This is a genomic window from Xanthobacter sp. YC-JY1, assembly GCF_021730305.1.
Classification (GTDB): domain Bacteria; phylum Pseudomonadota; class Alphaproteobacteria; order Rhizobiales; family Xanthobacteraceae; genus Xanthobacter; species Xanthobacter flavus.
Map to the genome: position 1 here is coordinate 5,150,001 of NZ_CP032674.1, position 55,825 is coordinate 5,205,825.

Consider the following 55,825-nt stretch of genomic DNA (forward strand, 5'->3'; position numbering starts at 1 on the left):
CCAGACCTTCCGCGTCTCCACCGCGACCAAGATGGGCGATCGCGAGATCATCAAGGTGCGGCCCTTCACCCGGGTGGCGGCGAACCTCGCCATGTCCACCACGTCGGTCTCCACCAATATCCCGCGCTTCAACCCCGCCCAGCTCGTCGCCGATTCCAGCAAGGACGAGACCGCGCCCCAGGCCGAGCCCACCGGCGAAGTCACGCTGGTGATGCGCGACATCTCCAGCCTGCCCCCGAGCACCCGGCTCGGTGCCGGCACGTCCATGGAGAACGTGCTGGTGAAGGTGCGCGAGGTGGCCGAGCTGACCCGCGTGCAGCCCGGCCAGGGCGGCCTGCCCGCGGCCATCGTCGGCGCTCAGCCGGGCTTCGCGCCCCAGGCGGCGGCGCAGGCGGCCACCGCGCCCTATCTGTCCTATGCCAGCGTCGGCAATGCGCTCGGCTCGCCCGGCCTGCCGGCCTCGGCGGTCCCGGCGGGCCACGCGCCCCCCGGCGCAGCCAACGCGCCGATGCCGGTCATCCCGGCCAATATCAGCTTCGTGCCCAAGACCTCCGACGAGACCTCCGGCGGCAACGACTGGTCGGATTCCACCGTGGTGGTGAAGAGGGGCGACACCATCGTCTCCATCCTCATGGACAACGGCGTCTCCAAGGAAGACGCCCGCGCCGCCGCCGCCGCCTTCCAGCGCGGCCGGGACGGCACCGTGAAGGACGGCCTGCGCATGCACCTGTTGCTGCAGGAAGAGAACAAGCGGGTACGCCCGCTGCGCATCTCCATCTTCAGCGACCTCGGCCACGAGGGCACCGTCGCGCTCTCCGACAAGGACGAGTTCGTGAACGTGCCCGAGCCCTCCGAGACCGAGATGGCCGGCGTCTCCGAGGATACGGACGAGGACGACAGCGGCCCCGGCATCCGGCTCTATGAGAGCATCTACGAGACCGCGCTGCGCAACGACGTGCCGCGCAGCGTCATCGCCGACATCATCCGCGTCTATTCCTTCGACGTGGACTTCCAGCGCCGGGTGAAGCCGGGCGACAATTTCGAGGTGCTGTTCTCGGACGATCCCGGCGCCTCCAACGACGTGCTCTACGCCGCCCTCACCGTGAACAAGGAGACGCGGCGCTACTACCGCTTCCAGACCACGGACGACGGGCTCGTCGATTATTATGACGAGGACGGAAAGAGCGCGAAGAAGTTCCTGGTGAGAAAGCCGATGACCGGCGGCATCATGCGCTCGCCCTTCGGCTATCGCCGCCACCCCATCCTCGGCTATTCCAAACTGCATACGGGCGTGGACTGGGCCGACGCCATCGGCTCGCCCATCTATGCCGCGGGCAACGGCACCGTCATCTACGCCACCTGGAAATCCGGCTACGGCAAGCACACCGAGATCCAGCACGCCAACGGCTACGTCACCACCTACTCGCACCAGTCGGGCTTCGCCCGCGGCATCCGCGAGGGCGTGACGGTGCGCCAGGGCCAGCTCATCGGCTATCTCGGCAATACCGGCCTCTCCACCGGCCCGCATCTGCACTACGAGGTGAAGATCAACGGCAACTTCGTCGATCCCATGCGCATCCGCCTGCCGCGCGGCCGGGCGCTGGACGGCAAGTTCCTGGCCGAGTTCAAGAAGGAGCGGGAGCGCATCGAGGCCCTGCTCAGCCACGCCCCAGTGCCGCCGAAGGTGGCGAACGCCGGCTCCGGCTCTTCCAAGACCCGCGCCGCGAGCAACTGACCCCCTGTTCCGACCCGACGCCTCTGCGCGCGGGCCGGAACGCGCTTCATCAAAAGACCGCGGGACCCGCGAAATGGCGCCGCAGGCGGGGCCGCACTCCGCCACAAACAAAGCTTGACCTTGGGAACGGTTCAGCTACCGCTGCGACCGGTTGAAAGCCAAACCTTTCTCTCCCAGAGGACTGCCCCCATGAGCGGCCCCTTCCGTGGTTCGGTTCGTTCCCTCGCCTGCGCCCTCGTCATCTCCACCGCGCTGCCCGCGCTCGCCGCCGCCGATCCGCTGAGCGACTATGTGGCCGCCCGCGACAAGGCGACAGCCGCCTCCATCGCCGCCGCCAAGGCGGGCAAGAGCGGGGACGATGCCGTGGTCAAGCGCGAGGAAGCCGCGCTCAAGGATCTCGGCAAGCGCATGACGGCCCTCGTCGGCCCGATGAAGTTCAAGGGCCTCGGTTCGCCGGAATATACGCTGCGCGTGCTGACCTATGACGAGAACACCCCCGCGCACGATCTGGGCGGCCTCTCATTCGTCAGCAAGGATTACAACACCCGTCTGGTGGTCGTGCCCGAAAGCATCTTCACCGCCTGGCTCGCCACCCGCGCCAAGGATCCGGATGCCCCGAAGGCCTTCGCCTCCGGTGTGAAGGCGGCGGCGGGGACGCCTGAATTCTACACGAATGCCGTCGGCTTCGACGGCGGCTTCTACCAGCCGTACGTGGAACTGCCCGTGGCCGCCGTGCCGGGCGAGACCGCCACCGCCTGGCTCGGGCTCCAGACCGAGGAGCCCTCCGGCAACACCGCACCCAATGAGATCGCCATCGTGCGGATCGGCGGCGGCCTCGCCATGGCCGGCGTGACCATGGTGAAGCTCGGCGACAAGCCCATCCCCACCTGCGACGCCATCTGGCAGCCCTTCAAGGCCAAGGCCGACGCGCTGCAGAAGCAGGTGGAGAAGGACAACAAGGACCAGGACCCGCGCTGGGAAGAGATCACCAAGATCCAGGATGAGGGCTCCAACGCCTATCGCGCCTGCTTCATGAAGGAGGCGCCGAACCAGCCCTTCTTCGCCGCCGCCGTGAAGAAGGCGGAAGCCTTCCTCGCCACCGCGCGCGGACAGTGAACGCACCTTTCCCCGGATCGGAGACCTGACATGACCCGCCCCGCGCGACGCCTGCCGAACCTGCTGAATGGACCCGCCTTCATGCTTGCACTGGGCCTCGCCATGGCCCCGGCGGGCGGTGCCGGGGCGGGACCGGCCGACGACTATATCGCTGCCCGCGACAAGGCCGTGGCGGCGCTGGCCAAGGCGGAGAAGGCCGGCGCAAGCCCCGAAAATCTGGAGAAGCGCGACGCCGCCGAGCGCAAGGCGCTGGAGCGGATGATGGGCGGGCTCATCGGCCCGCTCCGCTTCAAGGGATTTTCGGCCAGCTTCTCGCCCGCCACCTTGCTGAACGGCAGCATCGAATCCGGCGGGCCGGACGGCCTCCTGTTCTCCGACGCGGACGCCACCACCTACCTTCTGGTGTCACCCGAGCCGGTGTTCGCCAACTGGCTGGCGGCGCGCGCGAAGGCGGAGGGCGCCGACCCGGCCCTCGGCCGCGGGATCGCGGCGGCGGTGGGAAGCGAGGAGTTCTACACCCTCGCCATCGGCGCCGAGGCGGCCTTCTCCCGCTATATGGATCTGCCGGTGACGGCGGCGGAGGGCGAGACGGTACGGGCGGCGCTGGGCCTGTTCAGCCAGGACCTTCCCTCCAACACGCTGCCCGAAGCGGTGGTCATCACCCGCGTGGCCAACGGCCGGGTCACCGTTGGAAACGCCGCGGTGGAGCTGGGCATCACGTCGCTGCCCGTGTGCGACAAGGCGTGGAAGGCGGCGAGCGCCAAGGCGGAGGCGCTGCGCACCGCCGCGGAGAAGTCGAAGAAAGAGGATGATCCGCGCTGGGAGCAGGCGAACACGGCCGACGTGGACGCCTCCAACGCCTTCCGCACCTGCTTCGCCAAGGAGGCCCAGGGCCAGCCCTTCCTCGCCGCCGCGGTGAAGCGGGCCGAAGCCCTCCTCGCCACCGCCCGGGGCCAGTGAGCGCATAGCCCGCGCGGTGCCGGTGGAAGACCGGGGACGCGGCGGGGCCATCCATTGATTTTTACCAATGGCGGCGCAGATTGCGCCGCCATTGTCGTTTCAGCACACGAGAGTCCCCATGACGCGCCCCGATCGCCGCCGCCCCGCTGGACGCTCTTCCCTCCGGCTGGCTTCGGCCCTGCTGGCGGCGGGCCTTCTCGCCGGCGCACCGGTGGCGGCGCGGGCGGATGCGGCGGGCGACTACATCGCCGCCCACACAAAGGCCGAGGCCGAGGTGGCCGCCGCCGTGAAGGCGGGCAAGAGCGACGGGGACATCGAAAAGCTCAGCACACCGCTGCTGAAGGATCTGGAAAAGCGGATGGTGGGCCTGCTCGGCCCGCTCGCCTTCAAGGGCACGCAGAAGAAGCCCGTCTTCATGCCGTCCTCGCTGAACCCGGACTATCTGGAATCGAAGGAGCCGGACGGCCTGCTCTTCTCCGGCGTCGATCTCACCACCCGCTATTTCGTCTCCCCGGAACCGATCTTCACCCAATGGCTCGCCGCCCGCGCCAAGGAAGAGGACGCCGCCCCCGAACTGCGCCTCGGCCTCAAGGGGGCCATGGGCACCGAGCCCTTCTATTTCGCGGTGCTCGGCACGGACGCCGCCTTCATCAAGTACATGGACCTGCCGGTGACGGCCGGCGAGGGCGAGAGCGTCACCGCGGCGCTCGGCCTCTTCACCCAATCCGGCCAGCAGAACGACCCGCCCAGCAGCATCGTCTTCACCCGCATCGGCGACGGCCGCGTGGTTGTGGGCACGGCGGACCTGAAGGCCAATATCAAGCCCCTGCCGGCCTGCGAGAAGCTCTGGAAGGAGGCCAACGCCAAGGCCACCAAGCTCGAGGACGCCGCCGCCAAGACGAAGAACGACGAGGACCCGCGCTGGAAGGAAGCCGAGACCATCCGCGAAGCCGGCGGCGACGCCTTCCGCGCCTGCTTCGTCAAGGCCGCGCCGGGCCTGCCGTTCTTTCCGGGCGCGGTGAAGCGCGCGGAGGAACTGGTGCAGGCGGCGCGGGGGAAGTAGGGGGCGTCACGCCTTCCAGAAGTCGGCCGCACCCTCCGGCAGGGTGGCGAGGACGCGGTCGAGCTTGTCCGCGTCCATGTTCCGCCTGAGCGCCGCCGCCACATCGGCGATGGCCGAGGCCGGCGCGAAATTGTGGTGCCGGCGCAGGTCCTGCACTTCGGCGGTCATTGCCGCCCGGTCCGCGAACGGCCGGCGCGGCTCCGCCGTGTCCCAGTCCGCCACGAAGATGGCCCGCAGCACCGGCGGCAGCACCCCCGCAAAGCGGATCGCCTCCTCCACCGACAGCCGCCGCCGGAACACCCGCAACACGCCATCCACCATGGTGTAGGCCTGATTGCGCGTGCCGAGCCCCGCCGTGTCCCGCGCATCGGCGAGGAAGCGGTCGAACTCTTCGGTGGCGTGCTGGAGGTCGAGGGGAATGGGCATGGGAATGCGCGGTAGGAGATGACCCATCCCTGACATTCAGAATGTCTGCTGCAGGGTAATTCAGGGACAGCAGCGGTGGAGAAGCTAAAAGAAGATTCCACCATCAAAATCAGACATCAAACACAACCATTTAAGCGAGAAGATATGACTTCAGCGCAGCCGCATGATGATCCCAAGTGCGCCCTTCATCCATGATCCACTGAGCCCCACGTGCTCCAATTTGCTTTCGCGATTTACTATCATTAAATAATATCTCTAAAGCATAGACAATTTCCTCTACACTGCTCTCTCCCCATCCTTCTGTGCCGACTGATTTCGACACGACGGGAGCCTGAGTGCCCAGAACGACACAATTGTTGTTGCCAACCAAGTCGCGGACGCCAGTGTTATTGGCGAGTATCACCGGAACCCCGCAAGCCATGGCTTCCTTCGCGGGGAGATTTGTTGCCGCTTCGCATCGCGACACCTGTAGTGCGCAGTCCATTTCGCGCAAAATAGCTGGGATCAATGGGTTAGGCGTCGGTGGCAATTCCAAAAACTGGCTCTCACTGATCCCATTCTCCGCAACCCATCGCTTCACGTCCAGCACGCCCCTGGCACCCATTCGAAGTGGGAATTTCAGCTTGCCCTGAAAGCCTACAGAGCCCTGTGGCCAGGGAGAATGCCAAGCAGATACCAGAATAGCCTCTTTGTGGCGCGCCGCAAACTCTCGGAATGCCAATAATACGAGATCGTGTGCTTTGCGAAACTCGATCTTTCCACCCGAAAAGACGTAAAACCTATTGGGATCGAGAAGTCCCGATTTGGGCCCCGGGAAGAACTGTGAGGCATCTACCCCTTCATGGATCACCCTCACTGGCTTTCCACTCGCCGCCCTCAAAATATCTGCTCCCCAGCTTGAGGCACACAGCACATCGTCATGGCTATCCAACACCTGACGCGCACTGTCTACACGCGTATCTTCCAGCAGACACCGAGCAATGGTTCGCCGTCCTTTGAAGTGTGGTTCCGCCGCCGCGACGAACCGGTTGCCGAACCCATTCACTACGATGAGGTCCTTTGCGGCGGCGCCGGTCTTGTCCGCGACGAGGCGGGCCAGGAATGCGTTGGATTTGATGACAGCCGGACCCATTGCGAACATGCGCAAAGGATCCATGGCTTGGACATCGGCCGGTCCGATCGGCCGGCCCATCAACGGTTGAACGTCTGGATCGATCGCCCAGCGCTGAAAAATACTCAAACCAACCAATCCCCAGCCAAAATAATTATTGGCCTGCCAATTTAACATAATTTGATTGTGCATGTATTTCCCCAAACCAATAGGAAAAACGCACGAAATTCACATAATTTTCGCGTATGACGCTGGTGCGCCTCCGCGTTTAACCTTTAACTGCAGCTTGGTGGTTACCTGTTGAGGTTTCAACCGGAAGCTCGCGCATAAGCTGTGCGGCACGTGGCCGCCTACCGTCAACACCGGCAGCATGTCGCCAGCGTGCATGCCCACAGCTATCGTTTGGCGGGCATGACATAACTCCGGTCCAAAAATCACACAAAAATAAAAGACCCCCATTGCATCACGCCGGGGGCCATCCTTCCCTCTCAACCGAAGCTTCCGTCCCGGCCCTCCCCCTCACGCCGCCTGCCCCCTTACGGCCTCGCCGGGGAATGCAGCATCCAGCTTCGAGACCGGACGGCCGTTCGCCCCCTCACCCCTTCCTCACCCCCGGCGGCTTCCACGTCCCCTTGCCGGGCGGCAGGATCGACGGCGGGTTCTCCTTGGGCCAGTAGAGGCGCATCACCATGTAGATGGGGCCGTCGGGGGCGGGGAGCCAGTTGCTCTCCTTGTCCGCGCCGGGGGACTTGTTCTGGATGTAGAGGGTGAGCGAGCCGTCGGCGTTGCGCTTCAGGCTCTCCAGCATGGGGGAGTTGATGAGGTAGCGGTCGATGGGGTTCTTGATGAGCAGCTGGGTCTTGCCGTCATACATGGTCACCGACCAGAAGGCGTTCACCGGCGGCAGGGCGTCGGCCGGGAAGGTCACCGTGTAATTGTGCTTGGAGCCGTCGAGGGTCTGGCCGTCGGCGTCCACCCGCGTCATCGGGTAGGTGGCCTCCACTGCGTCATTGCCATAGATGCCAGCCTGGGCGCCCACGGCGCGCAGCAGCCAGTCGCCGTTGAAGAAGGCGGCATCGCCCGCCGGCGAGCCCACGCGCCAGCCGTTCACATCCGTGCCGAAGGCCGCCACCGCCTCGGTCACCTTGCGCTGCCCCTCCTTGAGGCCGATGAGGATCTCCGCCTTGTCCTCCAGCGACAGGCTCTTGAAATCGAAGGTCTTGCCGGCGCCCACGCCGATGCTGGCGAGCTGCTCGCGGATGGCCTTCTCCTCCGGCCGGACCGGGGCGAACTGGAGCGCGAAATCCAGGAACTCGAAGAATTCGGTGCGGACGAGATCCTTGGAGAATTTCGGGAAGTCCACCTGCGGCGCGGCAGGGGGCGCGGCCTTGCCGAGGAAGGTGGAGAGCGGGCGCAGCTGGTAGCCCGCCTGAACCTTCTTCACATTGTCGATGTCGGCCGCGCCGAACAGCTGGGTGCGGAAGACGGTGAGGGCGAAATCGGTGGAGGCGCGGAACACCTTGCGGATGCCGGGCGGCGTCTCGCCCGTCCAGCGCGGTCCCACCACCAGATAGTCGCCGGCGTCGTTGCCGGTGGCGCGGCTGCCGATATAGCCGTAGTTGAAGGTATTCCCATCCACCAGCTGGACCGAATAATAGCGCGCCTTCTCCACCGCCGGCACGGAGATGACGATGGGCTCGGCGCGCAGGTCCAGCCAGCCGAGGGAATAGGGCGTGTCGCTGTTGGGCGTGGGCACCGAGGTGTCCTGCCAGGTGAAGACGCGGGCCTCGTTGTAGAGCTGGTTGAACGGCGCCTTGAACTGCCCGGAGTTCCGGTCGACCACGTACTCGTACATGACGCCGTAATTCATCACGATGGGCAGGCCATAGATGAAGCCGGCCTCGGCGATGTCCTTCGCCTTGAAGAAGCCGGGGCGGTCCGCCGCGCTGGCCGCGCCGGGCGCAAGGCCGGGCACCAGCGAGAGAGCGGGGCCGGCAACGCCGCCGGCGGCCAGGATCTTCAGGAAATGTCGCTTGGACAGCATGGGTGGCCTTCTCCCAGGGGCGGGAGCGTTGTCGCTCCGGATTGGGCGCGAGCTTAGCTTGACCATTGCCGTTCGTCGCGTCCGGGATTGACCGCGGGCGCCACGAAAAAGGCCCCCGGCGCGGACGCCGGGGGCCTCGTGTTCTCAAGCGGTACGGACCTGCCTCAGGCTGCCTGATCCACCTTGGCCGCCTCGCTGGCGAAGGTGAGGTGGCCGCCGTCCAGCCCCACCTTCACCTTGGCGCCGTCAAGGATCTCGCCGCCGAGGATCTTCTCGGCCAGCGGGTCCTGCACCAGCTTCTGGATGGTGCGCTTCAGCGGACGCGCCCCGTAGGCCGGGTCGTAGCCCTTCTCGGCGAGGAAGCTGCGCGCCTCGGGGGAGAGCTCGATGGTGATCTTGCGATCCTCCAGCAGCTTGCGCAGCCGGCCCAGCTGGATGTCCACGATGTGGTCCATCTGGTCCCGCTTCAGGCGGTGGAACATGACGATCTCGTCGATCCGGTTGATGAATTCCGGGCGGAAGTGACGCCGCACGGCCCCCATCACCATGTCGTAGGCCTCCTCGTCGGAAACCACCTGCTCGCCCTCGTGGCCCGGCACCTTGAAGCCCATGGGCTGGCGCGGGTCAGCGAGGAATTCCGCGCCGAGGTTCGAGGTCATGATGATGAGCACGTTGCGGAAGTCCACCGTGCGGCCCTGCCCGTCCGTCAGGCGCCCGTCGTCGAGCACCTGCAGGAGGACGTTGAACACGTCCGGATGCGCCTTCTCCACCTCGTCGAACAGCACCACCTGATAAGGCCGGCGCCGCACGGCTTCGGTGAGGGCACCGCCCTCGTCATAGCCCACATAGCCGGGAGGGGCGCCGATCAGCCGGCTCACGGAGTGCTTCTCCATGTATTCCGACATGTCGATGCGGACCATCGCCGTCTCGTCGTCGAACAGGAACTCGGCCAGCGCCTTGGTCAGCTCCGTCTTGCCGACGCCCGTGGGGCCGAGGAAGAGGAACGAGCCGATGGGCCGGTTCGGGTCCTGCAGGCCGGCGCGGGCACGGCGCACGGCGGTAGCCACGGCGGCCACGGCCTCCGACTGGCCCACCACGCGCTTCGCCAGCTCCAGCTCCATGCGCAGCAGCTTCTCGCGCTCGCCTTCGAGCATCTTGTCCACCGGCACGCCGGTCCAGCGCGAGACGACGCCGGCGATGTGGCTGGGCGTCACCGCCTCTTCCACCATGCTGCCGCCGCTGGTGCCGCCCGCCTTCTCGATGTCGGCGAGCTTCTTCTCCAGCTCGGGAATGACCGAATAGGTCAGCTCACCGGCCTTCTGGTATTCGCCCTGCCGCTGCGCGGTGGCGAGGTCCGCCCGCGCCTGGTCGAGCTTGGCCTTGACGGTGGTCGCCTCGCCCAGCTTCTCCTTCTCGGACTTCCATTTGGAGGTGAGGACGGAGGCCTTCTCCTCAAGGTCCGCCAGCTCCTTCTCGGACCGCTTCAGGCGATCCTTGGAGGCGGTGTCGGTCTCCTTCTTGAGGGCCTCCTGCTCGATCTTGCGACGCATGATCTCGCGATCGAGGCTGTCCAGCTCCTCGGGCTTGGAATCCACCTGCATGCGCAGGCGCGAGGCCGCCTCGTCCACAAGGTCGATGGCCTTGTCGGGCAGGAAGCGGTCGGTGATGTAGCGGTTGGAGAGAACCGCCGCCGAGACAAGCGCGGAGTCGGTGATGCGCACGCCGTGGTGCAGCTCATACTTCTCCTTCAGGCCGCGCAGGATGGAGACGGTATCCTCCACCGTGGGCTCGGAGACGAAGACGGGCTGGAAACGACGGGCGAGAGCCGCGTCCTTCTCCACGTGCTTGCGATACTCGTCCAGCGTGGTCGCGCCGACGCAGTGCAGCTCGCCGCGGGCAAGGGCGGGCTTCAGCAGGTTGGACGCATCCATGGCGCCGTCGGTCTTGCCGGCGCCGACGAGGGTGTGCATCTCGTCGATGAACAGGATGATGCCGCCTTCCGCGCCCTCGACTTCCGAGAGCACGCTCTTCAGGCGCTCCTCAAACTCGCCGCGATACTTCGCGCCGGCGATCAGGGAGCCCATATCGAGGGCGAGCAGGCTCTTGCCCTTCAGGCTCTCGGGCACGTCGCCATCGACGATGCGGCGGGCGAGGCCCTCCACGATGGCGGTCTTCCCGACGCCGGGCTCGCCGATGAGCACGGGATTGTTCTTGGTGCGGCGCGCCAGCACCTGGATGGTGCGGCGAATCTCCTCGTCGCGGCCGATGACCGGGTCGAGCTTGCCGTCCCGCACGGCCTGGGTGAGGTCGCGGGCATATTTCTTCAGCGCGTCATAGGCATTCTCGGCGGTGGCGCTGTCCGCGGTGCGGCCCTTGCGCAGCGCCTCGATGGCGGCGTTCAGGGTCTGCGGGGTCACGCCCGCCTTCGCCAGCATCTTGCCGGCGTCGGTGTCCTTCTCGATGGCGAGGGCCAAAAGAAGACGCTCGACGGTGACGTATCCGTCGCCCGCCTTCTTGGCCGCCTGCTCGGCGGTCTCGAACACCTTGGCGAGCTGCTGGGACAGGTACACCTGACCCGAGCCGCCCGACACCTTCGGCAGCTTCTTCAGCGCCGCTTCCACCTCGGCGCGCACCAGCACGGGATTGCCGCCCGCGCGCTGGATGAGGCCCGAGCACAGGCCTTCGGGATCGTCCATCAGCACCTTCAGGAGGTGCTCCGGCGTGAACTGCTGGTTGCCTTCCCGCACCGCCAGCGACTGGGCGGACTGGACGAAGCCTCGCGCGCGCTCGGTATAGATCTCAAAATTCATCTGTCTCTCCTCCTTCCCGCGCCCGATACCTTCCAAGAAGCATAAGGGGCACGGCGGGACACGGTCCCGGCATCCCCGGCTACCGTCGCGCAGGCGGAACAAACCTGCGCCGTGCCTCATGTGGGTGTGGCCCCGCGGCAACGGAAGGGGGTGGCTGCACGATTTCAAGCCGGCCGGGCCAAACCGCGCCGCCACCGCCCTCCACGCCTTGAACGCTAGGTCGGGCGCGCCGCCATGGCCTTGATCCAGGTGAAAATTCGCCCGCCCTTGACCGGGCCGGCGGGGCATGGGACGCCGGGGCCTCCGGACCCGAAGGAGCGCCCCGCATGCCCGTGCCGTCCGTCTCTTCCGCCCCCGCCATTCCGGTTGCCGAGCTTCCCCCCGCCACCGTCACTGCCCTTTACCGCCATCCGGTGAAGGGCCTGTCGCCCGAGGCGCTGGACGCCGTGGAGCTGACCGCCGGCGCCTACTTCCCCAATGATCGCCTCTATGCGGTGGAGAACGGCCCCAGCGGCTTCGATCCCGCCGAGCCGTCCTACCGGCAGAAGACCGCCTTCCTGATGCTGATGCGGGACGCCCGCCTCGCCGCCCTCGCCTCCCGCTATGACGAAGCGACGGGGACGCTCACGCTCTCCCTCGACGGACACGAGGTGGTCTCGGCCAACCTGTCGACGCCCGAGGGCCGGGCGGAGGTGGAGGCTTTTCTCGCCTTCTATATGGGCGAAGAGGCGCGCGGCCCGTTGAAGCTGCTCACCGCGCCGGAGGGCTTCCGCTTCACCGATTCGCTGCGCTCCGGCTTTCTCTCTCTGCTCAACCTCGCGAGCGTGCGCGACCTCGGCGCGCGGATGGAGGCGGAGCTGGACCCCCGCCGCTTCCGCATGAACCTGCATCTGGAAGGCTGGCCGGCGGGCGCGGAGCTGGAGCTGTCCGGCGCACGGCTCAATGTGGGCACGGCGCGCATCGCCATCCTCAAGCGCACCGAGCGCTGCGCGGCGGTGAACGTGAACCCCGCGACCGCCGCCCGCGACCTCAACGTGGTGAAGGGCCTCGTGTCCGCCTACGGCCACGCTGACTGCGGTATCTATGCCAAGGTGGTGCGCTCCGGCCGGGTGGCGGTAGGCGACACCATCCGCCCCGCCGCCGACTGATCCACCGCTTCCGGGAGAACCGTCATGCGCCTGAAGTCCGCTTTCCTCGCCGCCGCGCTCGCCACCACACTGATCGTCCCCGCCTCCGCCGCGAGCTTCAGCTGCGCCGGCGTCAGCGCGCCCGACGAGGTGGCCATCTGCAAGAGCTGCGACCTCGCCCAGCTCGACGTGAAGATGGCGACGCTCTACGGCGTCATCACCAAGATGGTCGGCATGGGCCAGCGCGGCGCGATCCAGGACGACCAGCGCGCCTGGCTGGTGGAGCGGGCCGCCTGCAAGGCCGACGCGGCCTGCATCTCCGCCGCCTATCAGACCCGCATCCGCGCCATCGAGGGGATGCTCTCCGACATCTATTCCCGCGGCCCGTTCTGAGGCATGGTCCGCCGATGATTTTGCCTTCTCCCGCAGCGCTTTCATCGGCGACTTTCGATCGCGTCGACACCTGGGTGTTCGACCTCGACAACACCCTCTATCCCGCCCAGCACGACCTCTGGGGCCAGATCGACGCCCGGATGAAGGCGTATATCTCCAACCTCTTCGGCATCGCGCCCGAGGAGGCGTTCCGCATCCAGAAGGATTATTACCGGCGCTACGGCACGTCCCTGCGCGGGCTGATGATCGAGCATGGCGTGGAGCCGGCCGCCTTCCTCGCCCATGTGCACGACGTGGACCTCTCGACGCTGGACGCTTCCCCCCGCCTCGCCGCCGCCATCGAGGCGCTGCCGGGGCAGAAGCTCGTCTACACCAACGGCTCCGAGCGCCACGCCCGCAACGTGCTGGAAAAGCTCGGCATGGACGCGCACTTCACCGCCGTCCACGACATCGTGGCCGCCGAATTCCATCCCAAGCCCACCGAGGAGGCCTATGAGCGCTTCCTGCGCGCCCATGGGGTGGAGGCGACCCGCGCCGCCATGTTCGAGGACCTCGCCCGCAATCTGGAAGTGCCGCACCGCCTCGGCATGGTGACGGTTCTGGTGGTGCCCCCCGGCCAGACGGTTTCGGCGCGCGAGAGCTGGGAGTTCGAGGGCCGCGAGGACGCCTATGTGAACCACGTCACGGAAGATCTCGCCGGCTTCCTCGAGACGGTCGCCCGCGACCTGCCCCCGCCGCTCCCGGCCGACCCGGAGTAAGGGAGGACCCCGCCATGGACGGCGCCACCCGCAGCATCCGCACCCTCACCCGCGCCGAGGTGGAGACCGCCGTGGACTGGGCCGCCCGCGAGGGCTGGAACCCCGGCCTTGCCGATGCCGCCGCCTTCCTCGCGCAGGACACCCACGCGTTCCGCGGCCTCTTCCTCGACGGGGCGCTGGGCGCGGTCATCTCGGCGACGCGCTATGCGGGCGGTTTCGCCTTCGTCGGCTTCTACATCTGCCGTCCGGACCTGCGCGGCGAGGGCCATGGCCTCGCATTGTGGCAGGACACCTTCCGCACGCTCGACGGGCCGGTGGGGCTTGATGCGGTGGTGGAGCAGCAGGAAACCTATGCCCGCGACGGCTTCGTGCGCGCCTACGCCAATTTCCGCTTCGGCGGGATGGCGCCCGAGGCCGCGCCCGACCCGCGCGTGGTGGACATCACCCCCGCGCACCTCGATGCCGTGACGGCGCTGGACCGCGCCTGCTTCGGCTTTCCCCGCCCGGATTTCCTGAAGGCCTGGCTCGCGCCGCCGCAGGGGCGCGCCTGCGTCTTCGTGGAAGACGGCGCGGTGAAGGGCTATGGCGTCATCCGCCGCTGTCGCGCGGGATGGAAGATCGGCCCGCTCTTCGCCGATGACGCAGAAGTGGCCGGCGCGCTGTTCTCCACCCTCGCGCTGACGGCGGCCGGCGATCAGGTCTTCCTCGACATTCCCGACCCCAATCCCGCCGCCCGCGCCCTCGCGGAGGGGGCGGGGCTCGCCCCGGTGTTCGAGACCGGCCGCATGTATCGCGGCACGGGGCCGGATCTGCCGCTCGATCGCATCTTCGGCATCACCACCTTCGAACTGGGGTGAGGGGAGCGCTTTCACCGCCCTGAGTTTGTCGATCGGCAACGCGCCGCTCGCGCCATCTCTCCGGCCGTCATCGCCCGCCTTGTGCGGGCGATCCACCGCAGGGCGAGAGGGGTGCTGGTCTTCCGGCACCGGACAGGCGGCGGGGTGGATCCCCCGGACGAGCCGGGGGATGACAAACGAGGGCCCCGGACACAGGCCGCAGCCCTCACCGCCCCGGCGCCCGCTCTGCGCGATAGGCCGCCTGATCGATGCCGTGGCGGCGGAGCTTGTCGTAGAAGGTCTTGCGGGGGATGCCGAGGGAAGCCACGGTGGCTTGCACGTCCCCCTTGTTGGCTTCCAGCGCGGCGCGGATTTCCTGCGCCTCGAAGGCATCCACCCGCTCCGGCAGGGTACCCTTCCCCCCGCCGGCCTCGGCCGGGACGGACGGCTGTTCCGGCTCCACCAGCCCCAGCGCCACGCGCTCGGCATAATGCACCAGCTCGCGCACATTGCCCGGCCAGTCATGCTCGGCGAGATGGCGCAGCACGCCGGCGTCCAGCTCCGGCGGGGGGCGGTTGAAGCGCTCGGCGGCGCGGGCGAGGAAGTGGCCGAACAGCAGGGGCACGTCGCCGCGCCGCTCGCGCAGGGCCGGGATGCGGACCGACGCGACGTGGAGGCGATAGTAGAGATCCTCGCGGAAGCTGCCCTGCCGCACCAGCGCCGGCAGGTCCACCTTGGAGGCGGCGACCACGCGGATGTCGACCCGGCGCGTCTCGTTGGTGCCCAGCGGCGCGATCTCGCGCGCCTCCAGCACGCGTAGCAGCTTCACCTGGAGGGCCGGCGACATGGCCTCGATCTCGTCGAGGAAGAGCGTGCCGCCATGGGCGTGCTCGATGCGCCCCACCCTTTTCTTGAGCGCCCCGGTGAAGGCGCCGGCCTCGTAGCCGAACAGCTCGCTCTCGATCACCGTCTCCGGCAGGGCGCCGCAATTCACCGCCACCAGCGGGCGCGCGGCGCGGCGGCTCCAGCGGTGGAGCGCGGTCGCCACCACCTCCTTGCCGGAGCCGGTCTCCCCCTCCACCAGCACGTCCACGTCGGCATCGGCGATCTGGCGCAGCATCTGCCGCAGCCGGGCCATCACCGCGCTGGTGCCGAGCAGCGGCAGGTCGTCCTGCGTGGTGGCGACGGCGCGCTTCAGCTCGCGGTTTTCCAAGACCAGCCGGCGACGGTCCAGCGCGTGGCGGATGCTGGCGACCAGCCGCTCGGAGGCATAGGGCTTGGCGAGGAAGTCGTAGGCGCCCTCGCGCATGGCATCCACCGCCATGGCGATGTCGCCGTGGCCGGTGATGAGGATCACCGGTAGGTCCGCATCGCGCGCCTTCAGCCGGCGGAACAGCTCCAGCCCGTCGATGCGCGGCATGCGCACGTCGGTGACCACGACGCCGGGGAAATCCGCGTCGATCACCTCCAGCGCCTCCATGGCCGAGCCGTAGCCGGCCACCGTGAGGCCGGCGAGCATCAGCGCCTGCACGTTGGCCGCGCGCAGCACCGCGTCGTCGTCGATGAAGGCCACGTCCACGGGAAGTTCTGTCATGCCCTGCCGGCTCCGTTGTCCAGTCCTTGGGCGCGGGGCAGGGTGACGGTGAAGACGGCGCCGCCGTCATTCTCCACCTTCAGGGTGCCCCCGCACTCGGCGATGATGTCCTTGGAGATGACGAGCCCCAGACCCAGTCCCTGCGGCTTGGTGGTGGTGAAGGGCAGGAACAGGGCGCCCAGCATCTCCTCCGGCAGACCGGGACCGTTGTCGGCGACGGTCACCACCACCGTGTCGGGGCGAGTCTCGACGCGGATGCGGATTTCCCCGTCGCGCCGCGTGCCGATGGCCTCAGCCGCGTTCTGGATGAGGTTCACCAGCACCTGCTCGAGGCGCATGCGGTCGCCGGTCACCGCCACGTCCGGGCGATCGATATCGAGGGCGAGGGCGATGTCGGTCTGGAGCAGGCGATAGCGCATCAGCAGCAGCGCGCCGTCGATGACCGGGGCGAGCGCCACCGGCTCGATGCGGGCGGCGGACTTGCGGGCGAAGGCGCGCAGCTCTCCGGTAATCGCGCCGATGCGCTCCGTGAGGGCCGCGATGGTGTCGAGATTGGCGGCGGCGGCGGCGGGCTCACCGCGATCGAGGAAGGCGCGGGAATTCTCCGCGAAGGTGCGGATCGCCGCCACCGGCTGGTTCACCTCATGGGCGACGCCGGCGGCGATCTGGCCGAGCACGGCGAGCTTGGAGGCCTGCACCAGTTCGTCCTGCAGGGCATCGAAGGCGAGGCGGGCGCGGCGGCGCTCCTCCATCTCCGTCACCAGTTGCGCATTGGCGGCGGACAGCTCCGCTGTGCGTTCGACGACGCGGGCCTCCAGCGCGCGCCGCGCCTCCGCTTCCCGCGCCAGCGCCCGGACGCGGCGGCGGCGGCGGGTCCACCACACCCCGGCCGAGCCGAGGCCGACCACGCCGGCAAGCGCCGCCGAGGCGCGGGCCGCCGTGGTGGCGAGGCGCGTGGTGGCGGCGGTGGGCGCAAGCACGGTGAGCGTCCAGCTGGTGGAGGGGACCGGCATGTCCACCGCGACGAAATCCTGCGCCGTGCTGCGGCCGGGCAGGCGCAGGCGCAGCACCCCGCCTTCCTCCGGCGAGGGGCCGAGATCGAGGCGCGTGAGGGGCGAATCGCCAAACTGCAGGCTCTCGCGGATGGCGTCGCGCTCCACCGGATCGAGCGGCACGGTGGTGCGAAAGCGGAAGGCGGGCTCCGAGGCGATGAGCACGATGTGCCGCTCGTCGGTGACGAAGGTGGGCTCGGCGAAGCGCCGCCATTCCGCCTCCAGCCCGTCGAACTCGGCCTTCAGCACGAGGACGCCGAGCACCCGGCCCTGCGCCTCCACCCGCTGCGCCAGATAGAGGCCCGGCTTGCGGCTGACCGTGCCGAAGGCGAAATGCTCCGCCCGCCCATCGGCCAGCGCGATGCGGAAATAGGGACGGAAGCCATAGTCGGAGCCGAGGAAGCTCTCCGGGGTGCGGAAGTTGCTCGCCGCCACCGTGTGGCCCTCGGCATCGATGAGATAGATGACGCCGGTGCGCGCCTGCTCGGCGAGGGCATCAAGCCGCTGGTCGAGGGCGTCGAGGCGGGTCGGGTCGGGGGCCTCCAGCGCGCCACGCACTTCCGGGTCCTGCGCCAGCACCACCGGCAAGGAGCGCTGCTTGTCGATTTCGCTGCGCAGCACCGCGACCCGGAGCGCCGCCGCCGTCTCGGCGGAGGCCGCCACCTGCGCCACCGCCCAGCGGCGCGCCGCATAGTCCGCCACCCGGTCGAGCCCGACCATCAGCGCGAGCGCGGCGAGCGCCGCGCCGCCCACGGTCAGCAGGCGGCGGCGGGACGCGGGTTCTGGGCTCTGTTCGACGCCCGGCTCGGCCAAGGCACGCCCTCCTCCTGTGCGGATTTCCGCACAGCATTTGCCGGCAATGTGCGCCTCACCGCACGCGGTGTCGAGAGGCTCCGCGGGGCCTCCCGGAAAAAGGATTGCGAATCAGTCTGTTGCCTGTGTCCCGCGCCACGCTCGGAACTGGCATGCGCCTTGCGCAGGGGGAGGCGTCGAGCGGCGCGCTGCGCCGGCCCTTAACGAAGCATCCGATCCCGAAGTGCCCAGGCCAGAGCGGCCGCAAGAGGCACCAACGGCCCGGCGGAGGAAGGTCCTGAGATGGCCCATGCGATTCCGGCGCATCCCGCGCCCCATCACTATCCGCGCAAGTTCTACCACCACCTTTATTTCCAGGTGATCGTAGCGATCATCGCCGGCTCCCTGCTCGGCCATTTCTATCCGGATTTCGGCGCCAGCCTGAAGCCGCTGGGCGACGCCTTCATCAAGCTGGTGAAGATGGTGATCGCACCGGTCATCTTCCTCACCGTCGTCACCGGCATCGCCGGCATGCGCGACATGGGCAAGGTCGGCCGCGTGGCCGGCAAGGCCATGATCTACTTCCTCACCTTCTCCACGCTGGCCCTCGTCATCGGCCTCATCGTGGCGAACGTGGTGCAGCCCGGCGCCGGGCTCAACATCGATCCCAAGACGCTTGATCCCAAGGCCGTCGCCACCTATGCGGCGAAGGCGCATGACGCCTCCATCATCGGCTTCCTGATGGACATCATCCCGGCGACGCCGGTGTCCGCCATGGCCAATGGCGACATCCTGCAGGTGCTGTTCTTCGCCGTGCTGTTCGGCATCGCGCTCGGCGGCGTGGGCGATCTCGGCACCCCGGTGCTCAAGGTGCTCACCGCGGCCTCCCACGCCATGTTCCGGCTGGTGGCCATCGTGATGAAGGCGGCCCCCATCGGCGCGTTCGGCGCCATGGCCTTCACCATCGGCAAGTACGGCATCGGCTCGGTGAAGAACCTCGCCTTCCTGATCGCCACCTTCTATCTCACGGCGGCGCTGTTCGTGTTCATCGTGCTCGGCCTCGTGGCCCGCTACAACGGCTTCTCCCTGTGGAAGCTCTTGCGCTACATCCGCGAGGAACTGCTCCTCGTGCTCGGCACCTCCTCCTCGGAAGCGGCCCTGCCCGGCCTGATGCTGAAGATGGAGCGCGCCGGCTGCGCCAAGTCGGTGGTCGGCCTCGTGATCCCCACGGGCTATTCCTTCAACCTCGACGGCACCAACATCTACATGACGCTGGCGGCGCTGTTCATCGCCCAGGCCACCGGCATCCACCTGTCGCTGGAAGAGCAGGTCCTGCTGCTGCTCGTCGCCATGCTCTCGTCCAAGGGCGCGGCCGGCATCACCGGCGCCGGCTTCATCACGCTGGCCGCGACGCTCTCGGTGGTGCCGTCGGTTCCGGTGGCGGGCCTCGCCCTCATCCTCGGCATAGACCGCTTCATGTCCGAGTGCCGCGCGCTCACCAACTTCGTCGGCAATGCGGTGGCCACCATCGTCGTCGCCCGCTGGGAAGGCGAGCTGGACAAGGCGAAGCTGCTGCGTGTGCTCGACGGCGAGCCCATCTCGCTGGAAGACGAGTTCGACGAAGGCCTCATCTCCACCGCGCCCGGCGTGAAGGCCGTCGCCTGAGGTCACCGCGCGCTGCGCGACACGGGTCCTCCCCAGCTGCCCGCCTCTTCGGAGGCGGGCTTTTTCTTGTCCGCCGCGCCCCGCTTGACCAGCCAAGGCGGCGGTGACATCCAGACCCTCTGGATCGGGAGCTGACCATGGCAGATGAAGCGGTCGAAACGCCGGAAGAGAATTCGGCGGGCTCTCCCGGCGAGGTGTTCCGCGCCTTCCTGAAGCTGGGACTCATGTCCTTCGGCGGGCCCATCGCCCATCTCGGCTATTTCCGCGCCGAGCTGGTGGAACGCCGCCGCTGGATCGACGACGCCGGCTATGCCGACCTCGTGGCGCTCTGCCAGTTCCTGCCCGGCCCGGCCTCGAGCCAGCTCGGCTTCGCCCTCGGGCTGATCCGCGGCGGCGGCTTCCTCGGCGGGCTCGCGGCCTGGGCCGGCTTCACCCTGCCCTCGGCCATCCTGCTCGCGGCGCTGGCGCTTCTCTCCTCCTATGTCGGCATGTCCGCCCTCAGCGGTGGCGTCATCGGCGGTATCCTGCATGGCCTCAAGCTCGTCGCCGTCGCCGTGGTGGCGCAGGCGGTGTGGGGCATGGCGCGGACGCTGGCCCCCGACCAGCCGCGCGCCGGCATCGCACTGAGCGCCATCGTCATGGTGACCCTCGCCGCCGGCAGCTTCGGCCAGGTGGCAGCCATCGCCATGGGCGCCATTGCCGGGCTGGTCCTGTGCCGGGACGAGACACCGGCCGAGACGCCCGCCTCCGGGCACCTGCCGGTTCCGCTCTCGCGGCGGACGGGCGTGATCCTGCTCGTGGTCTTCGCCCTGCTGCTGGTGCTGCCGCCGGTCTTCAAGGCGGCATCGCCCTATATCGGGGTGTTCGACTCCTTCTATCGCTCCGGCGCGCTGGTGTTCGGCGGCGGCCATGTGGTGCTGCCGCTGCTGCAGGCGGAAGTGGTGACCACCGGCTGGGTCCTGCCCAGCCAGTTCCTCGCCGGCTACGGCCTCGCCCAGGCGGTGCCCGGCCCGCTCTTCACCTTCGCCGCCTGGCTCGGCGCGGTGATGGCGCCGCCGGCCGGCGGGGTCACGGGAGCGGCGGTGGCGCTGGTGGCGGTGTTCCTGCCTGGCCTGCTGCTGGTGACGGGCATGCTGCCCTTCTGGGGCGCGCTGCGGGGCCAGCCTCTGGCGCAGGCGGCCATGCGCGGGGCCAATGCGGCGGTGGTGGGCATCCTGGGCGCCGCGCTCTACACCCCCGTCTTCACCGGCGCCGTGCTGCGGCCGATGGATTTCGCCGCCGCCGTCACCGGCTTCCTGCTGCTCACGGTGTGGAAGGTGCCGCCGCTGGCCGTGGTGGTGGTGCTGGCTGTCCTCGGGCCGTTCCTGACGGGGCTCTATTAGGGCCTCCGCGAGGCGGGAGCCCGCCGACCTCAGGCTCGCGCAAGCCTCGCCCGGCATGCTGCGGCGACGTCCCCGATCCGCGCTCAAGACCGGCGGAGCGCCATGCGCATCCGCGGCAGGGGACGCCCGGAGGAAGCAAGGCACCCCATGGCGACATCCAGCACGGCACCGACGTCCTCCGTCGCGGGGCCGCCCGCATCCGTCAGCGGTCCGCACACCTTGGAAGCGCTCGGGCCGGCCGTGGACATCTCGGCCAATCTCAACGAAATCCTGTGCCTGATGGCCTGGTCCAACGGCAATGCGCGCAAGCTCGCCGGCGAGACCATTTCGGCCTCCTCCGCCGTGGCGCAGATCGCCGCCACCATCGAGACCATCGCCCAGCTCGGTGCCGATGCGGGGAAGGAGACCGGGGACGCCCTGCGGCTCGTCACCTCCGGCGCGGCCAAGACGCGCACCGCCGGGCAGGCCATGAGCGGCATCGCCGAAGCGTTCGGCGAGTTGGAGGCGCGGCTCGCACATCTGAATTCCGCCACCCAGTCCATCGGCGGCTTCGCCACCTCCATCGGCTCCATCTCGCGGCAGACCAAGCTGCTCGCGCTGAACGCCACCATCGAGGCGGCGCGGGCGGGCGAAGCGGGGCGCGGGTTCGCGGTGGTCGCGGCCGAGGTCAAGGCCCTGTCGGAGGAGGCCTCGCGCACCACCGACCTCATCCGCGACCAGCTCCAGGCCCTGTCCGTGGTGGTGAAGGACATGCTGGACGCCATGGGCGCCGGTGCCACCCGGGTCGAGGAGGGGCGCGCCATCGTCGAATCGGTGATGACCGACATGGACGGCATCGAGACCCGCGTCAGCGCCTCCGCCGACGGGGTGGGACGCATCGCCCTGATGCTGGGCGAGCGGCGCGCGGCCTTGCGCGACCTCGCCGACCGGCTCGGCGAGATCGCCCGCCTCGCCAACCAGAACGAGACCGATTCCGCCACCGCCGCCGGCCTGCTCGGCCGCGCCGATGCCATCGCCGGCGACCTCATCTCCCGCGCCTCGGCCGGGGCCGGCGCCACCGCCGCGATCCGCCGCCTCAAGTCCGATCACATGGCGTGGAAGCGGAGCCTCGCCGAATGCCTCGCCGGCGTGACCGCCGCCGATCTCCGCGGATTCCAGGCGCGCAACGCCCCGCTCGGGGGCGGCTTTGCCGAGATCGACGGGGCGGCGGTCGAAGATCCGGCCGTGTTGTCCAAGCTGGCGGCGCTCGGCCGGCAGCTCGCGGCCTGCGGCGAACGGATCGTCGCGGGTACGGCGAGCGGCGACATGGGCGGGGCCATCGACGCCTATATGGCCATGGATACCCTCTCGGCCGACGCCCTGACGCAGATGGCGCGCCTCACGCCCCGTCGATCGAAGGGCGCATCCGCCGCGGCCTGAAGCGGCGGCTTGGGACTCTACCCGTCAGCGCCGGCGGCGCTGGCGGTGCTCTTCCAGCTTCACGCGCACGCCGTCGAGGGCGCGCAGCGTGCCTTCCAGCCGGCGGGCGATGGCGCGGCGGAACTTGGCGGTGACCTCGGGATAGCGTTCCAGAACCTTGGTGAACGCCTCGCGCGGCAGGCGGATGACCACGGTCTCCTCCCCCGCGACGGCGGTTGCGGGGCGTGGGGTCGGGATGATGAGGGCGGTCTCGCCGATGAGCGCACCGGCCGTCACCTGCTTGAGCAGGCGCGGGGCGCCGGGGATCCGCTCGTCGAGCATCCGCAGCCGGCCGGAGACCACCACATAGGCCCCGTCCGACGTCTCGTTGGCGCGGAACAGCACGTCACCCTCGGCGAGCCGCATCTCCTCGGCGCTCTGGGCGAGCAGGCGCACGGCGCCGTCGCTGAGCAGATCGAAGGTGGCGACCCCCCGGAGCAGCGCGATGTCCCTGTCGATGCTCACGGACGACTTTTCCTCAAGTGGCTGTGCATGATGGTGAGGCCCGGCCGTCAGGGCACGAGCTTGTAGCCCCCGGCCTGGGTCGCAAGAAGGGTGGGATTGGAAGGATCGGGCTCGATCTTCTGGCGCAGGCGGTAGATGTGGGTTTCCAGAGTATGCGTGGTGACGCCGGAATTATAGCCCCACACTTCCTGCAGCAGCGTTTCCCGCGGCACCGGATTTTTCCCGGCCCGGTAGAGATAGCGCAGGATGGCCGTCTCCTTCTCGGTTAGGCGGATCTTGGAGCCGCGATCGGTGAGGAGGAGCTTGGCGCCTGGCCGGAAGGAATAAGGACCGATGGCGAACACCGCATCCTCGCTCGCCTCGTGCGAGCGCATCTGGGCACGCAGGCGCGCCAGCAGCACCGCGAAGCGGAACGGCTTCACGATATAGTCGTTGGCGCCGGCCTCCAGCCCCATGATGGTGTCGCTGTCGGTGTCGTGGCCGGTCAGCATCAGGATGGGCGCCTTGAAGCCGTTGCGGCGCATCTGGCGCACGGCGTCGCGCCCGTCCATGTCGGGCAGGCCCACATCCATGATGACGAGGTCGATCGCCCCGTTTTTCGCCTGCTCGACGGCGCCGCCGGCGGTGTCCGCGCCCACGGGCTCGAATTCGTCCTGGAGCGCGAGCTGCTCGATCAGCGCATCGCGCAGCTCCGGGTCGTCCTCGACCACCAGGATTTTCCACGCATTGGCCATCAATTCCTCCTGCGCCCTTGCGGGCGCGCGAATCGCGCAAGTAGAGCATGGACATGGCTCTGCGCAAATTTCCATCCGGGGACGGCTGTGGAGAGGTATCACACTAAGTCATGAAACCGCTTCATCCCGTGGGAATCTCACGCATCGCCGTCAGCCGCCGTCCCGGCGCCCGCCATCTGGGGATTTTGCGGGCCGGCGGACTGTCGATCCCGGTGGCGCTGGGGCGCTCCGGCATCGCCGCCGACAAGCGCGAGGGTGACGGGCGCACCCCCGCCGGACGCTGGCGCATCCTCGCTCTGCTCTACCGGCCCGACCACGGCCCGCGCCCCGTCTCCCGTCTTCCTTCCCGAACCATCCGCCCCGATGACGGCTGGTGCGACGACCGCGCGGACCGGCGCTACAACCGCCCCGTCACGCTGCCGATGGGTGGCGCGCGGAAGGTGTCGCACGAGAAAATGTGGCGCGACGATACGCTCTACGATCTGGTGCTGGTGATCGATCACAACCAGCGCCCCCGCATCCCCGGGCGCGGCTCGGCGGTGTTCGTCCATCTCGCCCGGCCAGGCTTCAAGCCGACGGAGGGCTGCGTGGCGCTGCGCCGGGCGGACATGAAGCGCCTGCTGGCGCGGCTGCGGCCGGGGGCGGTCATCGACATCGTATAAAGGTCTGGTTGCGAGGCGGATCGCGCACGGGCCTTTGCTCCGGGCCGTCATTTCACCGCCCCGGTCGCGGTGCTATAGAGCCGTTCCAATCAGCGGCGGGCGCTCCCGCGCCCGATCCAACGCACGGGACATCATGACCGCGCACACTTCGCCCCACGGGGCGCGCCACCCGCGGGTGGGCCTGTTCTGCACCTGCCTCGTGGACACCATCCGCCCCTCGGTGGGCTTTGCCGCGGCGAAGCTGCTTGAGGATGCGGGCTGCGAGGTGAACGTGCCGCCGCAGACCTGCTGCGGCCAGCCCGCCTTCAATTCCGGCGACCGCGCCACCACCCGGGCGCTGGCGGAAGAGATGATCACGGCATTCGAGACCTTCGATTACGTGGTCGCCCCCTCCGGCTCCTGCGCCGGCATGATCAAGACCCATTATCCCGAGCTGTTCACCGGCGAGCCCGACTGGGCGGGGCGGGTGGAGCGCTTCTGCGCCAAGGTGTTCGAGCTGACCTCCTTCCTCGTGGACGTGCGCGGCGTGACCGGCGTGGCGGCGGCCTATGACGGCACCGTCACCTATCACGACAGCTGCTCGGGCCTGCGCGAGCTGGGGGTGAAGGCGCAGCCGCGCCGGCTCCTCGCCTCGGTGGAGGGGTTGGCGCTTGAGGAAATGAAGGATGCCGACACCTGCTGCGGCTTCGGCGGCACCTTCTGCGTGAAATATCCGGATGTCTCCAACGCCATCGTGGAGAAGAAGGCCGCCAACATCGCCGCCACCGGCGCGGACACGCTGCTCGCCGGCGATCTCGGCTGCCTCATGAACATGGCCGGCAAGCTCCAGCGCGAGGGCCGCGCGGTGCGCGCGCTTCATGTGGCCGAAGTGCTCGCCGGCATGGGCGACGAACCCGCCATCGGCGAACCTGCTGAAAAGGGGGCGAAGCGATGAGCGTCGAGATCACCACCCCCCGCTTCAAGGACAATGCAAAGAAGGCGCTGGCCGACCTGCCGCTGCAGGGGGCGCTCTCCAAGGTCGGCCCCGGCTTCATCGGCAAGCGGGCGGCGGCGGCCGAGAAGCTGCCTGAGTTCGATGGCCTGCGGGACTCGGCGCGCGACATCAAGAACCACACGCTGGCGCACCTCGACCTTTATCTCGAGCGCTTCGAGGCCAAGGCGAAGGCGGCCGGCGGCCACGTGCATTTCGCCGTGGATGCGGCGGATGCGCGGGCCATCGTCACGGACATCTGCCAGCGCCTGGGCGCACGCACCGTGACCAAGGGCAAGAGCATGATCTCCGAGGAGATCGGCCTCAACGACCATCTCGCGGCGGTCGGCATCGAGCCGGTGGAGACGGATCTGGGCGAATATCTCATCCAGATCCGCGGCGAGGCGCCCTCCCACATCATCGCCCCGGCCATCCACCTCAACAAGGATCAGGTGGAAGCCGACTTCCGCCGCGTCCACGCCCATCTCCCCCCGGAGCGCGACCTCTCCGAGCCCACCTCGCTGCTGGCCGAGGCGCGCGGCGAGCTGCGGCAGAAATTCCTCGCGGCGGACGTGGGCATCACGGGCGCGAACTTCCTGGTGGCGGAGACCGGCACGTCCATCATCGTCACCAATGAGGGCAACGGCGACCTCACCCAGACCCTGCCGAAGGCGCACATCGTGCTCGCCTCGCTGGAAAAGCTGGTGCCGACGCTGGAGGATGTGAGCCAGATCCTGCGCGTGCTGGCCCGCTCGGCCACCGGGCAGGACATGAGCGTCTACACCACCTTCTCCACCGGCCCCCGCCGCCCCGACGATCCGGACGGGCCGGGCGAGTATCACGTGGTGATCCTCGACAACGGCCGCTCCGCCATGCTCGGCGGGCAATTGCGCGAGGTGCTGCGCTGCATCCGCTGCGGCGCCTGCATGAACCATTGCCCGGTCTATCACGCGGTGGGCGGGCACGCTTACGGCTGGGTCTATCCCGGCCCTATCGGCTCGGTGCTCACCCCGGCGCTGATCGGCGTGGAGAAGGGGCGCAATCTGCCCAACGCCTCCACCTTCTGCGGCCGCTGCGAGGAGGTGTGCCCCATGCGCATCCCCCTGCCCAAGCTGATGCGGCACTGGCGAGAGAAGGAGTTCGAGCGCCACCTGACCCCCGCGACCCAGCGCTTCGGCCTCGGCGTGTGGGCCTTCTTCGCACGGCGCGGCTGGCTCTACCGGCCGGCGACGCGGCTCGCCATGGGCGCGCTCTCGCTGCTCGGGCGGGCGAAGGGCCGCTTCGCCTCCCTGCCGCTGGCCGGCGGGTGGACGCAGCACCGCGATTTCCCGGCGCCGCAGGGCGGCACCTTCCAGGCCCAATGGCGCGCCCGGCAGGCCGAGCGGCGCGCGGCGCCCCGACAGGAGGCAAGCCGATGAGCTCCCGCGATACCAGTTCCCGCGACACCGTCTTCGCCTCCATCCGGGCATCCCTCGGCGTGACCTCGCAGGAAGCGCCGCGCCGACAAGCGGTGGCGGATCGCCTCGCCGGCCATCCGCGCGGTCTCGTGCCGGCACGCGGGCAATTGCCGGAGGCCGAGCGTCTTGCTCTCTTCCGCGACATGGTGATCGCCGCCGCCGCGACCATCGATCACCTGCCCTCCGCCGCCGAGGTGCCGGAAGCCGTCGCCGCCTATCTCAGGTCGCGCAACCTGCCCATGACCATCCTGCGCGGCGCCGACGCGCGCCTCGCCACTCTGCCGTGGGAGCGCGCGCCGGCCCTTGATGTGTGGATCGGCCCCTCGGACGGGCGCCAGCTCGCCGGCCTCTCCCACGCCTTCGCGGGCGTGGCCGAATCCGGGACGGTGGTGATGCTCTCCGGTCCGGAGAATCCCTCGACGCTGAACCTTCTGCCCGACCATCATCTGGTGGTGGTGGATGCGGCGGATGTGGCGGGAGACTACGAGACGGTGTGGGACCGCATCCGCGCCCGCTATGGCGAGGGCGTGCTGCCGCGCACAGTGAACTGGATCACCGGCCCGTCCCGCTCGGCCGATATCGAGCAGACCCTGCTGCTCGGCGCCCACGGCCCGCGCAGCCTGCATGTGCTGCTGGTGGGCGGACCGACGCGCTGAGGGATCGGGCGGGCGTCAGCCGCGAAGGCGCGACCGGCCGGACTATTCGGACAGGCGCGACGCCCAGATGCCCAGGGCCACGCCCAGCGGCACGGCGAGGAAAATCGCCAGCGCGACCGTGAGGAAGCCGCCGAACAGACAGCCCATGACGGCGCCGGAGATGGCCGAGAACACCGCCACCAACAGGATTCCGCCGGGCGGACGACCGGGCTGGGCCCGAGGGTCTTGCGGCAAAGGCCGGGCCGGCTCGACCCTTCCCCGCCGCTGGCCATCATGACAAAAGACGGGCCATGACGGTGCCAGCGCACTGATCTGCGCGCCATCGGCCGTTCCAATTGCAGGAGCTGAAAACACTTCGTCCTCACCTGACTGAAGGGAAGTGATTTTATCCTATCACAACTTCAGCATGACAGTATACTGAGCTAATCGCAATACGCGAATTTTGTTGCTGACGCGCGTGATGCAGGCGCGACACGGGAGGCGAAAAAACGCCACTGCGCGCGACGCTCCTGTGTCGGATAAGCAATCCGGTATTGCCCGGCCGGCGTTTTGGCGGCAGTAGATCGTTTGATTTTCAGAAACGGTGAGACAATGAAAGTTGGCTTGCGCCTCGTTCGGGCCCTGTTCGCAGCGCTCGTCGTCCTCTGCGTCGCCCAGCCGGCGCTTGCCCAGCAGAACCGGGCCCATGTCTACCTTTTGCGGGGGCTGGCCAACGTCTTCTCGCTGGGCATGGACGATCTCGCCAAGAAGCTGAACGCCCGCGGCATCCCCGCGACGGTGCACGAGTACGGCCAGTGGGCCTCCCTCGCCGATGCCGCCGCCGCCGAGAGCCGGGCCACCGGCAACTCCCCCATCATCATCGTCGGCCATTCCCTCGGGGCCGATGCGGCGGTGGAGATGGCCGAGCGCCTGACCGCGCTGGGCACCCCGCCCAAGCTGGTGGTGACGTTCGATCCGGTGGGCGTGACCCAGGTGGGCGCGTCGGCGGGCTATTTCATCAACTACTACCAGTCGAACAACGGCTACGGTAAGCGCCTGACGGCCGGCCCGGGCTTCCGCGGCAACATCGTCAACCGCAACCTCAATGCCATCGGCGGCATCGACCACTTCAACATCGAGAAGTCGCCGCGCCTCCATGACGAGGTGATCACCCAGGTGCGCTCCATCACCACGCCGAAGCCCAAGCCGAAGCCCAAGCCGGTCGACCCCTCCGCGACGCCGCCGGCGCCGAGCACGGCTCCCGGCACGCAGGCCGCGGCCAAGCCCGGCGCGCCGGGCTGAGGATAGGATTTCGGACGAGGAATTCAGCGGCGGGCTTCGGCCCGCCGTTTTCGTTTGGGGGGCACCGCACCTTTTTCGCCGGCATCGCTCGCCTTGTGCGTGCGGGCCACGGAGCGTCGGAAACGGCGCCGCATTCCCGAACGAAGCGTCACGCGGGGGATGACGGCTCTAAACGCGGCGCGGGCTCTCAGCCCCAGAACGCCCGTATGCCCGCCGCCACCGCCATGGCCACCACCACGGCGAGCAGGTCGCTGCGGGTCAGGCGGCTGACCACGAGCGCGGCGGCGAGGCCGCCCACCATGCCCATATCGCCCTTCACCGCGCCCTGCACCGCGCCGGGCACCAGCAGCGCCACCAGAACAGCGCCGGGCAGGCAGTCGAGCACCCGCCGCACACGTGGCGTCACGGGGACGAGGCGCATCAGCCAGAAGCCGCCGGCGCGGTTGAAGGCGGTGGCCGCTGCCATCACGAGGATGGCGGTGAGGGTGCCGGGATCAACGGTCATCGTCGGTGAACCCGCCTGCGAGCGCGCCCGCGACGGCGCCGATCACGATGAACCACCAGCCCGGCAGCACGAACGACACGGCGGTGGAAACCGCCGCCGCCACGCCCCAGCCCACCGCCTCGCGCTTGCCCTTCCAGTTGGGGAGCAGCATGGCGATGAAGAAGGCGGGCACCACGAGGTCGATGCCCACCGCCTTCGGATCGGGAATGCCACCGCCCACCAGATGACCCACCGCGGTGGCCAGCACCCAGACGAACCATGTGATGAGGCCGGAGCCGACGAAATAGCCCACATCGTTGCCGCCCTCGGCGCGATAGCGCAGCGCGGCGGCCCAGTTGTTGTCGGCCATCATCATCAGCGCCGGATAGGACTTCCACGCCGGCAGGGTGCCGAGCCAGGGCCGCAGCGAGGCGCCCATCAGCACGTGGCGCATGTTCACCGTGAGGGTGAGGAAGCCCAGCGCCAGCAGGGAACCGGCGGTCCAGTGCTGCGTCCAGCCCTCGAGTGCCACCATCTGGGCAAGGCCGGCGAACACGATTGCGCTGGAGACCGTCGCCTCCAGCAGGGTGAAGCTTTTCTGGATGGAGGCGGCGCCGAACGCCATGCCGAAGGCGGCGATGCCGGGCATCAGCGGCAGCATGGCGCGCGCGCCCTCGGCCATGCCGGCGAGGGTCAGGGGTGCGGGATGGGGCTTGGTCATCTGGAGCGGGGCAATCAACAGTCACGTCGCGGAAATACCGACCTTATGGACGTGCCTGCCGGAAAGGCCAACCCGATTTCCCCTTTTCGCCGCGGGCGGAGGGAAGAGGGGCGCTCGTGTCGGCGGGATGCGCGCTGGCCGTCCCAATAACAACCGTCATGCCCGGGCTTGTCCCGGGCATGACGACGGCGAGAAGACATCAGGCACAACAAAACCTTGGCAGCCCACCCCGCGCCTCAGCCCTGCGGCTCCGGCTCGAACAGGCGGGAGAGGCCCTCGTCCCAGGGTGGCACCCCGCCATGGCCCTGGCCGTAGAGGGCGGCGAGGTGGTCGATGAAGACGCGCACCTTCTGCGGCAGGAAGCGGCGGGAGGGATACACCGCGAACAGCCCTACCCGGTGGGAGGCGCGCCAGCGCGGCAGTACCACCTTCAGCGCGCCGGAGCGCAGTTCCGGCCCCACGTCCCAGGTGGAGCGCAGGGCGATGCCCACCGAGGCGAGCACCGCCTCGCGTACCACCTCGTTGGAATTGGTGCGCAGCTGGGAATGCACGCGCAGCGTCACCGGCCCCTCCGGCCCTTCCAGCTTCCACGGGTCCTGGCCGTGGGTGGCGAGCAGGATGTGGGCGGAGAGTTCGGAGATCTGCTTCGGCTCGCCGGCGCGGGCGAGATACTCGGGCGTCGCGCACAGCACCCGGTGGACCGGGGCGAGGCGGCGGGCGACGAGGCTCGAATCGTCGAGATCGGCGATGCGCACCGCCACGTCGAAGCCCTCGCCCACGATGTCCACGAACGAATCCGACAGTTCGAGGTCGATGGTGAGGTCGCGGTTCGCCTCCATCAGCGGCAGCAGGTGGGGGGCGATGTGCAGCCGGCCGAAGGAGGTGGGCGCCGACACCCGCAGCAGGCCCCGCGCCTCGGTGGACTTGCGGGCAAGCTGGCTTTCCGCCTCCTCGATGGAGGCGAGGATGGTGACGACCCGCTCGTAGAAGCCCTGCCCCGCCTCGGTCAGCGCCACCTTGCGGGTGGTGCGCTGGAACAGGCGGGCACCGAGCCGCTCCTCCAGCCGCTGCACCCGCTTCGACACCACCGGCGGGGAGAGCCCCATCTCCCGCCCGGCGGCGGAGAGGCTGCCGGCGGTGACGATGCGCGCGAAGATTTCGAGATCGCCCAGATTGCCGATCATGGATCGGTCCATCCTCCGCTGGCCGGGACCATTGCGCCGGCCGATTGTTTTGTCTTCGGCCGCCGACTTTATCCGCTAGGGAAAGAATGGGCGACGTTTTTTCCCGAATGAACCGATTATAGTTCCTCCAACAAGAACGGCTCAAAGGGACGCCGACATGACGGGAACCACTCCGGGCCTCAGGCTGCCGGAAGCGGATTCGCGGGTGCTTGCCCGACGGGAGGAGATCATCGCCGCGCTTCGGGTCATCGTGCCCGGCGAGGGCGTCATCGCCCATGAACGGGAGATGCGGCCTTACGAATCCGACGGCGTCACGGCCTATCGCCAGCTGCCCCTCGTGGTGGTGCTGCCGTCGACCACCGAGCAGGTGGCGGCGGTCCTGAAATATTGCCATGCCAACGAGATCCGCGTGGTGCCGCGCGGCGCCGGCACCTCGCTCTCCGGCGGCGCGCTGCCGCTCGAGGATGCGGTGCTCATCGGCATGGGCAAGTTCAACCGGGTGCTGGAGATCGACACCGCCAACCGCTGCGCCGTGGTGCAGCCGGGCGTCACCAACCTCGGCATCTCCAAGGCGGTCGACCATCTGGGCTTCTATTACGCGCCCGACCCCTCCTCGCAGATCGCCTGCACCATCGGCGGCAATGTGGGGGAGAATTCCGGCGGCGTGCACTGCCTGAAATACGGACTCACCACCAACAACGTGCTCGGCGTGGAACTGGTGCTCATCACCGGCGAGGTGGTGCGCCTCGGCGGCAAGCACCTCGATGCCGGCGGGCTCGACCTGCTCTCCGTCGTCATCGGGTCCGAGGGGCTGCTGGGCATCGTCACCGAGGTTACGGTGCGCCTCCTCAAGAAGCCAGACACCGCCCGCGCGGTGCTGGTGGGCTTCCCCACCTCCGAGGATGCGGGAGAGTGCGTGGCGCGGATCATCGGCGGCGGCATCATCCCGGCCGCCATCGAGATGATGGACCGCGACGCCATCGCGGCCGCCGAGGCCTTCGTGAACGTGGGCTATCCGCTGGACGTGGAAGCCCTGCTCATCGTCGAGCTGGACGGACCCGAGGCCGAATGCGCCCACCTTCTGGAGGAGGTGACGCGCGTCGCCGAGGGCTGCAATTCCGTCACCCTGCGGGTCTCCACCAGCGAGGCCGAGCGGCTCGGCTTCTGGGCCGGGCGCAAGGCGGCCTTCCCGGCGGTGGGGCGGCTCTCGCCCGACTATCTCTGCATGGACGGCACCATCCCGCGCCGCCAGCTGCCCTACGTGCTCTCGCGCATGCGCGAGCTTTCGGTGCAGTACGGCCTGCGCGTCGCCAACGTGTTCCATGCCGGCGACGGCAACCTCCACCCGCTCATCCTTTATGACGCCAACGCGCCGGGCCAGCTCGACGCGGCGGAGAATTTCGGCGCCGACATCCTGCGGCTGTGCGTGGAGGTGGGCGGCGTGCTCACCGGCGAGCACGGCGTGGGCGTGGAGAAGCGCGATCTCATGCCCACCATGTTCAACGAGGTCGATCTCGCCCAGCAGCTGCGGCTGAAATGCGCCTTCGACGACAAGAGCCTCATGAACCCCGGCAAGGTGTTCCCGACCCTGCACCGCTGCGCCGAGCTTGGCCGGATGCACGTGTCGGGCGGCGCCCTCCCCTTCCCGGACCTGCCGCGTTTCTGAGCGCGCGCCTTCCTCTATCCGAGGCCCAGACATGAGTGACATCATCGCAGTGCGCGACGAGCAGGAGGTCGCGGAGGCGGTCCGCACCGCCCTCGGCGCCGGCAAGACGCTGGAGGTGCGCGGCCACGGCTCGCAGCAGGCCCTCGGCCGGCCGAGCCAGACCGACCTCACCCTCGACCTCTCCGCCCTCTCGGGCGTCACCCTCTACGAGCCGGAGGAACTGGTGCTCTCCGCCCGCGCCGGCACGCCGCGCGCGGACATCGAGGAGATGGTGGCCGCGCGCGGGCAGATGCTCGCCTTCGAGCCCATGGATACCGGCCCGCTGCTGGGCGGGACCGCCGGACGCGGCACGCTGGGCGGCCTGTTCGCGGTGAACCTTGCCGGGCCCCGCCGCATCAGCCACGGCGCCGTGCGCGACCATGCGCTCGGCATCAAGGCGGTGTCCGGACGCGGCGAGCCGTTCAAGTCCGGCGGGCGGGTGGTGAAGAACGTCACCGGCTATGACCTGCCCCGCCTGATGGCCGGGGCCTTCGGCACGCTCTCAATCGCCACCGAGATCACGCTCAAGGTGCTGCCGCGCCCGCCCATGGAGGAAACGGTCATCGCCCGCGTCGCCTCTCCGGGCGAGGCGGCGGCGGCGCTCTCCGCGGCCATGGGGTCCTCCTGCGAGGTGTCGGGGGCCGCCTTCCTGCCGGAAGGCGTGGCGGGGCGCTTGCCGGGCCTTTCCGGCGCGCCTGCCGTGGTGGCGCTGCGGATGGAGGGCGTCGCCCCCTCCGTCACTGCGCGGCGCGCCATGCTGCTCAAGGTGCTGGCCGGCATCGGCCCGGCCGAGGTGCTGGAGACCGAGCCCTCCCGCCCCCTGTGGCAGGCGGTGCGCGACGTGATCCCCTTCGCCGGCTCGGGCGAGCGGGCGGTGTGGCGCCTCTCCACCCAGCCCAAGGTGGGGCCGGAGCTGGCGGCGAAGCTGGTCCAGGATCTCGGCGGCGAGGCCTATTGCGACTGGGCCGGCGGCCTCATCTGGCTCTGCCTGCCGGGCGAAGCGTCCCACGCGGACACGGTGCGCGCGGCCCTCGCCCCGTATGGCGGCCACGCCACCCTCATCCGCGCCAGTGCGGCCGAGCGTGCCCGTTCGGCGGTGTTCCAGCCCCTCGACGGGGCGCTGGCGGCGCTGACCAAGCGGGTGAAGGAGAGCTTCGACCCCGGCCTGGTGCTCAACCCCGGCCGCATGCATGCGGGGATGTGAGATGGCCCGCACCCTCGACCTTCCGTTCCTCCGTCACGGCTGAGCGCCCATGCAGACCCATTTCTCCCTCGCCCAGCTCGCCGATCCGCATGTGGAGGCGGCCAATTCCATCCTGCGCAAGTGCGTGCATTGCGGCTTCTGCACCGCCACCTGCCCGACCTACGTGCTGCTGGGGGACGAGCTGGATAGCCCGCGCGGGCGCATCTACCTCATCAAGGACATGCTGGAGAACGACCGGCCGGCGACGGCCGAGGAGGTGAAGCACATCGACCGCTGCCTCTCCTGCCTCTCCTGCATGTCCACCTGCCCCTCCGGCGTCAACTACATGCACCTCGTGGACACCGCCCGCGTCCATATCGAGAAGACCTATTCGCGCCCCGCCCCCGACCGGATGATCCGGGAAGTGCTGGCGAAGGTGCTGCCCTATCCCGACCGCTTCCGCCTCGCCCTCATGGGTGCGCTGGCCGGCAAGCCGTTCGCCGGGCTGTTCGCCAGGGTGCCGGCGCTGAAGCCGCTTGCCGCCATGCTGCGCCTCGCCCCCGGCCTGCCCCATGGCCGCGCGGCGGACGACAAGGGCGGCGTGCATCCCGCGCAGGGCACCCGCCGGGCGCGGGTGGCGCTGCTCAAGGGCTGCGCCCAGCCGGTACTGAACCCCGGCATCGACGAAGCCGCCATCCGCCTCCTCACCCGGCAGGGCGTGGACGTGGTGCGGGTGAAGGGTGAGGGCTGCTGCGGCGCGCTGGTCCATCACATGGGCCGGGAGGACGAGGCGCTCAATTTCGCCCGCAACAATGTGGACGTGTGGATCAGGGAGATGGAGACCGAGGGGCTCGACGCCATACTCGTCACCACCTCCGGCTGCGGCACGCCCATCAAGGACTATGGCTACATGCTGCGCCTCGACCCCGCTTATGCGGAGAAGGCGGCGCGGGTCTCGGCCATCACGCGGGACATCAGCGAGTTCCTGCCCACCCTCGATCTGCCGAAGGCCGAGACGCCGCGCGGGATGCGGGTCGCCTACCATTCCGCCTGCTCGCTCCAGCACGGGCAGAAGGTGAAGACGCCGCCCATGGACCTCCTGCGCCGCGTCGGCTTCGAGGTGGTGGAGCCGTTCGACCCGCATCTGTGCTGCGGCTCGGCCGGCACCTACAACATGCTCCAGAGCGAGATTGCCGGGCAGCTCAAGGCCCGCAAGGTGGCGACGCTCGAGGCGCTGGCCCCCGACGTGATCGCCGCCGGCAATATCGGCTGCATGACGCAGATCGGCTCCGGCACCGGCATTCCCATCGTCCACACGGTGGAGCTGCTGGACTGGGCCACCGGCGGCCCCGCCCCCGCCGCTTTGGCCGGACGGGCGAAAGCGGCCTGAGGATTGTTGCCGGAATGGCAAAGACCCATGTGCGATGCGGTCAATAGACCTTCGTCGCATGCGACGTTTCGCACCGAAGCGCATTGAGATAAGGGAGCGGGGCGGCTTACGCTGCGCCGCAGCACGCCCGCACCCGTGAGCCAGACGATGTCCCGTCCCTTCGACCTGACCCTGTACCTCGTCACCGACCCGCGACTCGTCGCGGCGCGGGGCCTCGTGGCGACAGTGGAAGCGGCAGTGAAGGGCGGCGCCACCATCGTGCAGTTGCGCGATCCCGACGCCCATGGCCGCGCGCTGGTGGAGCAGGCCCGCGCGCTGAAGGCGCTGCTGGCGCCGCTGCGCATCCCGCTCATCATCAACGACCGGGTGGACGTGGCGGTGGCGGCGGACGCCGACGGCGTGCATCTCGGCCAGGACGACATGACCCCCGCCGACGCCCGCGCCCTTCTGGGGCCGGAGCGCATCCTCGGCCTCTCCGTGGGCAATCCGGCGGAATTCGCCGCCTCCGACATTGGCGTCGTGGATTATCTCGGCGTCGGTCCGGTGAAGGCCACCGGCACAAAGAAGGATGCTGGCGCCGCCATCGGCACCTCCGGCGTCACGACGGTGCGCGCGCTCACCCGCCTGCCCATCGTCGGCATCGGCGGCATCGACGGCGCGCTCGCCGCCGAGGTCATCCGCGCCGGAGCGGACGGGGTGGCGGTGGTGTCCGCCATCTGCGCCGCCCCCGATCCCGAACACGCTGCACGCGCGCTTCTTTCGGCCGTCACGGCCGCGCGCTGACCCCATCCATCCCGTCCCGGGCCTGCCACGGCCTCGGGACGGTTCCCGCCTGCGGCGACGCCACGCGCTTCAGGCTTCACACAAGGAGACCCGACATCATGTCGTCCCCTGCCCTGAAGACTGCCCCGGCCGCGGGCATCGAGATCACCGGCGCGCTCGGCCCCCGCTTCGACGAAATCCTGACCCCCGAGGCGCTGACCTTCGTCGCCGACCTGCACCGCGCCTTCAATCCCACCCGCAAGGCCCTGCTTGCCCGCCGCACCGAGCGGCAGGTGAAGTTCGACGCCGGCGAGCTGCCCGACTTCCTGCCCGAGACCAAGTCCGTCCGTGACGGCGACTGGACCATCGCCGACCTGCCCGCCGACCTGCTCGACCGCCGCGTCGAGATCACCGGGCCGGTGGACCGCAAGATGATCGTCAACGCGCTGAACTCCGGCGCCAAGGTGTTCATGGCGGACTTCGAGGATGCCTCCTCCCCGGTGTGGGAGAACATGATCGAGGGCCAGATCAACCTGAAGGACCGCTGGGCCGGCGCCATCGACTTCGTCGACGCCAACAACGGCAAGTCCTACAAGCTCGGCGCCACCCCGGCCGTGCTCATCATCCGCCCGCGCGGCTGGCACCTGCCGGAAGCCCATGTGCTGGTGGACGGCGAGGAGATTTCCGGCGCGCTGTTCGACTTCGGCCTCTACGTCTTCCACAACGCCAAGGCGGCGCTGGCGCAGGGCTCGGGCCCCTATTTCTACCTGCCGAAGACCGAGAGCCATCTCGAGGCCCGGCTGTGGAACGAGGTGTTCGTCGCCGCGCAGAAGGCGCTCGGCCTCCCCGTCGGCACCATCAAGGCCACCGTCCTCATCGAGACGCTGCCCGCGGTGTTCGAGATGGACGAGATCCTGTTCGAGATGAAGGACCACATCGCCGGTCTCAATCTCGGCCGCTGGGACTACATCTTCTCCTTCATCAAGCGCCTCGGGAAGAACGACCGCTTCCTCACCCCCGACCGCAGCCGCATGGTGATGAGCGAGGCCTTCCTGAAGGCCTACGGCATCCTCCTCGTGCGCACCTGCCACCGCCGCAACGCCTTCGCCATGGGCGGCATGGCCGCGCAGATCCCGGTGAAGGGCGATGCGGAAGCCAATGCCGCGGCCTTCGCCAAGGTGAAGGCCGACAAGGAGCGCGAGGCCAATTCCGGCTGCGACGGCACCTGGGTGGCCCATCCCGACCTCGTGCCGGTGGCCATGGAGGTGTTCAACCGCCTGATGCCCGCCGCCAACCAGCGCGACGCCAAGGTGAGCGACGTGCCGGTGAGCCGGGACGATCTCCTCGAAGTCCACGCCGGCACCCGCTCGGAAGCCGGCCTGCGCGAGAACATCCGCGTCGGCGTGCAGTACATCGAGGCGTGGCTGCGCGGCCGTGGCGCGGTGCCGCTCTACAATCTCATGGAGGATGCGGCCACCGCCGAGATCAGCCGTGCGCAGGTGTGGCAGTGGATCCACCTCGGCGCGACGCTGGACGACGGCCGGGCGGTGACGCCCGAGCTGTTCCGCGCTCTGCTGGACGACGAGATGGCGAACCTGCGCTCGGTGCTCGGCCCGGAAGTCTACGATTCCGGCCGCTTCCCCGAGGCCATCAAGCTGTTCTCCGACATGACGCTGGCCGACAGCTTCGAGGAATTCCTCACGCTGCCCGCCTACCGCCTGATCGCCTGAGGGCTTTCCCTTCCGGCACCCGCACCACCGTCATCGCCCGCCTCGTGCGGGCGATGACACTTGCGTGCCCCTCAAGTCCGCGTGTCCGTGTCGCAGGCCATCGCAGCGCAACGACGCGCAAGCCACTGCGTCATGCCCTCCCGCGCAAAACCCGTTCCGCATCGCAGCAACGATTCCTGCTGCGCGGGAAACGGCAGGGCTTGCGCCGGCAGTCCACATGATTAAACAATCCCTCCATTGACTTGCGTGCGGGGAAACAACCGCGGCGTTCCCTGAGCTTCCTCTGAAGCTTAGGGGCGAAGCCACCCGCTTATGTTTCCCTTGGCACGGAGCTGACCCATGGCGGATTCCGCCTCTATTCCCCCCATTCTCCACATCGTCACGCCGCTCGCGCATGTGAGCCCGTTCGACGTGAACATGGCGGCCGACGCCGGCTATCTCACCATCGCGCAATATTCGCGGGTGAAGCTGGAGGAAGTCCGCGACCTGACGCAGGACATGATGTTCTCGCGCGCCCCGCAGGCGGCGCCGCGCACAGGCCTGTTCATCGGCGGCAAGGATGCCGCGCTCGCCTTCGACATGGCCAATGAGGCGAAGGCCTCCATCTTCCCGCCCTTCGAGATTTCCATCTTCCCCGATCCGGCCGGCTCCTTCACCACCGCCGCCGCCATGATCGCCAAGGTGGAGCAGGCGCTGGTCAAGGTCCGGGCCGATGGCCTCAAGGGCGCCAAGGTGCAGATTTACGGCGCCACCGGCGTGGTCGGCTCGGTGGCCGCGGTGATCGCCGCGAACGCCGGGGCCGACGTGACCCTCGTCAGCCATCGCGAGGTCGCGGCGGTGGAAGAGAAGGCGCGGGACATCAAGACCCGCTTCGGCCTCGACGTCTCCTGCACCGCCGCCGTCACCGACGCGGACAAGGCGGCGCTGGTGCCCTCGGCCGAGGTCATCCTCGCCACCGGCAAGGCGGGCGTTCAGATCCTCAACGCCGCGCACCTCGAGGCCGCGAAGAACCTCATCGTGGCGGCGGACGTGAACGCCGTGCCCCCCGCCGGCATCGCCGGCATCGGCGCCCATGATGCGGCGGCCCAGCTGCCCCACGGCATCGGCATCGGCGCGCTCGCCATCGGCAATCTCAAATACGCGGTCCAGCACACCCTGCTGAAGCGCATGTGCGAGACGACGACGCCGCTCTTCATCGACCTGCCGGTGGTGTTCGAGCTGGCCAGAACCCTGGACGCCTGAGCCCCATGCGCACGATCCTTTCTTCTCCCCGCCGGCTCCGCGCCTGCTGCGCGGGGATCGCCGCCGTTTGCCCCGCGCGAGAGGTGCGGCCATGACTTCAGCCCAGACGACCACATCCGCAGCCCTTGCTGCCGACCCCGCCCCCCTTCCCGGCGGCATCAGCCTCGCCCATCAGGTCGCGCCCCTCGTTGAGGCGCTGGTGGCCGACGCCACGCAGCTGCGGCTCGCCGTTTCCACCGGCCCGCTCGGCTGCCGCATCGTGGATGCCGGCATCTCCGTGCCCGGCTCGCTGGAAGCCGGACGGCGCATCGCCGAAATCTGCCTCGGCGGCCTCGGCAAGGTGGCCCTCGTGCCCGGCGGGCGCTTCTCGCCCTTCGACACGCTGGTGAGCGTCACCACCACCGATCCCGTCACCGCGTGCCTCGCCAGCCAGTATGCCGGCTGGAGCCTGTCGCACGACGACTTCTTCGCCCTCGGCTCCGGCCCCGGCCGGGCCATGGCGGCGGTGGAGCCCCTGTTCGCGGAGCTGGGCTGCCGCGACCATGGCGATCATGTCGCTCTGGTGCTGGAGACCGGCGTCACCCCGCCCGCCGAGGTGGTGCAGGAGGTGGCGAGCCGCTGCGGTGTCGCGCCCACGGCCGTCACCTTCATCCTCACCCCCACCTCATCGCTGGCCGGCACGGTGCAGATCGTCGCCCGCGTGCTGGAAGTGGCGCTGCACAAGGCGCACGCGCTCCACTTCCCGCTGGAGCACATCGTGGACGGTATCGGCTCCGCCCCCGTGGCGCCGCCCTCGCCGGACTTCCTCACCGCCATGGGCCGCACCAATGATGCGGTGCTCTATGGCGGCGACGTGCAGCTCTTCGTGCGCGGCTCGTCCGAGGCCGCGCAGGATCTGGCCAAGCGCCTGCCGTCGCTGGCCTCGCGCGACTATGGCCGGCCGTTCGGCGAGATCTTCGCGGGCTATGACTGCGACTTCTACAAGGTGGACCCGCTGCTGTTCTCGCCGGCCCGCGTGACCGTGACGGCCATGGAGCAGGGCACGAGCTTCACTGCCGGCGGCTTCGACGCCAACCTCATCGCCCGCTCCTTCGGGGTGTGAGGTGGCCGGCTTCGTGATCTTTGCCGAGCGGGTGGACTGGCACACCCGCTCGCTGGTGGCTGCCCTGAAGGCGCGGGGCGTGAAGCCCCGCATCGTTTCCCTGCGCGCCTGCGGCTTCGCCGTTGGCGAGACGGCGCACGGCCTGCTGCTGCCCGGCTTCGGCGACGATCTGCCGGACGCCTGCTTCGTGCGCTCGGTGCCCGCCGGCACGCTGGAGCAGATCACCCACCGGCTCGGCGTGCTGCACGCGCTGGCGGCGCTGGGGGTGCGGGTGATGAACGACGCCCGCGCCATCGAGCGCTGCGTGGACAAGAGCGCCACCACCTTCCTGCTCGCCCATGCCGGCCTGCCGACCCCGCGCACCCTCGTGCTGGAGGACGCGGCCACGGCCCGCATGCTGGTGGATTCCGCCCCCGGCGACAGCGTGCTGAAGCCGCTGTTCGGGGCGCAGGGCCGCGGGCTGGAGCGCATTGCCCCCAAGGGCGCGCTGCCCGAGCCCGAGGCGGTGGGCGGGGTCTATTATCTGCAGGATTTCGTGACGGCACCGGCCCAGAGCGGGCCGGATGCCATCCACGAGGATTTCCGCGTGTTCGTGGTGGGCAACCGCGCCGAGGCGGCCATGGCGCGCCGGGCCAAGGGCTGGATCACCAACATCCACCAGGGCGCCACCGGCGCCGAGGTGGCGGCCGAGGGGCTTCTGGCGGATTATGCGGTGCGCGCCGCGGCGGCCGTGGGCGCCACCTATGCCGGGGTTGATCTCATCCGCGATGCGGAGGGGCGGCTGAAGGTGCTGGAGGTGAATTCCATGCCGGCCTGGCACGGATTGTTCGACGCCACCGGCCGCAACATGGCCGAGCCGCTGGCCGCCTGCCTCGTGGGCGAGACGGTGAGCGCCTGAGCGGGGCCGGAGACCATCATGCGCGTTCTGGTGCTGGAATATGTGACCGCGGGCGGGATGCGGCGTGAGACGGTGCCGCCGAGCCTCGCGGCCGAGGCCGCATTGATCCGCGACGCCATGCTGGCCGACCTCGCCGCGCTGCCCTCCCCGCCCGAGATTCTCACCACCTGCGACGAACGCTTGCCTATTCCCGGCGCGATCCCCGTGGGGCTCCACGCCAGCGCCTGGGTGCTGTGGCGGACGCTGGCGGATGAGGCGGACCTCATCTGGCCGGTGGCGCCGGAGACCGGCGGCATCCTCGCCGATCTCGTGCGGATGTTGGCGGCGACCGGAAAGCCGGTGCTGGCCTCCACCCCCGAGGCCATCCTCATCGCCACCAGCAAGCTGGAAACCGCCCGCCGCCTCGCGCAGGCGGGCGTGCCGCATATTCCCACCTATCCGCTGGCCGAGGCGCCCGAGATTTCCGGCGCCCGAATCACCAAGCCGGACGACGGCGCCGGCTGCGACGCCACCTTCCTCTGGCCTGCCGGGGTGCCCGCCACCCCGGAGGCGACGGAAAACGTGGTGATCCAGCCTTATGTGGCGGGCGAGGCGGCGAGCCTCACGGTTCTCGTGGTGGCGGGCGAGGCCCGCCTGCTCTGCGTGAACCGCCAGCACATCGCCGTGCGCGACGGCCGCCTCTCCCTCTCCGGCCTCACCGTGGGCGCGCAGACGGACGACGGCCGGCTGGCGGCCTTGGCGCGGGCGGTGGTCGCCGCCTGCCCCGGCCTCGACGGCTTCATCGGCATCGACATCATCCTGACCGACGCAGGGCCCGTGGTGGTGGAGATCAATCCCCGCCTCACCACCGCCTATGCCGGCCTCCGGCAGGCTTTGGGCCTCAACCCTGCCACCCTCCTCCCCGCCCTCGCGGCGGGAGCGGATGAGGCGCCCCTTCGTCCCGCGACCGTGGAGCTGGCCCTCGCATGAGCGACCTCCTGATCGGCTGGGACGTGGGCGGCGCCCACCTCAAAAGGGCGGTGCTGGGACCGGACGGCGCGCTGGTATCCATCCACCTCGCGCCCTGTGCCCTCTGGCAGGGTCTCGACCGGCTGCGGGAGGCGATGGCGAGCATGCCCCCCGTCTCCGGCCGGTCGGTGGTGACGATGACAGGTGAACTGGTCGACCTGTGGCCTGACAGGGCAACGGGCGTCATCGATATCGCCACTGAACTGGGGGTGATACTGGGGCCTGACACCCGCATTTATGCGGGCCGGGCCGGGTTTGTCAGCCTCTCCGAGGCCCGCCTGAATACCGCTGACATCGCTTCCGCCAACTGGCACGCCACTGCCGCGGCGCTGGCCGCCATCTCCGGCGACGGGATCCTCGCGGACATCGGATCGACCACCACCGACCTCATTCCCTTTGCCGGCTCGCAACTTTGCTTTCGCGGCTATTCAGATGCCGCCCGGCTGGAGACGGGGGAGCTGGTCTATAGCGGTGCGGCCCGCACTCCGGTCATGGCGCTGACGCAGGCCCTGCCGTTTCGCGGGCGGCTCGTGCCCCTCATGGCGGAGTATTTTGCCACCACGGCCGACGTCCACAGGCTGACCGGCGAACTGCCTGATGGAGCCGACCTCCACCCGGCCGCCGATGGCGGGGACAAGACGTGCGACGCCAGTGCCCGCCGGCTTTTGCGGATGGTGGGCCGCGATCTCGGGCCATCGACGATGGAGGAGGCGAAGGCCCTCGCGGCGGCTGCGGCGGAGGTGCAGATGCACCGCCTCCACATGGCGCTGGCGCAGGTCTTGTCCGCCGGGGGAGTCGCCTCGGATGCCCCGCTGATCGGGGCAGGCGTCGGTCGTTTTCTGGTGGGGCGGCTGGCCCAACGGGCGGGCCGGCCCTATCTCCATGCCGGCCTGCTGCTGGCTGGCGCTACCCGTCTCGCGGGTCTCGCCGCCGATTGCGCCCCGGCCGTGGCCGTGGCGCGCCTCGCATTCAATTAGCCGGCTATAGTATCACTTGCTGCCATCGGGCTTGAACTGGGCGAGGAAGGCGATGAGGTCCGCCCGCTCCTGCTCGCTCTTGACGCCAGCAAAGGCCATTTTCCCCTTGGGCGCTAGATGCTTGGGGTTCTCGATATAGTCGTTCAGGGTGGCGTTGTCCCACACCTTGCCGGCGGCGGCTCCGTCCTTGAGGTCCTGGGAATAGGCGTAACCCTCGAAATGCGCCCACTTGGCACCGACGATGCCGTTCAGCGGCGGGCCGACCTTCACCTTGGCATCCGGGCCAATGGCATGGCAGGCCATGCATTTCTTGAAAACGGTCTCGCCCTTGGCCACATCCGGATCGGCATAAGCCGAGCCGGTGGCGGCGGCGAGGAGGAGAGCGGAAACGAACACTGTGCGCATCGGGGCGTTCCTCTTCTGGTTTCTTGATCTGATATTTCGCCGGCTCAGCTCAGGACGAGAATTTCGCCTTCCCCGCCGGCCAAACGGTTGCCGACGAGGCGCACGGCCCGGCCGGAAAGCGTTCCTCCGAACAGCGCGGCCAGCTCCGGCACCCGCCGGGCCAGCAGCTTCAAGGCCACAAAATCCTGTGGCCCCGCCTCGGCAAAGCCAGTCGCCAGCGCCTCTGGCGCGGTGGTAACGAGGATGGAGCCGCGCTTCATGCCACGTCCGGCGCCGGGACCAAGCCGGCCCGCCACGGCAAGTGTGCCGGCTAACAGACCATCCGCCGCACCTGCCCCGGCATCGCCGCCCACCAGGATCAGGCCACCACGCAGCCGTGCGCCGAGGCCATCCCCCACCCGGCCGGCAATGGAGACGACCCCGCCCCGCATGCCCTGCCGCTCGCCCGGCCGCGGACCACCGACATTCTTGCCGGCGCTGCCGAAAACCTCGATCCGCCCGCCGGTCAGGCCGGCCGCAAGCCCGTCACCGGCATCGCGGGAAATCACCAGACGGCCGCCGCTCATGCCCGCACCGGCAGCCACGCCGACGCTGCCCTCCACGCGGATCTCGCCAGCGGCAAGGCCCGAGCCCACATAGTCCAGCCGGGGATCGCCGGAGAAGACCACGGCTTCATCCGATCCGGCAGTGATTTCAAAGAGATCACCGACCAGAGCGACGCCTGTGCCGAACGGAACCGTGAGCGCGGCGACATCGGCTGCGCTCACCCCCGCGAGGGCCTCGGGAAGAAGGCTGGATGCGTCCACCCGCGCGGAGAGCGGGGCCTTCAATGTCAGGCGGAAGCCACTCATCGTCCCGCCTCCTGCGCCATCAGTTCATGCAGCTTGAAATGGAAGGGCCCGAGGTTGCCGCCGTAATTGCCGGCATCCACCGCCACCACCCCGCCGGCGGCGCCAAGGCCACACACAGCCGTGATGCCCGCACGCATGCTGTCCGCCACCTCGCCTTCGCTGAGGCCGTCGATGACGATCTCCAGCACGCTCTCGACCTCAGCCGGCAAAGCAGTTTTGGCGATGCCCCGCAGCGTCGGGCAATAAGCGTCGTTCGAGGAGGCGATCAGGCCGGCATATTTGGAGCCGACCTTGGAGCCGGAGCGCACCACTCCGCCCGGGAAAGGCATGATGGCACCGCGCACCTGCCCCATGGCCGCCACCGCCGCCTCCGCCGCCGCCAGCGCCGCCGGGCGTGAGCGGGCGAGGATCAGGAAATTGCCGCCGCCCACCGCCGCCGTCGTGGAGCCGACGATCTCGTCGCAGACGAACTCGCCCTCCATCACCGGAATGCGCCAGATCCTGCTGCCGCCGAGGTTTTTCGACATCTGGTGGCCGTCGCCGAAATAGCGCAGCGCCTTTCCGAGCGGGACGGCGGAGCCGCCTTCCAGGCCGGAATAGAGCGCCGAGGTGGGCGAGGTGAGCACGCATTGCCCGGCCCGGAGCGGCACGATCTTCTTCAGGTCCTTGAGTGACATGGCGAAGATGAGCACGGCATAGCCGGGCCGGCCGTCCGGGGTCTCATCGGCCGGAATTTCGCGTTCGATAGCCGCCTCACAACCGCAGCCGATCACCGAGGTGGCGAACCCGGTGAGGCTGGCGGCAGCCGTATGCGCCCAGCGCGGCGTATCGGCGGTGATGATGAGGCGCGTTCCCGCCATGGGAAACGCCTCGGCAAAGCTGTCGCGGATCTCGACGCCATTGATGAGGAGGGGGGCTGGTGCGCTCACGGCTTCAGCTCCACGATCTCAGGGCCTTGACCGCCACGGATCTCCCCGTCGGCGATCTGGTAATGGCTTGATTTGAGGCCCACGGCCTCGTCGAACCAGCGCTCCAACCTCTTGTCCATCAAGGGGTCTGAGGGGGGATGGACCGCATAGGTCCGCCCCTCAGTGAGGGCAACGATCTCGCCATTCACCACCACCACCTCGCCGTCCTTCATCACGATGCGCGGGTGGGCGAACATGGTTTCGCGGTCCGGCTGGTCCTCGTAGAGCACCACGTCCGCCCGCGCGCCGGGGCCGAGATGGCCGCGATCCTTGAGGCCCAAAGTGCGGGCCGGAGCGGCGCGGGTGACGACGGCAATCTCCTCCAGCGTGTACTCGCGGGAGATGCTTTCAAGCCGCGTATGGGACCGCGCCGCCTTGTGAATCTGCCTGAGGTGATGGTCGCGGAAGGGCTTGTCCATCAACAGCCGGATGAGGTGCGGGTAGGAGGTGAAGGGACCGCCATTGGGATGGTCCGTGGTCAGGTAGACCCGCCAGGGATCCTCGATGAGCAGGAACAGTTCCAGCCCGATGGCCCATTGCAGCGCGTTCACGAAGGAGGTGTCGCGATAGTTGAACGGCACCACGCCGCAGGCCGCGTCCATCTCGATATCCATGCCGATCCACTTCTTGGGATCGGCGATGTTGTGGTTGCGGTACTGCGACATGAGGTCGGCCGAGGCGGTCACCGTCTGGCCGAACATGATCTGGCCCACGTCCACCGAGATATGCGGCATGGCGTTCACCGCCTCCGCGATCTCGGCCGCGCCGGAGGAGAAGTGCCGGTCGCCCTCGGTGCCGTAGGAATGGAACTGGATGTGGGTGAGGTGGAGGGGGAAGCCCTCCGTCGCGCCCATGGTGGCCAGCGTCGTCTTCACATTGCCGGGGATGCCGAGGTTGCAGCCGTGCAGGTGGATGGGGTGGGGCACGCCCAGCTCTGTCACCGCCCGCTGCAGGGTGTTGAGGATGCGGCGGGGCGTCAGCTCGTAGAACGGGCCGGCCTCGTCCAGATCAAGATTGCGGCCGTTGAACTTGAAGGCGTTGATGCCACCCGGGTTCACAATCTTGATGGCGCAGCTCTGGGTCGCCTTGAGCATCCAGGCCACGTAGTCATTGATCGCCTGCTGACCTTCGCCCATGGCGATCAGGCGCAGCAGGAAGTCGTCGTTGCCGAGCACCAGGAAGCCGCCGGTGTCGATGTTCGGAATGTCCGCCATCTCGAGGTGCGCGTGGCGGGCGTTGGCGCCCACCACGGCCGGCTCGAACACCGCCGTGTAGCCCATCTGCGAATAGCGGCAGCCCGTGGCATGAGTGGTCGGTGCCGCGCGTCCGCCGCCGCAACCGCAAAAATCGCCGAACGGCTCGGGGAAGAGGGCGCGATCCTCGTTCATGAGGAGGCGGCCGAGATTCACCTTGCCGCCGGCGATGTGGCTGTGCAGGTCGATGCCGCCGGCGAGCACGATGCAGCCGGAGGCGTTCACCACCTCCTCGCTGCCGCCCGGCCCCGGATCGGCGATGATGCGCCCGTCCTCGATCACCACGTCGCGGACCTGATCGATGATGCCGTTGGCGGGGTCGAAGACCCGTCCGCCGGTGACGCGCGTTCTCATGCGCCCCTCCCGAAATTGGCGAGGATGGCAGAGGCCGCCTCGGCGAGGCTCGGAAGCTCGGCGGACCGCAGACCCTGGAGCGGCAGGCAAACGACGGAGTCCATGCGGAATACATGCCCCGGATGATCGACGCCGGGCGTACCGACGGGGATGAACACGTCCGGCTCGCGGGCAAACGACGTGTCGGGATGGGCGAGGGCGATCACCGGGCCGGCGCTGAATTCGGGCGGTGGATCAGGCCGGAAGGCGCTGGCATGGAGCAGCAGGTCTCCGTCCTTCAGCGCCGCAGCGGTGGCGTAGAGATCGGGCGCATGGCGTGCGGTTCCGGCACCGATCGCCGTGCGCAGGGGATAGCCGAAGCGCCAGAGCGCGAGCTGGTGGGCGCCGGTGACGTTGTCGCGTCCGCCCAAGGGCAGCACTGCGGCGCGGGTGGTCGGCGACAACAGATCCACCGCCTCCGAGGCCGAGCCGGCGACAGCGGCGGCATCCGCCTGCGGCAGGGTCGCGGCGTTCCAGGTGAAGACGCTGTAGCGCGCGGCGCGGAGCAGGTCGGCAAGCTCCGCCAGCGAGGCGCCGGCCGTGCCGGGCAGCACGTCCACGGCGCCGATGTCACGGCCTGCCAGGGCCGACGCCAGCAGCGCGGCGGCGGTGGCAACCTGCTCGGGCGGCAGCAGGATCTCGCTCAGTTCGTGGCCGGCAAGGGCCTTGCGCGAAGCGTCCGAGAACGGCGTACCGATCATCACCACACGCCGGCCGGAAGGCGCGAACAGGGGGGCGGCGTCGCCGCCTTCGCCCTTGCGCACCGGCATGATGCGCTCGAACAGGCGGCCGAAGCTCGCGGCGGGATCGTCGCCGAACACCACGAGCAGGTCGCAGCGATTGCGCACCTCGGCGAGGGTCGCGGCGATCCAGCCGCGGCGGGCGAGGCGGTCGAGATTGGCGAACAGGCCGCCGGACGCGGAATGGTCGATGCTCGCCCCCGCCACCATGGCGATATCGTAGAGCCGCCGGTGGCCCTCGAGATCGGCGCCGAGGCCGGAGAAGACGGAGGACCGCGCCGCCTTCAGATGGACGGCCGCGGCAGAGGCCGCCTCGGCGAAGCTGGCCGGCGCGCCATTGACGCGGGGAGAGGGCGCTGGCGCATCGCCGCGCGCCAGCAGGCGGGCGGCATCGGCGCAGGCCTTGCGCGGGGTCACCACGCGGCCGGCGACGGCCACTTCGATGTCGTCGCAGCCGAGGCCGCAAAAGCCGCACACCACGTCCCGCACGATGCGGGGAGCACCGGCTTCGGTCGTTTCACCCGATGACATGAGGCTCACCCCTGCGCGGAAGAGATGCCGCGCGGCAAGGCCGGCAGGCAAAGGGCGCGCGGCGGCGCGAAGCCGGCTCCAGAACGTGGGACAAGTGGAGAGAGAACGGAACTCAAGCGGTAACTGGCCATGGCTTTGCCTTGGGGATTGACGGACCCAATCAAGACGCCGCGGCGGTTGCCCGCTTGTCGTTGCAGTGCGCTTCGGAAAAATCCGTGCGCCATGCGTCTGTTCTTGGCGGGGAAGCTAACACAGCGAAGCGGGGCCGAAAACCCGTCACTTGTGCGGCGCCTGCGAGAATGATTTGTGCGACGCGAAATCGCTCTACTTGAAGCAGGTGATTTCTGCTTCAGCCTGCGCCCGGCGCAGTTCTGCAATCGTGTCGTCATATTGGGGCGTGTTGCGGAAGATATTGGCCGCCTGGCCCACCCCCTGCCGCATGGAAAGGATCGTCTCGGCCGCGACATAGTGGTCGTAGGGAATGATCGAGGCGAGGGTGTCCACCGAGCAGGAACACCGGGCCATGGCCTCCCGGCTCTGGCCGTTGGCCGCCATGCAGCCGAAGACGTAATCGACGCGGGCGGAGGTGGGATAGTCGTTGTCGCTGGGGGTCGCTGCCACCGCCGCCCCGCCGAGGGCGAGCAGCAGGGCGCCGGCCTCAATGGCTCGTCGGATCATAGGCGATGCTCTCCTCCCACAGGGTGCCCCCTGGCGCGTCAGCCTTGATGGCCAGGCGCACGATCTGGCCCGGCACATCCGGTGACACCTCGAACGTATAGGCGAGGGTATCGAGCCCCCGCATGCGCACGGCATTGGGATCGCCCTTGAACGGCGTCACTGTCACGCGCCAGCCCTTCACCGTCTGGCCGCCCACTGTGAGATCGGCGGCGGTGACGGTGGCGGCGTCGCGCAAGGCGGTGCGGATGGCGGTCTTGAAATAGCGCGGATTGCCCTTGAGCCGGCCGGAAAGGTCCCCGAGGTGGTTCTCCAGGAACAGGAGCAGCATGGGATTGGTCGTCACGCCCTCGAACGGACCGGCGGCGTGATGGCGCTCGGGCGTAAAGAAATCCACCCTGACGTCGCGGGCGTCGCCGCCGTTGGCGCTCGCCTCGATCATCAGCACCACGCGATCATCGAAGCTCGCGCCGAGTTCCGGATCCGCCACCTTGCGGGAATATTTGTAGGTGAGCGTCTGGCCCGCCTTGGTGTTGGCCAGCTGCGGATTCTCGAACAGCAGCGTCGCCGCATCCGGGGTCGCCTGCTGGGAGGCGGCCTGCGCCTCGGCCCCGCTCGCCGCCTGGGGCATGACGAGAGCGCCGCCCGAGAACAGGGCCGCCATGAGAACGAGCCAGAGGCCCAACGCGCGACGCAGGCTCACGATGCGGCTCCTTCGGGCGCCTTCGCGGGCGCTCCGCCGATGGTGCGATAGAGATAGTCCGGCGCGACCGCCGCGGCCTCCTCCGTCGCCAGCGCCTCGACGCGGGCATGGAAGGGCGAGAGCGAGCAGGCCGGGTCGGTCGCCGCCGCGTCGCCCACCAGCGCCATGGCCTGGCAGCGGCAGCCGCCGAAATCCATCTCGCGTCGGTCGCAGCTGCGGCACGGCTCGCGCATCCAGTCGGTGCCGCGGAAGGCGTTGAAGGCCGGCGAAGACTGCCAGATGTCGCCGAGCGCGCGGTCGCGCACCGACCAGAATTCGAGGTTCGGGATGCTTTCCGCCGCATGGCAGGGCAGCACCCGGCCGGTGGGGGTGACATTCAGCGTCCGCCGGCCCCAGCCGCCCGAGCAGGGCTTGGGATAGCGGGCGTAATAGTCGGGGATCACCATGTCGATGACTAGGATGCCCTCAAGGCGGCGGCGCGCCTCTTCCACCAGGGCCACCGAGCGATCCACGTCCGGCCGCGCCGGCATCAGCGCGGCCCGGTTCACATAGGCCCAGCCGTAATACTGGGTGTGCGCCACCTCCAGCCGGCGGGCCTTCAGCGCCACCGCGAGGGCGATGATGTCCTCCACCTCATGGATGTTGCCGCGATGGATGACGGCATTGAGCGTCAGCGGCAGGCCGAGGTCCGTGACCTTCCGGGCGAATTCCAGCTTCGCCGCATGTCCGCCCTTGTAGCCACCGATGCGGTCGCCGGTCTCCGCGCTCGCGCCCTGCACGGAGAGCTGCACGTGGTCGAGCCCGGCCTCCGACAGGGCGTCGATCATGCCGGAGGCGCGGCCGATGCCGGAGGTGATGAGGTTGGTGTAGAGCCCCTCCGCGGCGCAGTGGGCGGTCAGCTCCACGAGGTCCGGCCGGGCTGTGGGTTCGCCTCCGGAGAGATGGACGTGAAGGATGCCCAGCGCTGCGGCCTCGCTCAGCACCCGCTTCCAGGTGGCGGTGTCGAGTTCCGCCTCGCGGCGCTCCAGCTCCAGCGGATTCGAGCAATAGGGGCAGCGCAGCGGACAGCGATGGGTCAGCTCGGCGAGGATGCCGATGGGGTGGCCGACCGAAGGCGCCGCCTCGGGACGGGTCCCTTCGCTCACTTCCTTGCGGGCAACGGTCGCGATCTCGCTCATGTCTCGATCACCCGGCGCGCGATGAGGCTGCCGATCATGTCGCGGACATCGTCGGCGATGACCTCGCGCTTCTCGTCGTAGCGCGCGGCGAGGGCATCCACGATCTGTCCACAGGTGCGCTGGCCGTCGACCAATTCCAGCACGGCCGCGGCGGTCTCGTCGATGTTGAAGGCGCGCTCCGGCGCCAGAAGCACATGGCGGGACCGCACCTGATCGAACTTGAGTTTCACGCCCCGCGGCAGGCGTGGGACGTCGGTTTCCTCGGCGCGCATCTCATTCCCCGACGATGGCGACGCCCGGTCGCCAGGCACCCGGCGCGGGCCAGCCCGGCGCCACATAGGCGAGATAGAGCGCGTCCAGTTGCGCCCACAGCACCTCGGTCTTGAAGGTGAGGGCGCGGATGACAGCGCGCTGCTCGGCCGCCGTGCGGGCGTGCTGCTTCACATATTCGAGGGCGAAGTCGGCATCCTTCGGCGCCTGGTCGAGGCGGCGGCGGAAGTAGGCGACGACCTTCTCGTTGATGAAGTCGTAGTGCTCCAGCATGCCCGAGATGCGCTCGGCATGGATGCCCGGCGCGAACAGCTCGGTGAGCGAGGAGGCCACCGCCTCCAGCAGCGTGTTCTCGGCGACGAAGCGCACATAGGCCTCCACCGCGAACTTGGTGGCAGGCAGCGCCCCTTCCTTGGAGACCACGTAGGCCCGGTCGAGGCCGAGGCCGTCGGTGAGCACCAGCCAGCGCTCGATGCCCCCCGAATCCTTGCCGAAGCCGTCATGGTCGGTGATGCGGTGCAGCCATTCCCGGCGCAGCTCGCGGTCGTCGCAGCGTGCCATCAGGGCCGCGTCCTTGCGGGGAATGGCGGACTGGTAGCAGTAGCGGTTGAGAGCCCAGGCGCGCACCTGATCGCGGTTCAGCCGGCCGGAATGCAGCAGCTTATGGAAGGGGTGGAGGTTGTGATAGCGCGTGGCGCCCACGGCGCGAAGCGCTGCCTCCAGACCCTCGGGCGACAGCGGCTCCAGCGGCGAGGGCAGGGCAGGGAAATCGACGGGGAGATCGGCGGCCTCGGCCAGCACCCGGACGGCGGCTTGCGCGCTCATAGGGAGAACTCCATTCCGTCCCGGGCGACCGTCCAGCCAGCCGCTTCCACGGCGCGGTGCTCTTCGGAGCCATCGATCAGCGCGGGATTGGTGTTGTTGATATGGATGAACACCCGGCGCGCCACCGGCAGGTCGGCGAGCAGCGCCACCGTGCCGTCCGCGCCGGACATGGAGAGGTGTCCCATGCGGGCACCTGTCTTGGTTCCGATCCCGGCCGCGATCATCTCGTCGTCGCGATAGAGCGTGCCGTCGAAGAACAGGAGGTCGGCGCCCGAGATGCGCTGGCGCAGGGCGTCCGTCACGGCGGCGCAGCCGGGCACGTAGACGAGGCGGCTACCGGCCGAGGTGATGGTTACACCCACCGTCGAGCCGGATTCCTCGCCGATGACGAGGGAGGCATCCTCGCGCCAGAGCGGCACCTTCCCGGGGACGGTGAAGAATTCCATGGTCAGCCCCGGAACCGGCGAAAACGGCACTTCGAACGAAACCGGCTCCCGGCGCACCAGCGCCTTGGAAACCACGTCGAAGACTTGATTCTGCTCGATCAGCGCGAGCGTGTCGGCCGTGCCGTACACCTCGAACGCCTGCTGCTCCCGCAGCGTCAGCAAACCGGCTATGTGGTCCACGTCACCATTGGTGAGGACGACGGCGCGAATGGGGCTGTCGCGGCCATCCACCCGAGGCTGAAGCGCCCGGGTCGCGGCGATCTGGGCCCGAAGATCGGGCGAAGCGTTGAGGAGCACCCACGAGGCGCCGTCCTCCGAGACGGCGATGCTCGACTGGGTTCGGGGTGTGACCCGTGGATCACCCTTCCATGCCAGTTGGCACACCGGACAGCGGCAGTTCCACTGGGGAACGCCGCCGCCGGCCGCTGAACCGAGAACGATCACCTGCATGATGCGACGGACGCTCCTGCCAATCGTTCGCGGCTCCCGACCTGGGTCGATCAGAAATCGGCCGGCAGGTAAGCGGTGACTTCCATGCCGACGCAGACTTCGCAAACCTGGGGCTTGTTCCAGCGCATGATGGTTTCCTCCTGAGTTCTCTCACAACCCTCATAAGAAGATCATAAGAAATTGAAGTAGCGAGGTTTTTCGCTACAACGGATTCAAATATTGGCAGCCGAATCGGTTCCCGCAAGTGAAATCTTTTGCTGCATTGCAATACTTCTAGAGCTCATCAGTGAGCTGACGGTGCGGAGAGGTCGAGCATGAAGCCGCGCCCCCGCACGGTCGCCACCTGGGGGCCGCCGGCGCGCCCCACCGGTGCTAGCTTGGTGCGCAGGTAGCCCACATAGACGTCCACCACGTTGAGCGACGCACCGCCCTGGCTGGCCCAGAGCCGGTCGAAGATCTCGCCCCGGGCGATGGGACGGTTGGGACTGGCCATGAGCAGCGCCAGAAGATCGGCCTCGCGCTCGGTGAGGCGGACATGCACTTCGCCGAACTTCGCGGTGCGGGTGGAGGGATCGAGCACCAGCCGCCCTGCCATGACGCGGTCCGCATGGCTTTCGCCGAGGCGATGCAGGAGATGGGTGCGCAGCCGCGCCACCAACTCGCCGAACACGAACGGCTTGACGATGTAGTCGTCCGCCCCGGCGCCGAGGCCTTCGGCGCGATCGTGCACCTCGTCTTTGGCGCTGAGGAACAGGATGGGGCCGGAATGGCCGGCGCTGCGCAGCGCCCGGCACACGTCGATGCCGGAGCCGTCCGGCAGCATCATGTCGAGCACCACGGCGCAGGGATTGTACTGGCGCGCCGTCTCGAGGGCCTCATCGGCCCGTCCCACCACGGTCACGTCGAACCCCTCGGCGGAGAGGCCGCGGCTCAGCATGGCGCCGATATCGCTGTCGTCTTCCACCACCAGGATGTTCATGGTTCCTCCTGTGCCCGTTCGGGCGGTCCTGGGCCGTCAGGCGGCCCGCGGGATAGGGGCGGGGAATGCCGATGCGCCGCCCGACCGGTCACACGGTCGGGCCGGACTCGGCTGTTGGCTCGCTCGGCGCGGCTGCAGCGGCCTGCGGCAGCGCGATCGCCACCCGGGTGCCGCCCTTCTCCCCGTCCTCCAGTGTGATACGTCCGCCGTGCCGCGTCACCACCCAATCGGCGAGGGCCAGCCCGAGGCCGAAACCCTCGGCGCCGCCAAGCGGCCCGCCCCGCGCGAACCGCTCGAACAGGCGGGTCCGGGCCTCGGGCGGAATGCCGCACCCGTCGTCGGTGATGCTGACGATGTCGACCGCTTGTCCCTCCGCGTCCGCGCCAAGGTCGACCGAAACCGTGACACGGGTCAGCGGCCGGCCATGGCGCAGGGCGTTGTCGATGAGCCCTTCAACCACCTGCCGCAGCCATTCGCGATCCGCATGGACGAGGAGCCCCGGCTCCGGCGCGTGGAGCACCAGCGCCACCCCCTGCCGCCGCGCCACCGGTTCCAGCCCCGCCACGGCATCGGCCAGGAGGGGGGCGAGGGGCGTGTCCTGGAACACCAGCTCGATCTCGCCGCTCTCGGAGCGGGCCACCCGCAGCATGTCCTCCACCCGGCGATGGAGCATGCCGGCGCGCTTGCGGATGGTGGTCAGCACCGAGCGGCTCAGCGCCTCCGGTATGGCCGGGGCGCGCTTGGTGACGTCGCATTCGCCGATGATGACGGTGAGGGGAGTGCGCAGTTCATGGCTCACATCGGTGAAGAAGCGGCGCCGGGAGGCATCGATGGCGCCGAGACGCGCGTTGGCCTCGGTAAGATCCGCCGTGCGGTCGGCGATGGTCTTTTCCAGCTCCGCCCGGTCCTGCGCCACTTTCCGTTCACGGCGCGCCAACAGGGCGGCCATGCGGTTGAAGCGGGCCATCAGGACGCCGAGTTCATCGCGCTGACCGATGGCGAGCCGGGCAGACAGGTCGCCGCGGCCGATGGCGGCGGCCGCGCGATCGATCTCCTTCAGCCGGCCGAGCAGCGGCTGGGCCAGCGCGCGATAGAGCACCAGTGCCGCGGCGAACACCGCGAGGGCAATGGCCACCGCGCCGATCCGCAGCCGGTCCGCCAGCGCCACCGCCTCCTCCCGCGCGGCCGTGACGCCGCGGCGCTCGCTTTCCACCAGCAGGGACAGCGTGGGCCCGGCCGAGGCGGCGAAGGCGTTGAGGGAGCCGCGCACCCGGTCGCCCCGGCGCATGGTGTCCGGGTCACGGGTCGCGGCGGTGATCTGTCGGTCGAGGGAGATGAAGTCCGCCCTGAGACGGGCCAGCAGGCGTTCCTGCGGCCTCAGGCCGCTCAATGTATCGGGAGCCGCCTGCACCGCCTTCACGGTGGACGCCTCAAGCAGGGCCGAGACGCGGGAGCGCGCATCCTCAAGCCGGCCGGCGCTCGCCGTGGGGCTCTCGGTGGCGGCGATGGCGGCGAGGCCGAAGTCGGAGAGGCGGGCCGAGATCTCGGTCAGCACGTCGAGGCGCTGCTGGGCCGAGACCGCCGCCTCAAGCGCCCCGTCCACGGCGCGCAGGGCGATCAGCACGCTGACGCCCGCAAGCACCGCGAGAATCGCCGTGGCGCCCGCCAGCGCGGCCAGCTTGAAACGGATGGATCGCATCGCCCCGCCGGCCTGCCTCCCGCCTGTGGCGCGCCACATTGGTCGCGCTCCGGCGCGGCGGAGCCTGCCACATGGAGGAGACACGGGCAAAACGCCGACGCCAGAAAATGGGGCGGAAAAGAAAAAGCCCGCCGCCGCAGGCGTCTGGCGCTGCGGCGGCGGGCTCTGTCGAAGATCAGGTCAGCGCGAGGCTCAGGCCTGGCCGGCCTGGAGACGCTCGGCTTCCGCCTGCAGGCGCTGCTGATAGAGCGCGGCGAAATCCACCGGATCGATCATCAGGGGCGGGAAGCCGCCGTTGCGCACCGCGTCGGCGATGATCTGGCGGGCGAACGGGAAGAGCAGGCGCGGGCACTCGATGAGCACCACCGGCTGCAGGCTCTGCTCGGGAATGTTGAGGATGCGGAACACGCCAGCATAGACCAACTCGAAGGCGAACAAGGTGTTGCCCTCGACGCTCGCGCCGCCGTCGATCTTCAGCTCGACCTCGAACTCACCGTTGCCGCCCGGCTTGGCGTTGACGTGGATC

General features: G+C 69.0%; 53 protein-coding genes (2 of these 53 only partly in view). 26 read left to right on the forward strand and 27 right to left on the reverse strand.

Annotation, left to right across the window (positions count from 1 at the left end):
* From D7006_RS24195 to D7006_RS24210, 4 genes are all read left to right on the forward strand, one after another.
* Nucleotides 1–1,735, forward strand: the 3' portion of a protein-coding gene (locus tag D7006_RS24195) for a M23 family metallopeptidase (RefSeq protein ID WP_237354848.1). The gene continues 260 nt to the left of window position 1, outside the view; only the last 1,735 of its 1,995 coding nucleotides appear in the window; its start codon lies beyond the left edge, outside the window; the stop codon is at nucleotides 1,733–1,735.
* A 189-nt stretch (nucleotides 1,736–1,924) separates the two neighbouring features.
* Nucleotides 1,925–2,851, forward strand: a complete 927-nt coding sequence (locus D7006_RS24200; RefSeq protein WP_237354849.1) for a hypothetical protein — start codon at nucleotides 1,925–1,927, stop codon at nucleotides 2,849–2,851.
* Nucleotides 2,852–2,881: 30 nt separating this feature from the next.
* The gene (locus D7006_RS25320) at nucleotides 2,882–3,811 is read left to right on the forward strand and encodes a hypothetical protein (protein WP_256444944.1); all 930 of its coding nucleotides are present in this window, start codon (nucleotides 2,882–2,884) and stop codon (nucleotides 3,809–3,811) included.
* Nucleotides 3,812–3,929: 118 nt separating this feature from the next.
* Entirely contained in the window at nucleotides 3,930–4,874 is a 945-nt protein-coding gene (locus tag D7006_RS24210; protein WP_237354850.1) for a hypothetical protein, read from the forward strand.
* Nucleotides 4,875–4,880: 6 nt separating this feature from the next.
* Here D7006_RS24210 and D7006_RS24215 read toward each other — a convergent pair whose 3' ends face one another.
* From D7006_RS24215 to clpB, 4 genes are all read right to left on the reverse strand, one after another.
* Nucleotides 4,881–5,300 (reverse strand): DUF2267 domain-containing protein, encoded by a 420-nt coding sequence (locus D7006_RS24215; protein WP_237356995.1) that lies wholly within the window; start codon nucleotides 5,298–5,300, stop codon nucleotides 4,881–4,883.
* Nucleotides 5,301–5,430: 130 nt separating this feature from the next.
* On the reverse strand, nucleotides 5,431–6,603 hold the full coding sequence (locus D7006_RS24220; protein WP_237354851.1) for a glycosyltransferase family 4 protein: 1,173 nt from the start codon (nucleotides 6,601–6,603) through the stop codon (nucleotides 5,431–5,433).
* Nucleotides 6,604–7,006: 403 nt separating this feature from the next.
* Complete coding sequence (locus D7006_RS24225; RefSeq protein WP_237354852.1) at nucleotides 7,007–8,455, reverse strand: DUF1254 domain-containing protein; 1,449 nt, start codon at nucleotides 8,453–8,455, stop codon at nucleotides 7,007–7,009.
* Nucleotides 8,456–8,619: 164 nt separating this feature from the next.
* Nucleotides 8,620–11,265, reverse strand: coding sequence for an ATP-dependent chaperone ClpB (gene clpB / locus D7006_RS24230; protein WP_237354853.1), 2,646 nt, complete (start codon nucleotides 11,263–11,265; stop codon nucleotides 8,620–8,622).
* 326 nt (nucleotides 11,266–11,591) lie between these two features.
* On the opposite strand from clpB, the gene D7006_RS24235 reads away from it, so the two are divergent.
* Genes D7006_RS24235 through D7006_RS24250 form a run of 4 tightly spaced genes read left to right on the forward strand, consistent with a single transcriptional unit; the run spans nucleotide 11,592 to nucleotide 14,400 of the window.
* Entirely contained in the window at nucleotides 11,592–12,413 is an 822-nt protein-coding gene (locus D7006_RS24235; protein ID WP_237354854.1) for an MOSC domain-containing protein, read from the forward strand.
* 24 nt (nucleotides 12,414–12,437) lie between these two features.
* Nucleotides 12,438–12,785 carry a lysozyme inhibitor LprI family protein gene (locus D7006_RS24240; protein ID WP_237354855.1) on the forward strand — a complete coding sequence of 116 codons (348 nt, stop codon included), beginning with the start codon at nucleotides 12,438–12,440 and terminating at the stop codon, nucleotides 12,783–12,785.
* 14 nt (nucleotides 12,786–12,799) lie between these two features.
* Nucleotides 12,800–13,543 carry a pyrimidine 5'-nucleotidase gene (locus D7006_RS24245; protein ID WP_237354856.1) on the forward strand — a complete coding sequence of 248 codons (744 nt, stop codon included), beginning with the start codon at nucleotides 12,800–12,802 and terminating at the stop codon, nucleotides 13,541–13,543.
* Between the two features lie 14 nt (nucleotides 13,544–13,557).
* Nucleotides 13,558–14,400, forward strand: a complete 843-nt coding sequence (locus tag D7006_RS24250) for a GNAT family N-acetyltransferase (RefSeq protein ID WP_237354857.1) — start codon at nucleotides 13,558–13,560, stop codon at nucleotides 14,398–14,400.
* 205 nt (nucleotides 14,401–14,605) lie between these two features.
* Here the strand turns inward: D7006_RS24250 and D7006_RS24255 are convergent, their stop codons facing one another.
* A complete protein-coding gene (locus D7006_RS24255) occupies nucleotides 14,606–15,973 on the reverse strand; it encodes a sigma-54 dependent transcriptional regulator (protein WP_237354858.1) in 1,368 nt (455 codons plus the stop codon).
* Nucleotides 15,970–17,838: an ATP-binding protein gene (locus tag D7006_RS24260; RefSeq protein ID WP_237354859.1), complete on the reverse strand. Its 1,869-nt coding sequence runs from the start codon at nucleotides 17,836–17,838 to the stop codon at nucleotides 15,970–15,972. Before D7006_RS24260 ends, D7006_RS24255 begins: the two co-directional genes overlap by 4 nt.
* 282 nt (nucleotides 17,839–18,120) lie before the next feature.
* Between D7006_RS24260 and D7006_RS24265 the strand changes: the two genes are divergently transcribed.
* From D7006_RS24265 to D7006_RS24275, 3 genes are all read left to right on the forward strand, one after another.
* Complete coding sequence (locus D7006_RS24265; RefSeq protein ID WP_169123512.1) at nucleotides 18,121–19,482, forward strand: dicarboxylate/amino acid:cation symporter; 1,362 nt, start codon at nucleotides 18,121–18,123, stop codon at nucleotides 19,480–19,482.
* A 137-nt stretch (nucleotides 19,483–19,619) separates the two neighbouring features.
* Nucleotides 19,620–20,864 (forward strand): chromate efflux transporter, encoded by a 1,245-nt coding sequence (chrA, locus tag D7006_RS24270; protein ID WP_237354860.1) that lies wholly within the window; start codon nucleotides 19,620–19,622, stop codon nucleotides 20,862–20,864.
* A 147-nt stretch (nucleotides 20,865–21,011) separates the two neighbouring features.
* On the forward strand, nucleotides 21,012–22,283 hold the full coding sequence (locus D7006_RS24275) for a methyl-accepting chemotaxis protein (protein WP_237354861.1): 1,272 nt from the start codon (nucleotides 21,012–21,014) through the stop codon (nucleotides 22,281–22,283).
* Nucleotides 22,284–22,307: 24 nt separating this feature from the next.
* Here D7006_RS24275 and D7006_RS24280 read toward each other — a convergent pair whose 3' ends face one another.
* Nucleotides 22,308–22,787 (reverse strand): Crp/Fnr family transcriptional regulator, encoded by a 480-nt coding sequence (locus tag D7006_RS24280; RefSeq protein WP_024281374.1) that lies wholly within the window; start codon nucleotides 22,785–22,787, stop codon nucleotides 22,308–22,310.
* A 47-nt stretch (nucleotides 22,788–22,834) separates the two neighbouring features.
* Nucleotides 22,835–23,521, reverse strand: a complete 687-nt coding sequence (locus D7006_RS24285; RefSeq protein ID WP_169123509.1) for a response regulator transcription factor — start codon at nucleotides 23,519–23,521, stop codon at nucleotides 22,835–22,837.
* Between the two features lie 110 nt (nucleotides 23,522–23,631).
* Here D7006_RS24285 and D7006_RS24290 point away from each other — a divergent pair, with 110 nt between their 5' ends.
* The 4 genes from D7006_RS24290 (at nucleotide 23,632) to D7006_RS24305 (ending at nucleotide 27,266) form a co-directional block, all read left to right on the forward strand.
* A complete protein-coding gene (locus tag D7006_RS24290) occupies nucleotides 23,632–24,183 on the forward strand; it encodes a L,D-transpeptidase (protein ID WP_237354862.1) in 552 nt (183 codons plus the stop codon).
* Nucleotides 24,184–24,316: 133 nt separating this feature from the next.
* Nucleotides 24,317–25,117 (forward strand): (Fe-S)-binding protein, encoded by an 801-nt coding sequence (locus tag D7006_RS24295; protein WP_229645909.1) that lies wholly within the window; start codon nucleotides 24,317–24,319, stop codon nucleotides 25,115–25,117.
* Nucleotides 25,114–26,571 (forward strand): lactate utilization protein B, encoded by a 1,458-nt coding sequence (locus D7006_RS24300; protein WP_237354863.1) that lies wholly within the window; start codon nucleotides 25,114–25,116, stop codon nucleotides 26,569–26,571. Before D7006_RS24295 ends, D7006_RS24300 begins: the two co-directional genes overlap by 4 nt.
* Nucleotides 26,568–27,266, forward strand: a complete 699-nt coding sequence (locus D7006_RS24305; protein ID WP_237354864.1) for a lactate utilization protein — start codon at nucleotides 26,568–26,570, stop codon at nucleotides 27,264–27,266. Before D7006_RS24300 ends, D7006_RS24305 begins: the two co-directional genes overlap by 4 nt.
* Before the next feature lie 42 nt (nucleotides 27,267–27,308).
* Here the strand turns inward: D7006_RS24305 and D7006_RS24310 are convergent, their stop codons facing one another.
* The gene (locus D7006_RS24310; protein WP_237354865.1) at nucleotides 27,309–27,446 is read right to left on the reverse strand and encodes a hypothetical protein; all 138 of its coding nucleotides are present in this window, start codon (nucleotides 27,444–27,446) and stop codon (nucleotides 27,309–27,311) included.
* A gap of 423 nt (nucleotides 27,447–27,869) precedes the next feature.
* On the opposite strand from D7006_RS24310, the gene D7006_RS24315 reads away from it, so the two are divergent.
* The gene (locus tag D7006_RS24315; RefSeq protein WP_169123503.1) at nucleotides 27,870–28,547 is read left to right on the forward strand and encodes a thioesterase domain-containing protein; all 678 of its coding nucleotides are present in this window, start codon (nucleotides 27,870–27,872) and stop codon (nucleotides 28,545–28,547) included.
* A 187-nt stretch (nucleotides 28,548–28,734) separates the two neighbouring features.
* On the opposite strand, the gene D7006_RS24320 is transcribed toward D7006_RS24315, so the two are convergent.
* The 3 genes from D7006_RS24320 to D7006_RS24330 form a co-directional block, all read right to left on the reverse strand.
* Nucleotides 28,735–29,052 (reverse strand): AzlD family protein, encoded by a 318-nt coding sequence (locus D7006_RS24320; RefSeq protein WP_229645917.1) that lies wholly within the window; start codon nucleotides 29,050–29,052, stop codon nucleotides 28,735–28,737.
* Nucleotides 29,042–29,770 (reverse strand): AzlC family ABC transporter permease, encoded by a 729-nt coding sequence (locus D7006_RS24325; protein ID WP_237354866.1) that lies wholly within the window; start codon nucleotides 29,768–29,770, stop codon nucleotides 29,042–29,044. Before D7006_RS24325 ends, D7006_RS24320 begins: the two co-directional genes overlap by 11 nt.
* 218 nt (nucleotides 29,771–29,988) lie before the next feature.
* Nucleotides 29,989–30,936: a LysR family transcriptional regulator gene (locus D7006_RS24330; protein WP_237354867.1), complete on the reverse strand. Its 948-nt coding sequence runs from the start codon at nucleotides 30,934–30,936 to the stop codon at nucleotides 29,989–29,991.
* Between the two features lie 157 nt (nucleotides 30,937–31,093).
* On the opposite strand from D7006_RS24330, the gene D7006_RS24335 reads away from it, so the two are divergent.
* The 10 genes from D7006_RS24335 (at nucleotide 31,094) to D7006_RS24380 (ending at nucleotide 42,933) form a co-directional block, all read left to right on the forward strand.
* Nucleotides 31,094–32,602, forward strand: coding sequence for an FAD-linked oxidase C-terminal domain-containing protein (locus D7006_RS24335; protein WP_237354868.1), 1,509 nt, complete (start codon nucleotides 31,094–31,096; stop codon nucleotides 32,600–32,602).
* Nucleotides 32,603–32,633: 31 nt separating this feature from the next.
* Nucleotides 32,634–33,845 (forward strand): glycolate oxidase subunit GlcE, encoded by a 1,212-nt coding sequence (gene glcE, locus D7006_RS24340; RefSeq protein ID WP_237354869.1) that lies wholly within the window; start codon nucleotides 32,634–32,636, stop codon nucleotides 33,843–33,845.
* 49 nt (nucleotides 33,846–33,894) lie between these two features.
* Nucleotides 33,895–35,214: a glycolate oxidase subunit GlcF gene (gene glcF, locus D7006_RS24345; protein ID WP_237354870.1), complete on the forward strand. Its 1,320-nt coding sequence runs from the start codon at nucleotides 33,895–33,897 to the stop codon at nucleotides 35,212–35,214.
* Nucleotides 35,215–35,361: 147 nt separating this feature from the next.
* Complete coding sequence (gene thiE / locus D7006_RS24350) at nucleotides 35,362–35,997, forward strand: thiamine phosphate synthase (RefSeq protein ID WP_237354871.1); 636 nt, start codon at nucleotides 35,362–35,364, stop codon at nucleotides 35,995–35,997.
* Nucleotides 35,998–36,095: 98 nt separating this feature from the next.
* Entirely contained in the window at nucleotides 36,096–37,706 is a 1,611-nt protein-coding gene (gene aceB, locus D7006_RS24355) for a malate synthase A (protein ID WP_237354872.1), read from the forward strand.
* A gap of 339 nt (nucleotides 37,707–38,045) precedes the next feature.
* The gene (locus D7006_RS24360; protein ID WP_169123496.1) at nucleotides 38,046–38,948 is read left to right on the forward strand and encodes an NAD(P)-dependent methylenetetrahydromethanopterin dehydrogenase; all 903 of its coding nucleotides are present in this window, start codon (nucleotides 38,046–38,048) and stop codon (nucleotides 38,946–38,948) included.
* 91 nt (nucleotides 38,949–39,039) lie between these two features.
* Nucleotides 39,040–40,050, forward strand: coding sequence for a methenyltetrahydromethanopterin cyclohydrolase (gene mch / locus D7006_RS24365; protein WP_237354873.1), 1,011 nt, complete (start codon nucleotides 39,040–39,042; stop codon nucleotides 40,048–40,050).
* Between the two features lies 1 nt (nucleotide 40,051).
* Nucleotides 40,052–40,948, forward strand: coding sequence for a RimK family alpha-L-glutamate ligase (locus D7006_RS24370; RefSeq protein WP_237354874.1), 897 nt, complete (start codon nucleotides 40,052–40,054; stop codon nucleotides 40,946–40,948).
* Nucleotides 40,949–40,966: 18 nt separating this feature from the next.
* Nucleotides 40,967–41,917 carry an ATP-grasp domain-containing protein gene (locus D7006_RS24375; RefSeq protein WP_237354875.1) on the forward strand — a complete coding sequence of 317 codons (951 nt, stop codon included), beginning with the start codon at nucleotides 40,967–40,969 and terminating at the stop codon, nucleotides 41,915–41,917.
* Complete coding sequence (locus D7006_RS24380) at nucleotides 41,914–42,933, forward strand: hydantoinase/oxoprolinase family protein (RefSeq protein WP_237354876.1); 1,020 nt, start codon at nucleotides 41,914–41,916, stop codon at nucleotides 42,931–42,933. The genes D7006_RS24375 and D7006_RS24380 overlap by 4 nt, the downstream gene beginning before the upstream one ends.
* 12 nt (nucleotides 42,934–42,945) lie before the next feature.
* Here the strand turns inward: D7006_RS24380 and D7006_RS24385 are convergent, their stop codons facing one another.
* The 15 genes from D7006_RS24385 to secB form a co-directional block, all read right to left on the reverse strand.
* Complete coding sequence (locus D7006_RS24385) at nucleotides 42,946–43,338, reverse strand: cytochrome c family protein (RefSeq protein ID WP_169123492.1); 393 nt, start codon at nucleotides 43,336–43,338, stop codon at nucleotides 42,946–42,948.
* Nucleotides 43,339–43,382: 44 nt separating this feature from the next.
* Nucleotides 43,383–44,189, reverse strand: coding sequence for a formylmethanofuran dehydrogenase subunit C (locus D7006_RS24390; RefSeq protein ID WP_237354877.1), 807 nt, complete (start codon nucleotides 44,187–44,189; stop codon nucleotides 43,383–43,385).
* On the reverse strand, nucleotides 44,186–45,118 hold the full coding sequence (fhcD, locus tag D7006_RS24395) for a formylmethanofuran--tetrahydromethanopterin N-formyltransferase (RefSeq protein ID WP_237354878.1): 933 nt from the start codon (nucleotides 45,116–45,118) through the stop codon (nucleotides 44,186–44,188). The genes D7006_RS24390 and fhcD overlap by 4 nt, the downstream gene beginning before the upstream one ends.
* The gene (locus D7006_RS24400; protein WP_237354879.1) at nucleotides 45,115–46,764 is read right to left on the reverse strand and encodes a formylmethanofuran dehydrogenase subunit A; all 1,650 of its coding nucleotides are present in this window, start codon (nucleotides 46,762–46,764) and stop codon (nucleotides 45,115–45,117) included. Before D7006_RS24400 ends, fhcD begins: the two co-directional genes overlap by 4 nt.
* A complete protein-coding gene (locus D7006_RS24405; protein ID WP_237354880.1) occupies nucleotides 46,761–48,074 on the reverse strand; it encodes a formylmethanofuran dehydrogenase in 1,314 nt (437 codons plus the stop codon). The genes D7006_RS24400 and D7006_RS24405 overlap by 4 nt, the downstream gene beginning before the upstream one ends.
* Before the next feature lie 324 nt (nucleotides 48,075–48,398).
* On the reverse strand, nucleotides 48,399–48,752 hold the full coding sequence (locus D7006_RS24410) for a hypothetical protein (RefSeq protein WP_169123487.1): 354 nt from the start codon (nucleotides 48,750–48,752) through the stop codon (nucleotides 48,399–48,401).
* Nucleotides 48,733–49,452, reverse strand: a complete 720-nt coding sequence (locus D7006_RS24415) for a hypothetical protein (RefSeq protein WP_237354881.1) — start codon at nucleotides 49,450–49,452, stop codon at nucleotides 48,733–48,735. The genes D7006_RS24410 and D7006_RS24415 overlap by 20 nt, the downstream gene beginning before the upstream one ends.
* Nucleotides 49,449–50,630, reverse strand: a complete 1,182-nt coding sequence (gene pqqE / locus D7006_RS24420; RefSeq protein WP_237354882.1) for a pyrroloquinoline quinone biosynthesis protein PqqE — start codon at nucleotides 50,628–50,630, stop codon at nucleotides 49,449–49,451. Before pqqE ends, D7006_RS24415 begins: the two co-directional genes overlap by 4 nt.
* Nucleotides 50,627–50,902 carry a pyrroloquinoline quinone biosynthesis peptide chaperone PqqD gene (gene pqqD, locus D7006_RS24425; RefSeq protein ID WP_237354883.1) on the reverse strand — a complete coding sequence of 92 codons (276 nt, stop codon included), beginning with the start codon at nucleotides 50,900–50,902 and terminating at the stop codon, nucleotides 50,627–50,629. The genes pqqE and pqqD overlap by 4 nt, the downstream gene beginning before the upstream one ends.
* A gap of 1 nt (nucleotide 50,903) precedes the next feature.
* Nucleotides 50,904–51,725, reverse strand: a complete 822-nt coding sequence (gene pqqC / locus D7006_RS24430; protein WP_237354884.1) for a pyrroloquinoline-quinone synthase PqqC — start codon at nucleotides 51,723–51,725, stop codon at nucleotides 50,904–50,906.
* Nucleotides 51,722–52,621, reverse strand: coding sequence for a pyrroloquinoline quinone biosynthesis protein PqqB (gene pqqB / locus D7006_RS24435; RefSeq protein WP_237354886.1), 900 nt, complete (start codon nucleotides 52,619–52,621; stop codon nucleotides 51,722–51,724). Before pqqB ends, pqqC begins: the two co-directional genes overlap by 4 nt.
* Nucleotides 52,622–52,671: 50 nt before the next feature.
* On the reverse strand, nucleotides 52,672–52,749 hold the full coding sequence (pqqA, locus tag D7006_RS25490; RefSeq protein WP_081437156.1) for a pyrroloquinoline quinone precursor peptide PqqA: 78 nt from the start codon (nucleotides 52,747–52,749) through the stop codon (nucleotides 52,672–52,674).
* A gap of 155 nt (nucleotides 52,750–52,904) precedes the next feature.
* The gene (locus tag D7006_RS24440) at nucleotides 52,905–53,600 is read right to left on the reverse strand and encodes a response regulator transcription factor (RefSeq protein WP_168458698.1); all 696 of its coding nucleotides are present in this window, start codon (nucleotides 53,598–53,600) and stop codon (nucleotides 52,905–52,907) included.
* A gap of 88 nt (nucleotides 53,601–53,688) precedes the next feature.
* Nucleotides 53,689–55,299, reverse strand: coding sequence for a HAMP domain-containing sensor histidine kinase (locus tag D7006_RS24445; protein ID WP_237354888.1), 1,611 nt, complete (start codon nucleotides 55,297–55,299; stop codon nucleotides 53,689–53,691).
* 192 nt (nucleotides 55,300–55,491) lie between these two features.
* Nucleotides 55,492–55,825, reverse strand: the 3' portion of a protein-coding gene (gene secB / locus D7006_RS24450) for a protein-export chaperone SecB (RefSeq protein WP_168458696.1). The gene runs 146 nt beyond the window's last position; only the last 334 of its 480 coding nucleotides appear in the window; its start codon lies off the right edge, out of view — the gene reads right to left on this strand; it ends in the stop codon at nucleotides 55,492–55,494.

What these genes read in the sequence shown, in the direction of transcription:
- D7006_RS24240 (WP_237354855.1), top strand. Translation starts at nt 12,438, where the DNA reads ATGCGCCTGAAGTCCGCTTTCCTCGCCGCCGCGCTCGCCACCACACTG.
- clpB (WP_237354853.1), bottom strand. Translation starts at nt 11,265, where the DNA reads ATGAATTTTGAGATCTATACCGAGCGCGCGCGAGGCTTCGTCCAGTCC.
- D7006_RS24390 (WP_237354877.1), bottom strand. Translation starts at nt 44,189, where the DNA reads ATGAGTGGCTTCCGCCTGACATTGAAGGCCCCGCTCTCCGCGCGGGTG.
- D7006_RS24440 (WP_168458698.1), bottom strand. Translation starts at nt 53,600, where the DNA reads ATGAACATCCTGGTGGTGGAAGACGACAGCGATATCGGCGCCATGCTG.
- pqqE (WP_237354882.1), bottom strand. Translation starts at nt 50,630, where the DNA reads ATGAGCGAGATCGCGACCGTTGCCCGCAAGGAAGTGAGCGAAGGGACC.
- D7006_RS24250 (WP_237354857.1), top strand. Translation starts at nt 13,558, where the DNA reads ATGGACGGCGCCACCCGCAGCATCCGCACCCTCACCCGCGCCGAGGTG.
- D7006_RS24265 (WP_169123512.1), top strand. Translation starts at nt 18,121, where the DNA reads ATGGCCCATGCGATTCCGGCGCATCCCGCGCCCCATCACTATCCGCGC.
- D7006_RS24305 (WP_237354864.1), top strand. Translation starts at nt 26,568, where the DNA reads ATGAGCTCCCGCGATACCAGTTCCCGCGACACCGTCTTCGCCTCCATC.
- chrA (WP_237354860.1), top strand. Translation starts at nt 19,620, where the DNA reads ATGGCAGATGAAGCGGTCGAAACGCCGGAAGAGAATTCGGCGGGCTCT.
- D7006_RS24400 (WP_237354879.1), bottom strand. Translation starts at nt 46,764, where the DNA reads ATGAGAACGCGCGTCACCGGCGGACGGGTCTTCGACCCCGCCAACGGC.
- aceB (WP_237354872.1), top strand. Translation starts at nt 36,096, where the DNA reads ATGTCGTCCCCTGCCCTGAAGACTGCCCCGGCCGCGGGCATCGAGATC.
- D7006_RS24300 (WP_237354863.1), top strand. Translation starts at nt 25,114, where the DNA reads ATGAGCGTCGAGATCACCACCCCCCGCTTCAAGGACAATGCAAAGAAG.
- D7006_RS24225 (WP_237354852.1), bottom strand. Translation starts at nt 8,455, where the DNA reads ATGCTGTCCAAGCGACATTTCCTGAAGATCCTGGCCGCCGGCGGCGTT.
- pqqA (WP_081437156.1), bottom strand. Translation starts at nt 52,749, where the DNA reads ATGCGCTGGAACAAGCCCCAGGTTTGCGAAGTCTGCGTCGGCATGGAA.
- D7006_RS24235 (WP_237354854.1), top strand. Translation starts at nt 11,592, where the DNA reads ATGCCCGTGCCGTCCGTCTCTTCCGCCCCCGCCATTCCGGTTGCCGAG.
- pqqB (WP_237354886.1), bottom strand. Translation starts at nt 52,621, where the DNA reads ATGCAGGTGATCGTTCTCGGTTCAGCGGCCGGCGGCGGCGTTCCCCAG.
- D7006_RS24330 (WP_237354867.1), bottom strand. Translation starts at nt 30,936, where the DNA reads ATGATCGGCAATCTGGGCGATCTCGAAATCTTCGCGCGCATCGTCACC.
- D7006_RS24245 (WP_237354856.1), top strand. Translation starts at nt 12,800, where the DNA reads ATGATTTTGCCTTCTCCCGCAGCGCTTTCATCGGCGACTTTCGATCGC.
- thiE (WP_237354871.1), top strand. Translation starts at nt 35,362, where the DNA reads ATGTCCCGTCCCTTCGACCTGACCCTGTACCTCGTCACCGACCCGCGA.
- D7006_RS24215 (WP_237356995.1), bottom strand. Translation starts at nt 5,300, where the DNA reads ATGCCCATTCCCCTCGACCTCCAGCACGCCACCGAAGAGTTCGACCGC.
- D7006_RS24380 (WP_237354876.1), top strand. Translation starts at nt 41,914, where the DNA reads ATGAGCGACCTCCTGATCGGCTGGGACGTGGGCGGCGCCCACCTCAAA.
- D7006_RS24385 (WP_169123492.1), bottom strand. Translation starts at nt 43,338, where the DNA reads ATGCGCACAGTGTTCGTTTCCGCTCTCCTCCTCGCCGCCGCCACCGGC.
- D7006_RS24375 (WP_237354875.1), top strand. Translation starts at nt 40,967, where the DNA reads ATGCGCGTTCTGGTGCTGGAATATGTGACCGCGGGCGGGATGCGGCGT.
- mch (WP_237354873.1), top strand. Translation starts at nt 39,040, where the DNA reads ATGACTTCAGCCCAGACGACCACATCCGCAGCCCTTGCTGCCGACCCC.
- D7006_RS24360 (WP_169123496.1), top strand. Translation starts at nt 38,046, where the DNA reads ATGGCGGATTCCGCCTCTATTCCCCCCATTCTCCACATCGTCACGCCG.
- D7006_RS24410 (WP_169123487.1), bottom strand. Translation starts at nt 48,752, where the DNA reads ATGATCCGACGAGCCATTGAGGCCGGCGCCCTGCTGCTCGCCCTCGGC.
- pqqD (WP_237354883.1), bottom strand. Translation starts at nt 50,902, where the DNA reads ATGCGCGCCGAGGAAACCGACGTCCCACGCCTGCCGCGGGGCGTGAAA.
- D7006_RS24320 (WP_229645917.1), bottom strand. Translation starts at nt 29,052, where the DNA reads ATGACCGTTGATCCCGGCACCCTCACCGCCATCCTCGTGATGGCAGCG.
- D7006_RS24255 (WP_237354858.1), bottom strand. Translation starts at nt 15,973, where the DNA reads ATGACAGAACTTCCCGTGGACGTGGCCTTCATCGACGACGACGCGGTG.
- glcF (WP_237354870.1), top strand. Translation starts at nt 33,895, where the DNA reads ATGCAGACCCATTTCTCCCTCGCCCAGCTCGCCGATCCGCATGTGGAG.
- D7006_RS24275 (WP_237354861.1), top strand. Translation starts at nt 21,012, where the DNA reads ATGGCGACATCCAGCACGGCACCGACGTCCTCCGTCGCGGGGCCGCCC.
- D7006_RS24445 (WP_237354888.1), bottom strand. Translation starts at nt 55,299, where the DNA reads ATGCGATCCATCCGTTTCAAGCTGGCCGCGCTGGCGGGCGCCACGGCG.
- pqqC (WP_237354884.1), bottom strand. Translation starts at nt 51,725, where the DNA reads ATGAGCGCGCAAGCCGCCGTCCGGGTGCTGGCCGAGGCCGCCGATCTC.
- D7006_RS24295 (WP_229645909.1), top strand. Translation starts at nt 24,317, where the DNA reads ATGACCGCGCACACTTCGCCCCACGGGGCGCGCCACCCGCGGGTGGGC.
- D7006_RS24335 (WP_237354868.1), top strand. Translation starts at nt 31,094, where the DNA reads ATGACGGGAACCACTCCGGGCCTCAGGCTGCCGGAAGCGGATTCGCGG.
- D7006_RS24210 (WP_237354850.1), top strand. Translation starts at nt 3,930, where the DNA reads ATGACGCGCCCCGATCGCCGCCGCCCCGCTGGACGCTCTTCCCTCCGG.
- D7006_RS25320 (WP_256444944.1), top strand. Translation starts at nt 2,882, where the DNA reads ATGACCCGCCCCGCGCGACGCCTGCCGAACCTGCTGAATGGACCCGCC.
- D7006_RS24285 (WP_169123509.1), bottom strand. Translation starts at nt 23,521, where the DNA reads ATGGCCAATGCGTGGAAAATCCTGGTGGTCGAGGACGACCCGGAGCTG.
- D7006_RS24290 (WP_237354862.1), top strand. Translation starts at nt 23,632, where the DNA reads ATGAAACCGCTTCATCCCGTGGGAATCTCACGCATCGCCGTCAGCCGC.
- D7006_RS24405 (WP_237354880.1), bottom strand. Translation starts at nt 48,074, where the DNA reads ATGTCATCGGGTGAAACGACCGAAGCCGGTGCTCCCCGCATCGTGCGG.
- D7006_RS24220 (WP_237354851.1), bottom strand. Translation starts at nt 6,603, where the DNA reads ATGCACAATCAAATTATGTTAAATTGGCAGGCCAATAATTATTTTGGC.
- glcE (WP_237354869.1), top strand. Translation starts at nt 32,634, where the DNA reads ATGAGTGACATCATCGCAGTGCGCGACGAGCAGGAGGTCGCGGAGGCG.
- D7006_RS24200 (WP_237354849.1), top strand. Translation starts at nt 1,925, where the DNA reads ATGAGCGGCCCCTTCCGTGGTTCGGTTCGTTCCCTCGCCTGCGCCCTC.